48 protein-coding genes (2 of these 48 only partly in view) are annotated in these 57149 nt (G+C 72.0%); 17 read left to right on the top strand and 31 right to left on the bottom strand.

The features are described 5' to 3' along the window. Window positions 1-1096 carry the 5' portion of a sugar ABC transporter ATP-binding protein gene (locus ACTOQ3_RS17005; protein WP_440084354.1) on the bottom strand. 365 nt of this gene lie to the left of the window's left edge, so only the first 1096 of its 1461 coding nucleotides appear in the window; the start codon lies at window positions 1094-1096; its stop codon lies beyond the left edge, outside the window. A 280-nt stretch (window positions 1097-1376) separates the two neighbouring features. On the opposite strand from ACTOQ3_RS17005, the gene ACTOQ3_RS17000 reads away from it, so the two are divergent. From ACTOQ3_RS17000 to ACTOQ3_RS16990, 3 genes are all read left to right on the top strand, one after another. Then, the gene (locus ACTOQ3_RS17000) at window positions 1377-2564 is read left to right on the top strand and encodes an ROK family protein (RefSeq protein ID WP_440084353.1); all 1188 of its coding nucleotides are present in this window, start codon (window positions 1377-1379) and stop codon (window positions 2562-2564) included. Between the two features lie 199 nt (window positions 2565-2763). Then, window positions 2764-3357, top strand: a complete 594-nt coding sequence (locus tag ACTOQ3_RS16995) for a GNAT family N-acetyltransferase (protein ID WP_440084352.1) — start codon at window positions 2764-2766, stop codon at window positions 3355-3357. A 71-nt stretch (window positions 3358-3428) separates the two neighbouring features. Beyond that, window positions 3429-4163: a hypothetical protein gene (locus tag ACTOQ3_RS16990; protein WP_440084351.1), complete on the top strand. Its 735-nt coding sequence runs from the start codon at window positions 3429-3431 to the stop codon at window positions 4161-4163. An 89-nt stretch (window positions 4164-4252) separates the two neighbouring features. On the opposite strand, the gene ACTOQ3_RS16985 is transcribed toward ACTOQ3_RS16990, so the two are convergent. From ACTOQ3_RS16985 to ACTOQ3_RS16965, 5 genes are all read right to left on the bottom strand, one after another. Beyond that, complete coding sequence (locus tag ACTOQ3_RS16985) at window positions 4253-5218, bottom strand: UDP-glucuronic acid decarboxylase family protein (RefSeq protein ID WP_440084350.1); 966 nt, start codon at window positions 5216-5218, stop codon at window positions 4253-4255. Continuing rightward, window positions 5215-6261 (bottom strand): glycosyltransferase family 9 protein, encoded by a 1047-nt coding sequence (locus tag ACTOQ3_RS16980; RefSeq protein WP_440084349.1) that lies wholly within the window; start codon window positions 6259-6261, stop codon window positions 5215-5217. The genes ACTOQ3_RS16985 and ACTOQ3_RS16980 overlap by 4 nt, the downstream gene beginning before the upstream one ends. Before the next feature lie 34 nt (window positions 6262-6295). Beyond that, window positions 6296-7534, bottom strand: a complete 1239-nt coding sequence (locus ACTOQ3_RS16975) for a glycosyltransferase family 9 protein (RefSeq protein WP_440084348.1) — start codon at window positions 7532-7534, stop codon at window positions 6296-6298. Between the two features lie 424 nt (window positions 7535-7958). Next, entirely contained in the window at window positions 7959-8405 is a 447-nt protein-coding gene (locus ACTOQ3_RS16970; RefSeq protein WP_440084347.1) for a dCMP deaminase, read from the bottom strand. Between the two features lie 25 nt (window positions 8406-8430). Further along, on the bottom strand, window positions 8431-9168 hold the full coding sequence (locus ACTOQ3_RS16965; RefSeq protein ID WP_440084346.1) for a RibD family protein: 738 nt from the start codon (window positions 9166-9168) through the stop codon (window positions 8431-8433). 446 nt (window positions 9169-9614) lie between these two features. Here ACTOQ3_RS16965 and ACTOQ3_RS16960 point away from each other — a divergent pair, with 446 nt between their 5' ends. The 3 genes from ACTOQ3_RS16960 (at window position 9615) to ACTOQ3_RS16950 (ending at window position 12022) form a co-directional block, all read left to right on the top strand. After that, window positions 9615-10595, top strand: a complete 981-nt coding sequence (locus tag ACTOQ3_RS16960; protein WP_440084345.1) for an anion permease — start codon at window positions 9615-9617, stop codon at window positions 10593-10595. Continuing rightward, a complete protein-coding gene (locus ACTOQ3_RS16955; protein ID WP_440084344.1) occupies window positions 10592-11251 on the top strand; it encodes a DUF47 domain-containing protein in 660 nt (219 codons plus the stop codon). The genes ACTOQ3_RS16960 and ACTOQ3_RS16955 overlap by 4 nt, the downstream gene beginning before the upstream one ends. A gap of 102 nt (window positions 11252-11353) precedes the next feature. Next, entirely contained in the window at window positions 11354-12022 is a 669-nt protein-coding gene (locus ACTOQ3_RS16950; protein ID WP_440084343.1) for an AIM24 family protein, read from the top strand. A gap of 9 nt (window positions 12023-12031) precedes the next feature. Here ACTOQ3_RS16950 and ACTOQ3_RS16945 read toward each other — a convergent pair whose 3' ends face one another. Continuing rightward, entirely contained in the window at window positions 12032-13303 is a 1272-nt protein-coding gene (locus tag ACTOQ3_RS16945) for a damage-control phosphatase ARMT1 family protein (protein WP_440084342.1), read from the bottom strand. A gap of 95 nt (window positions 13304-13398) precedes the next feature. Here ACTOQ3_RS16945 and ACTOQ3_RS16940 point away from each other — a divergent pair, with 95 nt between their 5' ends. After that, entirely contained in the window at window positions 13399-14028 is a 630-nt protein-coding gene (locus ACTOQ3_RS16940; protein ID WP_440084341.1) for a helix-turn-helix domain-containing protein, read from the top strand. 89 nt (window positions 14029-14117) lie between these two features. Here ACTOQ3_RS16940 and ACTOQ3_RS16935 read toward each other — a convergent pair whose 3' ends face one another. The 13 genes from ACTOQ3_RS16935 to ACTOQ3_RS16875 all read right to left on the bottom strand — a co-directional run bounded on the left by ACTOQ3_RS16935 (window position 14118) and on the right by ACTOQ3_RS16875 (window position 30170). Continuing rightward, a complete protein-coding gene (locus tag ACTOQ3_RS16935) occupies window positions 14118-15452 on the bottom strand; it encodes an FAD-dependent oxidoreductase (RefSeq protein WP_440084340.1) in 1335 nt (444 codons plus the stop codon). Further along, window positions 15449-16918 (bottom strand): kynureninase, encoded by a 1470-nt coding sequence (kynU, locus tag ACTOQ3_RS16930; RefSeq protein WP_440084339.1) that lies wholly within the window; start codon window positions 16916-16918, stop codon window positions 15449-15451. The genes ACTOQ3_RS16935 and kynU overlap by 4 nt, the downstream gene beginning before the upstream one ends. A 204-nt stretch (window positions 16919-17122) precedes the next feature. After that, a complete protein-coding gene (locus ACTOQ3_RS16925) occupies window positions 17123-18151 on the bottom strand; it encodes an LLM class flavin-dependent oxidoreductase (protein WP_440084338.1) in 1029 nt (342 codons plus the stop codon). Between the two features lie 144 nt (window positions 18152-18295). After that, the gene (locus ACTOQ3_RS16920) at window positions 18296-18640 is read right to left on the bottom strand and encodes a TIGR04076 family protein (protein ID WP_440084337.1); all 345 of its coding nucleotides are present in this window, start codon (window positions 18638-18640) and stop codon (window positions 18296-18298) included. Window positions 18641-18756: 116 nt separating this feature from the next. Continuing rightward, a complete protein-coding gene (locus ACTOQ3_RS16915) occupies window positions 18757-19155 on the bottom strand; it encodes a DUF4440 domain-containing protein (protein ID WP_440084336.1) in 399 nt (132 codons plus the stop codon). Further along, window positions 19152-20447 carry an amidohydrolase family protein gene (locus tag ACTOQ3_RS16910; RefSeq protein ID WP_440084335.1) on the bottom strand — a complete coding sequence of 432 codons (1296 nt, stop codon included), beginning with the start codon at window positions 20445-20447 and terminating at the stop codon, window positions 19152-19154. The genes ACTOQ3_RS16915 and ACTOQ3_RS16910 overlap by 4 nt, the downstream gene beginning before the upstream one ends. Beyond that, window positions 20444-20662, bottom strand: a complete 219-nt coding sequence (locus ACTOQ3_RS16905; protein ID WP_440084334.1) for a hydantoinase B/oxoprolinase family protein — start codon at window positions 20660-20662, stop codon at window positions 20444-20446. The genes ACTOQ3_RS16910 and ACTOQ3_RS16905 overlap by 4 nt, the downstream gene beginning before the upstream one ends. Continuing rightward, entirely contained in the window at window positions 20655-22394 is a 1740-nt protein-coding gene (locus ACTOQ3_RS16900) for a hydantoinase B/oxoprolinase family protein (RefSeq protein WP_440084333.1), read from the bottom strand. The genes ACTOQ3_RS16905 and ACTOQ3_RS16900 overlap by 8 nt, the downstream gene beginning before the upstream one ends. Further along, window positions 22391-24448, bottom strand: coding sequence for a hydantoinase/oxoprolinase family protein (locus ACTOQ3_RS16895; protein WP_440084332.1), 2058 nt, complete (start codon window positions 24446-24448; stop codon window positions 22391-22393). Before ACTOQ3_RS16895 ends, ACTOQ3_RS16900 begins: the two co-directional genes overlap by 4 nt. Window positions 24449-24456: 8 nt before the next feature. After that, window positions 24457-26559, bottom strand: coding sequence for a dipeptide ABC transporter ATP-binding protein (locus ACTOQ3_RS16890; protein WP_440084331.1), 2103 nt, complete (start codon window positions 26557-26559; stop codon window positions 24457-24459). Between the two features lie 6 nt (window positions 26560-26565). Further along, window positions 26566-27477: an ABC transporter permease gene (locus ACTOQ3_RS16885; RefSeq protein ID WP_440084330.1), complete on the bottom strand. Its 912-nt coding sequence runs from the start codon at window positions 27475-27477 to the stop codon at window positions 26566-26568. Then, window positions 27477-28487, bottom strand: a complete 1011-nt coding sequence (locus tag ACTOQ3_RS16880; RefSeq protein WP_440084329.1) for an ABC transporter permease — start codon at window positions 28485-28487, stop codon at window positions 27477-27479. Before ACTOQ3_RS16880 ends, ACTOQ3_RS16885 begins: the two co-directional genes overlap by 1 nt. A 3-nt stretch (window positions 28488-28490) precedes the next feature. Beyond that, window positions 28491-30170 carry an ABC transporter substrate-binding protein gene (locus ACTOQ3_RS16875; RefSeq protein ID WP_440084328.1) on the bottom strand — a complete coding sequence of 560 codons (1680 nt, stop codon included), beginning with the start codon at window positions 30168-30170 and terminating at the stop codon, window positions 28491-28493. 562 nt (window positions 30171-30732) lie between these two features. Between ACTOQ3_RS16875 and ACTOQ3_RS16870 the strand changes: the two genes are divergently transcribed. Beyond that, window positions 30733-30918 (top strand): hypothetical protein, encoded by a 186-nt coding sequence (locus ACTOQ3_RS16870; protein WP_440084327.1) that lies wholly within the window; start codon window positions 30733-30735, stop codon window positions 30916-30918. Between the two features lie 196 nt (window positions 30919-31114). On the opposite strand, the gene araA is transcribed toward ACTOQ3_RS16870, so the two are convergent. From araA to ACTOQ3_RS16850, 4 genes are all read right to left on the bottom strand, one after another. Continuing rightward, window positions 31115-32611, bottom strand: a complete 1497-nt coding sequence (araA, locus tag ACTOQ3_RS16865; protein WP_440084326.1) for an L-arabinose isomerase — start codon at window positions 32609-32611, stop codon at window positions 31115-31117. Then, window positions 32608-33276, bottom strand: coding sequence for an L-ribulose-5-phosphate 4-epimerase (locus tag ACTOQ3_RS16860; RefSeq protein ID WP_440084325.1), 669 nt, complete (start codon window positions 33274-33276; stop codon window positions 32608-32610). Before ACTOQ3_RS16860 ends, araA begins: the two co-directional genes overlap by 4 nt. Window positions 33277-33391: 115 nt before the next feature. Continuing rightward, on the bottom strand, window positions 33392-35083 hold the full coding sequence (araB, locus tag ACTOQ3_RS16855) for a ribulokinase (RefSeq protein ID WP_440084324.1): 1692 nt from the start codon (window positions 35081-35083) through the stop codon (window positions 33392-33394). A gap of 179 nt (window positions 35084-35262) precedes the next feature. Beyond that, entirely contained in the window at window positions 35263-36252 is a 990-nt protein-coding gene (locus ACTOQ3_RS16850; protein ID WP_440084438.1) for a LacI family DNA-binding transcriptional regulator, read from the bottom strand. Between the two features lie 600 nt (window positions 36253-36852). On the opposite strand from ACTOQ3_RS16850, the gene chvE reads away from it, so the two are divergent. The 4 genes from chvE to ACTOQ3_RS16830 all read left to right on the top strand — a co-directional run bounded on the left by chvE (window position 36853) and on the right by ACTOQ3_RS16830 (window position 42167). After that, the gene (gene chvE / locus ACTOQ3_RS16845) at window positions 36853-37989 is read left to right on the top strand and encodes a multiple monosaccharide ABC transporter substrate-binding protein (protein ID WP_440084323.1); all 1137 of its coding nucleotides are present in this window, start codon (window positions 36853-36855) and stop codon (window positions 37987-37989) included. Between the two features lie 99 nt (window positions 37990-38088). Continuing rightward, the gene (mmsA, locus tag ACTOQ3_RS16840) at window positions 38089-39618 is read left to right on the top strand and encodes a multiple monosaccharide ABC transporter ATP-binding protein (RefSeq protein ID WP_440084322.1); all 1530 of its coding nucleotides are present in this window, start codon (window positions 38089-38091) and stop codon (window positions 39616-39618) included. 8 nt (window positions 39619-39626) lie between these two features. Continuing rightward, window positions 39627-40913 (top strand): multiple monosaccharide ABC transporter permease, encoded by a 1287-nt coding sequence (mmsB, locus tag ACTOQ3_RS16835; protein ID WP_440084321.1) that lies wholly within the window; start codon window positions 39627-39629, stop codon window positions 40911-40913. Between the two features lie 162 nt (window positions 40914-41075). Continuing rightward, window positions 41076-42167, top strand: a complete 1092-nt coding sequence (locus ACTOQ3_RS16830) for a TerC family protein (RefSeq protein ID WP_440084320.1) — start codon at window positions 41076-41078, stop codon at window positions 42165-42167. A 69-nt stretch (window positions 42168-42236) separates the two neighbouring features. Here ACTOQ3_RS16830 and ACTOQ3_RS16825 read toward each other — a convergent pair whose 3' ends face one another. Together ACTOQ3_RS16825 and ACTOQ3_RS16820 are read right to left on the bottom strand one after the other, a co-directional pair. Then, on the bottom strand, window positions 42237-42953 hold the full coding sequence (locus ACTOQ3_RS16825; RefSeq protein ID WP_440084319.1) for a maleylpyruvate isomerase N-terminal domain-containing protein: 717 nt from the start codon (window positions 42951-42953) through the stop codon (window positions 42237-42239). A gap of 93 nt (window positions 42954-43046) precedes the next feature. Beyond that, window positions 43047-44600, bottom strand: coding sequence for a serine/threonine-protein kinase (locus ACTOQ3_RS16820; RefSeq protein WP_440084318.1), 1554 nt, complete (start codon window positions 44598-44600; stop codon window positions 43047-43049). A gap of 129 nt (window positions 44601-44729) precedes the next feature. Between ACTOQ3_RS16820 and ACTOQ3_RS16815 the strand changes: the two genes are divergently transcribed. Then, a complete protein-coding gene (locus ACTOQ3_RS16815; RefSeq protein WP_440084317.1) occupies window positions 44730-44879 on the top strand; it encodes a hypothetical protein in 150 nt (49 codons plus the stop codon). Between the two features lie 284 nt (window positions 44880-45163). Here the strand turns inward: ACTOQ3_RS16815 and ACTOQ3_RS16810 are convergent, their stop codons facing one another. Further along, window positions 45164-45577: a hypothetical protein gene (locus ACTOQ3_RS16810; protein WP_440084316.1), complete on the bottom strand. Its 414-nt coding sequence runs from the start codon at window positions 45575-45577 to the stop codon at window positions 45164-45166. Window positions 45578-45679: 102 nt separating this feature from the next. Here ACTOQ3_RS16810 and ACTOQ3_RS16805 point away from each other — a divergent pair, with 102 nt between their 5' ends. After that, window positions 45680-46741 carry a S1 family peptidase gene (locus ACTOQ3_RS16805; protein WP_440084315.1) on the top strand — a complete coding sequence of 354 codons (1062 nt, stop codon included), beginning with the start codon at window positions 45680-45682 and terminating at the stop codon, window positions 46739-46741. Window positions 46742-47139: 398 nt separating this feature from the next. Here the strand turns inward: ACTOQ3_RS16805 and ACTOQ3_RS16800 are convergent, their stop codons facing one another. The 3 genes from ACTOQ3_RS16800 to ACTOQ3_RS16790 all read right to left on the bottom strand — a co-directional run bounded on the left by ACTOQ3_RS16800 (window position 47140) and on the right by ACTOQ3_RS16790 (window position 49669). Next, a complete protein-coding gene (locus tag ACTOQ3_RS16800) occupies window positions 47140-48162 on the bottom strand; it encodes a beta-propeller fold lactonase family protein (RefSeq protein WP_440084314.1) in 1023 nt (340 codons plus the stop codon). Between the two features lie 275 nt (window positions 48163-48437). Next, window positions 48438-49007, bottom strand: a complete 570-nt coding sequence (locus ACTOQ3_RS16795) for a dihydrofolate reductase family protein (RefSeq protein ID WP_440084313.1) — start codon at window positions 49005-49007, stop codon at window positions 48438-48440. Window positions 49008-49081: 74 nt separating this feature from the next. Next, complete coding sequence (locus ACTOQ3_RS16790) at window positions 49082-49669, bottom strand: NADPH-dependent FMN reductase (RefSeq protein ID WP_440084312.1); 588 nt, start codon at window positions 49667-49669, stop codon at window positions 49082-49084. Window positions 49670-49820: 151 nt separating this feature from the next. On the opposite strand from ACTOQ3_RS16790, the gene ACTOQ3_RS16785 reads away from it, so the two are divergent. The 3 genes from ACTOQ3_RS16785 to ACTOQ3_RS16775 all read left to right on the top strand — a co-directional run bounded on the left by ACTOQ3_RS16785 (window position 49821) and on the right by ACTOQ3_RS16775 (window position 56366). After that, entirely contained in the window at window positions 49821-53276 is a 3456-nt protein-coding gene (locus ACTOQ3_RS16785; protein WP_440084311.1) for a BTAD domain-containing putative transcriptional regulator, read from the top strand. A 171-nt stretch (window positions 53277-53447) separates the two neighbouring features. Then, window positions 53448-54182 (top strand): TetR/AcrR family transcriptional regulator, encoded by a 735-nt coding sequence (locus tag ACTOQ3_RS16780; RefSeq protein ID WP_440084310.1) that lies wholly within the window; start codon window positions 53448-53450, stop codon window positions 54180-54182. A gap of 90 nt (window positions 54183-54272) precedes the next feature. Next, window positions 54273-56366, top strand: coding sequence for an SDR family NAD(P)-dependent oxidoreductase (locus ACTOQ3_RS16775; RefSeq protein WP_440084309.1), 2094 nt, complete (start codon window positions 54273-54275; stop codon window positions 56364-56366). Between the two features lie 139 nt (window positions 56367-56505). Here ACTOQ3_RS16775 and ACTOQ3_RS16770 read toward each other — a convergent pair whose 3' ends face one another. Then, window positions 56506-57149: the 3' portion of a hypothetical protein gene (locus tag ACTOQ3_RS16770; RefSeq protein ID WP_440084308.1), read on the bottom strand. The gene runs 244 nt beyond the window's last position; 644 of the gene's 888 nt are visible here — the last part of the coding sequence; its start codon lies off the right edge, out of view; the stop codon is at window positions 56506-56508.

Raw genomic sequence — 57149 nt, 5'->3', positions numbered from 1 at the left:
GGACGCCGGTCCCGCCGGTCCCGCCGATCCGGCTTCCGTCGCCGATCCTGCGCACCGAGCGGGAGACCAGCAGGGCGTTGTCCCGTACGGACTGGCGCAGCGCGAGCCCCTCGGCCTTGCGGTCCTCGTTCACCAGGCCGATCCCGGCGGCCACGGCCTGCCGTACCGACACCGGCCGCAGCGGGCTCATCGTCCCGCGCGTGAACGGCTCGGCGCCGAAGAGTGCCTTGGCCAGCTCTGTGCGCCCCGACCCCTGCAGGCCGGCCACCCCGAGGATCTCGCGTTCGCGCAGTTCGAGGTCGATCCCGTCGAGCACGGCGTTGCCGCCGCCGCGCACGCTGAGCCGTACCTCACCCGGCTCCGTGCCCCTGGCGGGGAAGTAGGTGCCGAGGTCGCGGCCGACCATCAACCTGACCAGCTCGTCGGAGGTCATCCCGGCGGTGTCGGCGGTCCTGACCAGCGCGCCGTCCTTCAGCACCGTCACCCGGGTGGACAGGTCGAAGACCTCTCTCAGCCGGTGGGAGATGTAGAGGACGGCGATCTTCCGCTCCCGCAGGCGGGCCACCAGCCGGTAGAGCAGTTCCACCTCGTGTTCGGCCAGCGCCGCGGTGGGCTCGTCCATCACGATGATCCGGGCGTCCTGGGAGAGCGCCTTGACGATCTCCACGACCTGTTGCTGGGCGATGGAGAGGTGGCGGACCAGGTCACGGGAGGTGAAGGAGGTCTCGCCGAGTTCCTGGAGCAGCCGGGTGGTGGCGCTCTCCATCGCCTCCCTGTCGACCAGCCCCCGCCGGACGGGCTCGCGGCCCAGGAAGACGTTCTCGGCGACGCTGCGCTCGGGCAGCAGGTTGAACTCCTGGTAGATGATCGCGACCCCGGCGCGCTGGGCCTCGACCGGGTGGGCGAAGGAGACCTGGGCGCCGTCGATCTCGACAGTGCCCTCGTCCGGTGCGTGCACCCCGGCGAGGACCTTCATCAGCGTGGACTTGCCGGCGCCGTTCTCCCCGACGACCGCGTGCACCTCTCCGGCGGCGACGTCCAGGTCGACCCCGCTCAGTACGCGAACCCCGAGAAAACTCTTGGCGATGCCACGCATCCTCAGGATCATGGGGTGACCGCCCCGGCGTGAGACTCGATGGCGGTAAATCTCGTCAGGGATGTCAAAAGTAGGGCAAACATGTCCGAAAAGTCGGTTCCGGCGACACCGGATAGTAATTGATTCGTCGGTAACCGCCCGATTTCCTCCATGATTCCGGATGCTAAAGCGCCCTTATGCCGACGGTCAAGCAAAAGCACGTCACCATTTGGCATAATGGAACAGGTGGAGGACCTAAGTTGCTTTGACGCGGCGGAAACAAGGAGTGTTGACTGTGCGCATGCTTAGCGAAGCTAACGGTTCGATCGCCGGCGCAGGGGCGCTTCTGAACATCCTGCGCGACGGTCAGGCCAGAACGAGGGCCGAGTTGGTCCAGCTCACCGGGCTGGCCAGATCCACCCTGGCCCAGCGTCTCGACGCGTTGCTGAGCCAGCAGTGGATCATCCCGACCGAGGAGGCCATCTCCTCGGGGGGCCGCCCGGCCATCGCCTTCACGTTCAACCGCACCGCCCGCGTCGTCCTCTCCGCCGACCTCGGCGCCACCCACGCCCGGGTGGCGGTCACCGACCTCGGCACCACGGTCCTCGCCGAGCGCGCGGCCGAGGTGTCGATAGACCGCGGCCCCGAGGAGACCCTCGGCTGGCTCCAGCGCACCTTCGAGGAGATGCTCGCCGAGACCGGCCACCGCCCGGACGAGATCTGCGGCATCGGCGTCGGCCTGCCCGGCCCGGTCGAGCACAGCTCGGGACGACCGGTCAATCCCCCGATAATGCCCGGCTGGGACGGTTTCCCCGTCCCGGAGTGGCTCGGCTCGCGCCTCGGCGCCCCCGTTCTCGTCGACAACGACGTGAACATCATGGCGCTGGGCGAGCACTGGGCAGCCCGCCCCGAGGCCGACCACCTCATCTTCGTCAAGATCGGCACCGGCATCGGCTGCGGCATCATCAGCGACCGCCGCCTGCACCGGGGCGCGCAGGGCGCGGCCGGCGACATCGGGCACATCCGGGTGGCCTCGGCCCTGGACACCGTCTGCCGCTGCGGCAACGTCGGCTGCCTGGAGGCCGTCGCCAGCGGCGCCGCCATGGCCGCCAAGCTGTCCGCGGACGGGGTGCGGGCCGAGGACAGCCGCGACGTGGTCCGCCTCGTACGCGGCGGCAACACCCACGCCGTCCAGCTCATCCGGCAGGCGGGCCGCGAGGTCGGCGACGTGCTCGCCTCGATCGTCAACTTCTTCAACCCCTCGGTGATAGTCGTCGGCGGCGACATCTCCGAGGCCGGGGAGCAGGTGCTCGCCGGTCTCCGCGAGGTCATCTACAGCCGGTCGCTGCCCCTCGCCACCCAGCACCTGACGATCACCGCCAGCGAGCTGGGCGACCGCGCGGGCGTGATCGGCGCCGCCGTCATGGTCATCGAGCACGTGCTCGCCCCCGGCAGCGTCGACCGGTCCGTGTCCGTTCCCACCGTCTGACCGGTCCGTGCCCGCCCCTTCCGTCTGACTGTTCCATGCCTGTCCCTGCCGTCTGACCGGTACGTGCCTGTCCCCACCGCCTGACCGGTCCGTGCCCGTGACCGTCCTCCGGCCGGCCGTGCCCGTTCGCGCCCTCCGGCCGGTCGTGCCGTTGAGCGAACGGCGGGCGAGCGGCGCTCGTGGGACACTCGTTCGACCGATGGACGCCGAACCCGTAAGAACCGCCAGGCTCACGTTGGAGCCGCTGGCGGTGCGCCACGCGGCCGAGATGGCCGAGGTGCTCGGCGATCCGGCCCTGCACGCCTTCATCGGCGGTGCGCCCGAGACCCCCGGGCAACTCCGCGACCGCTACGCCCGCCTGGTCGCCACCCCGCCACCGGGCCGGGAGGAGTCGTGGCTCAACTGGGTGATCCGCCTCGACGCCCCGGACGGCGGCTCGCACGGCTCCTCGGACAACGACTCGAACCGACCTGTCGACGGCTCGGACGGCGACTCGGACCGGCTGGTCGGCTACGTCCAGGCGACCGTCACCCGCGACCGCGCGGCCGTGGCCTGGGTCGTGGGAACCCCCTGGCAGGGCCGCGGCATCGCCGGGGAGGCGGCGGTCGCACTCGTCGCGTGGCTCAGGGACCACGGCACGGCCACCATCGTCGCCACCATCCATCCCGACCACTCCGCCTCCTCGGCGGTGGCCCGCCGCGCGGGCCTGGCACCGACCGGCGGCAGGGTGGACGGCGAGGTCGTCTGGAGCTCCGTCCAGCTCCGGGACCGGCCGTCGCCGGGACGCGTCTGAGTAGGAATGCTCAGGGGCGGCTGAGTGCGCGCGCCCTCCCCGAACTCCCTGACCTCCGAGATGCTCAGCCCATGAAATGGTGGATTTTCCTGGTCGGGCTCGTCGCCACGGTGGTCGCGGCGTGGCTGCTCGTGTACGCCCGCGTCCCGCTCTCCACGTTCCTGTCGCTCGGGCTCGGCGCGATCAGCCTCATCTGGCTGATCGTGCTCCTCACCCTGCCGTGGAACCTCTACTTCGGGGCGCGCCAGGTGGTCCACGAGATCCACGTGTCCAGGGAGCGCGGCATCGAGGTGCCCGAGGGGCACGAGGCCGAGGCCCTGGAGATCGCCCGGCGGATGCGCCGGTTCGCCATCGGCGGCCACGTCGTCTCGGCGGCGCTCCTGGCGGTCATCACCTACTTCTCGGGCGCCTCGGTGGGCTACTACTTCGCCGGGTTCTACCTGCTGAGCACCGGTTTCCGCCCTGCGGGCGCCTACCTGTCCCACCTTCGCGAGCGGGTCACCACGCTGATGAGCGAGGCTCGCCACCCTCGCGAGGACATCGTCTCCCTTGTCGCCCGGGTGGACGGCCTGGCCGCCGAGGTGACCGCGCTGACGAAGGCGGCCGAGCGGCTCCGGGACGTCACCGAGACGCTCGGCGCCGACCTGCGGAACGGCGACGAGGCCCTGGAACGGCGGATCACCGGTCTCGCCCGGCGTTTCGAGGACACGGTGGACGGTCTCACCGACAACCACGAGGTGATCACCGGCCTCAAGGCCTTCCTGCGCCTCGTCCGCGCCGACGCCCATGATCACGGTCACGCCTGACCGTCGCTCCGCGTACGGCGTGAAGGTCCGCGTACGGCGTGAAGGTCCGCGGAAGCGGGAAGGTCCGTGTACGGCGGGAAGGGGGACTCTCAGCGGGGGATCAGCTCCTGTGACCCGCTGAGCTCCCGGGTGAACCAGGTGATGGTGCGGCGCAACCCCTCGATGACGTCGATCCTCGGTCGCCAGCCCAGCGCGGAGGCGGCCAGGGAGATGTCGGGGCGGCGGATCTCGGGGTCGTCGTCGGGGCGGCCGACGAAACGGATCGGTGATCCCGAGCCGGTCAGGTGGCGGACCGTCTCGGCCAGGGCCAGCACGGTCAGCTCTGTGGGATTGCCGATGTTGACCGGGCCGGTGAGCTCGCCGCGGGCCAGGGCCACGATCCCCTCCACCGTGTCGTCGACGTAGCACACCGACCTGGTCTGCCCGCCGTCGCCGGCCACCGTGATCGGCTCACCGCGCAGCGCCTGACGCACGAAGGTGGGGATGGCCCGGCCGTCGTAGGGCCGCATCCTGGGCCCGTAGGTGTTGAAGATCCGCACGATCGCGGTGTCGGTGCCATGACAGGTGCGGTACGCGGTGGTCAGGGCCTCGGCGAACCGCTTGGCCTCGTCGTAGACACTGCGCGGCCCGACCGGGTTGACGTTGCCCCAGTAGCTCTCGCGCTGCGGATGCTCCAGCGGATCCCCGTAGACCTCGCTGGTGGAGGCCAGCACCAGCCGGGCCTCCTTCTGCCTGGCCAGCCCCAGAACGTGCAACGTGCCCAGGCTGCCCGCCTTCAACGTCTCGATCGGATGACGCAGGTAGTCCACCGGTGAGGCCGCCGAGGCGAGGTGCAACACCAGGTCCACCTCCCCCGGCACGTGCACGAAGCCGGTCACGTCACACTCCACCAGCCGGAAGGCCGGCAACCCCACCAGATGCTCGACGTTACGCGGCGAACCGGTCAGGAAGTTGTCCAGGCAGACCACCTCCGCCCCTTCGGCCACCAGGCGCTCACACAGATGCGACCCCACGAACCCGGCCCCGCCGGTCACCACGACCCGCCGCCCGTTCACCGCACACCCACCTCCGTCAACCGCGCCACAGCATCCAGGACATCCCAGACACCGATCTCCAGCAACCCCGGATCGGGCTGGTACCCGTAGGGGTCGCCGAGACCCCCGGTCCACAGGACGGTGTGCGGCCCCGTCTCGGGAGGCCCCCACCGGGCGGGCGAGACAGGCCCGAACAGCACCACGGAGGGAGTGACGAAGGCCGCCGCCAGATGGGCCACCCCGGTGTCGCCGCAGATCAGCAGCCGGGCCCTCGCCATCAGCCCGGCCAGTTCGAGCGGGCCGGTGCGCCCGGCGAGCACGGACGTGGACGGCAGCCCGGCGAGCAGCGCCACCCGCTCGGCGAGGTCCCGCTCCTTCTCGCTCCCGGTGATCACGATCTCGTGCCCGTTGTCCCGCAGTTCCGCGGCCACGAGCGCGAACCGCTCCGGCGGCCAGCGCCTGGCCGGGTACGCGGCTCCCGGGTGGACGACGACCGGCCGCGGCCCCTCGTCACCGAGCCGGGGGCGCTCCAGTTCCAGGTCGGCGGGATCGGCCTCGATGCCGTACCAGCCGAGCAGGTCGCACCAGCGCCGCACCTCGTGCACGTCGCCCGGCCAGTCCGGTCCGTACGCGTCGGGGAAGGCCGGGTGCGTGTGGGTGAGCAACCGCGCCGGGCCGGTGCGGTGGAGCGCGGCGATGCTGTGCGGGCCGCCCCCGTGCAGGTTGACGGCGACGTCGACGCGACAGCCGAGCGGCGGTACGTGACCGGGTCCCGACACGTCGCACACCTCGTCCACCCCGCCGATCAGCGGCACCAGGGGCGCCAGCGCGGAGGGCGCGGCCAGCACGATCCGGTGGCCGGGGTGGGAGCGCCGCAGGGCGCGCAGCGCCGGGACCGCGGTGAGCAGGTCCCCCAGTCCCAGCCCGCGCAGCACCACCATGAGCGGCCGGTCCTCCGCGGATCCCGTGACATCGACGCTCCGCCCTCCGGCGTCGGTGTCGGTGTCGGTGTCGCCGACGGTCTCGAGAGGGCTCGCGTGCTCAGGTACCAGGGGGACTCTCATGTGACTGCCTCTTTCGCGAACGTCGGGGCGCTCCTCATGTCACGGCCTCTTTCACGAACGTCAGGTGGTCGACCGCCTCGACGACCCGCGTGCTCGGCACCGACGACAGGCAGGGGTGACCGGGGACCGGGCAGGTGCCGGCCCGGGTCCCCTCGCAGGGAGCCCGCCGGTCGCCGAGGATCACGGTCGGCACCCCGTACGGCGCCCAGCGCCCGGCGGGGACCACGGGGGCGAACAGGCTGACGACCGGCGTGCCGACCGCGGCCGCGAGGTGGGCGGGACCGGCGTCGGCGACGACCACCGCGCACGCTCCCTCGAGCACCGCGGCGAGCTCGGGAAAGGTCGTCCTGCCGCCCAGGTCGACGACGGACCTTCCCGGATGCCCGCCCGGCCGCCCGCCGCGCGGGGCCGAGGGGTCGTCCTGGCCCCGGCCGCCCGTCGCGACGGACTGCCCGTCGACCCAGCCCTCGGTGAAGGCGGGCTCGTCGGCCTCCTCCCAGCCGCGCAGGCGGACGGGACCACCGCCCATCCAGCCGCCCGCGAAGAGGGGGCCGGGGGACAGGCCGTGCTGCCCGACGCCGGAGGCGATCCGCGCGGTGAGCGCCCGCTCGTCCTGGCCGCCGGTCACGACGACCCTGCGGCCCGAGCGGACCAGGTCGTGGACCGTGCGTGACCAGCTCTCCTCCGGCCACGCCCTGGCCGGGGCCGACACCCCGGGGTGCAGGACCACGTAGCCGGGCGGCCCGGTGAGGTGGCCGGCGTCGGGCAGCGGGCGTCGTACGGCGAGGGTGCCCGGATCTCCCTTGGGGAGTTCGAATCCCGCCGCACCGGCGAGCCCGAGCATGCGCTCGGGCTCCGGCACGTCCACGTCCTCGTCGACGACGTGCCGCACGTCGAGCAGCGAGCCGGGGTAGTCGGCGGAGATCGCGGCGATCCTCAACGCACCCGCGAGCCTGAACAGCAGGGCCATCGGCAGCGGCGACTGGTGGCGCGAGGTGAGGATCAGCGCCTGCTCGGGGGCCACGTCCCGGATGATCCGCAGCAGCCTCAGGACGTGCGGGCCGTTCACGGGCGGCGCGGCGGGGTCGATCCACGGCGTGCGCCACTCCACCACCCGCGACACCCCGGGCAGCAGCTCGGCGGCGGCCCGGCCGTACGGCCCGGTCAGCAGCACGACCTCCCGCGCGCTCGCGGCCACCGCGCGGATCGCGGGCCCCGCCAGCAGGACGTCACCCGCGTTGTCCACGCGGGCGACGAGAACGGTGCCGGTCATCACCGCTCCCCGGGCCGGGCCACGGCGGTGGTCTCCCCGTGGACCACGGGGGCAGCCGACGGATCATGAAATATCGCGTTTTTCCCGAGAAATCTCATGGTGCTCGGCCTCTCGTTCGATATCTAATGACTACCGAGCGGAGCGGCCATACAAACCGAAAAATCGCATATAAGCGCAGTTGAGAGGATTATGCGATTACTTTTATCGCTATAAGTAATCGTTCCTAGGATTAGCTGGTTCTCCGGCCGGGTAACGAGTCGGTTCACCGCGACGGTGAATCTCCCCCGCGGGATCGAGCGCCCCCGAACGGGACCGGACGCCCCCCTGCCGACCGGACGGCCGGGATGACCCGATGACGAGATGGCCGGGAGGCCGGGAGGCCGGGGTTCAGGGGGCCGTACGGGACGGGGTGCCCGAAAGCCGGTCAGCCGGGGAGGAGGTGGGCGTTGGGCTCGCGGGCACGGCCCGCCAGCTCGGGAATCTCCACCACGGTCACCCCGGCCGCCGCGAGTTCCTCGGCCCCGTGGCAGTCGACGAAGACCAGCGGCTCGCGCCAGGCCATCACCACGCGCCGGACGCCGCTGTCCAGGATCAGGCGGGTGCAGGTCCTGGGACGCGACCTGCGCGCGCTGCACGGCTCCAGGCTGCTGTAGACCGTGGCACCGGCCAGCCGGGGGTCGTCCGGGGAGATCTTGCCGAGCGCCGACTCCTCCGCGTGGACGTGGGGATCGCCGCCCTCCCGCGAGTATCCCCGGGAGATCTCCTCTCCGCCGGCGGAGACGACCACGGCACCGACCGAGAAGGCCGTCTCCGAGGGCGGGCACGACCTCGCCAGGTCGCACGCCAGCTCCAGCCAGTCGTGGTCGCCCATCCCGACCTCCCCCGTGGACGGCATGTCAGGCCAGCCGGTAGCGCAGGAGGGTGACGTCGCCCATCTTGCGGACCTCCGCCAGGTCCATCCTGCGGCGGCGGTCGCGGGGGAAGTCCCCGCCCAGCACGAAACGCGGGGCGGCGGGGTCGCCGACGAAGAACGGGGCGACGACGAGGTGGAGCTCGTCCACGAGGTCCTCCCGCAGGAAGCGCGTGTGGACGGAGGTGCCGCCCTCGACCATCAGGCGGCGCACTCCCCGCCCGCGCAGGTCCGAGAGGACGCGGCCGAGATCGACGGTGTCGCCGCCGTCGCCGCCGTCGCCGCCGCCGCCGTCGCCGCCGCCGCCGTCGCCGTCATCCGGGGCACCGGCGTCGACCACCTCGGCGGCCCCGCCGAGACGGCCGGCGAGCTTCGCCACGGCCGCCGGCGCGGCGTACACGATCTTCTCCGCGTCACCGGCGGTGAAGAAGGCGGCGTTCGGGTCGAGGTCCCCGGTGGCGGTCAGCGTCACCTTCGCCGGAGAGGGCGGCAGGCCGCGCGCGGCCCGCTCCCGCCCGCGCTCCGGCGACCTGACCAGAAGCCGGGGGTCGTCACGGCGGACGGTGCCCGCCCCGACCAGGATCGCGTCGCAGGTGGCGCGGACCGCGTCGACCCGGTCGAAGTCCTCGTCGTTGGAGAGCAGGAGCCGGTGCGGCGTGCCGTCGTCGATGTATCCGTCGACGGACATCGCGCAGCTCAGCAGCACGTACGGGCGCTCGCCCACCCTCCACCTCCCCGGTCGGGCACCGGCCGATCGTAACAACCTCCCTCCCGGCCGCTCGCGGCGAGGCCCGCCCCCGCGCGTCCCGCCCGGCGCGCGCCCGATCGGCCACGCGACGGCGAACACGGGATGTCATCCGTACGTCAGCGGCAATTCCCCGATTGTTTACCCTCTGTTAACCTAAAACTGAAGCTTTCCAAATGAAGGGTCATAAATGCGTGTGAGCTCCCCGAGCCGTGGTCACCGGCGCTTTCCCGGCCCCCTGCGCCGTCACCGAGGGCCGACCGGCCGTCGCCTCCGCGACACCGATGCCTCGTGCGCCCGCGCCGCCCACGTCTCGTACGCCCACACCGCCCGCGCCGCCCGGGGCGAGGGAGAGGCGTGACGGCGAGCCACCCGGCGCGCGAGCGCCACGAGGGCGCGGGGCACGACCGGCGGTCCCCCCGCTGATGGGATGGACCCTGGCGTTCGCCGTCGTGGCGATCCTCTTCGTGCTGGCCAGCGGGGCCAACGACGGCGCCACCATCATCGGCCTCGGGCTCAGGTTCCCCCGCTCCCCCGGCTGGGCGGTCGCCGTGCTCCTGGTGTCCGTGCTCTTCGCCGTCCCGTACCTCCTGGGGGTCACGGTCGCGCGCACGTTCACCGAGCGGCTGGCCGGGCTCGGGACGAGCGGCGGCGCGGCGGCGTTCCTGGTGGGAGTGGTGATCGCGGTGGCGGTGGTCGCGGTGCTGACCGGCAGAGGCCTGCCGACCAGCCTGACCCTCGCGGTGATCGGCGGCATCAGCGGCGCGGGACTCGGCGCCGGGCTCCCCGTGTCGTGGCGCGACCTGGGCACCGTCCTGGCGATCGGGGCCGGCGCGCCCCTGGCCGGGCTGGCCCTGGGCTACCTGCTGGGGGCCGTGTCGCACCGCGTGCCGTCCCACCGCCGCATGCCGCGGCTGGTGTTCACCACCCACCTGCTCGCCTACTCGGCCCAGTGCGTGGCGTACGCGGTGAACGACGGCCAGAAGATGATCGCGGTGGTGAGCGTGGCGATCGGGGTGAGCCGTGACGGGCTCGGCGGGGTGGGGCCCGTCGAGGTCCCGCCGGTGTGGATGGCCGCCCTGGTGGCGATCTTCCTCGCCGGTGCCCTGACGAGCCTGGTCCGCGTCGGAGGCAGGCTGGGCCGCGGGGTGGTCATCACCCGCCCGCTGCACATCGTCTCCGCCGAGGCCGCGGCCACCGGCGCCGTCCTCGGCAGTTCGGCCCTGGGAAGCCCGGTGAGCATGACCCAGTCGATCACCGCGGGGGTGGTCGGCGCGGCGACGAGCGAGGGAGCGAGGAGAGTGCGATGGCAGGGTGTCGTGAACGTGGGTACGGCGTGGCTGGTCACGCTGCCGTCGTCGATGGCGCTGGGCTGTCTCGGCGGTCTCGCGCTGAGACTGACATGAAGCGCGCCGAGGGCGGGACCCGGAGGTTCGCGCGCGCCTGGGACGACCTGCGCGGCCGGTCGGGGCGGCGGATCGTCGGGCTGGTACGGGACCAGGTCGCCATCGCGCGGGCGGGGGCCGAGCTGGCCCGCTCGGTCGCGTCCGGCGAGATCGAGCGGTCGGCGGCGCGTGCCCGGATGGCCGACGTGGAGCACGAGGGGGACGAGGCCAGGGCCGAGCTGGTACGGCTCCTGCGACGGGTGCTGGCGACCCCGATCGACAGGGAGGACCTGTTCAGGCTCTCCCGCTCGATCGACGACGTGCTGGACCAGCTGCGCGACCACGTACGCGAGATCGACCTGTTCGGGCCGGAGGACCTGCGGTTCGCGGCCGAACCGCTGCAGGCGGTGATCGACGGTCTCGACGAGCTGGAGGGCGCCGTGCTGAAGATGATCGACGCCCCGGCCTCGGTCACCGTGGCCGTGCTGGCCACGCGCAAGGCGTGCAGCCGCGTCCGCCAGCTCTACCAGGCCCGGCTCGCCGAGCTGTTCGCCGGGCCGCTGGACATGGACACCCTGCGCAGGCGCGAGCTGCTGTCGCGGCTCGACGCGGTGGGCCGCCGGCTCGGCGAGGCCGCCGACGCGCTCGCGGACGCGATGCTCAAGCGAAGCCACTGAGGGCGCCCGGGAACGGCGGGCCGGGAACTCCCTCGCGGCCGGATTCGTCGTTCACCATGCGGCGTCCACCCTGTGACGCCCCGACGCTGAGAGGCATCTCCCGTGCGTAGCTCGTTCTTCGAAAACCTTGACCAGGACCGGCTCCCCGACCATTTCGCCCTGCAGAACGCCAAGATGCTGCGGGTGCGGCTGGGCGGGGAGGTGCTGGCCCGGCAGGGGGCGATGGTCGCCTTCCAGGGGCAGATGGACTTCGACTACGAGGGTGCGGGGAGCGTCGGCCGCTTCCTGAAGAAGATGGTCAGCGGGGAGGGCGCGCCGCTGATGCGGGTCCGCGGGCAGGGCGTGATCTTCTTCGCCGACAACGCCACCGACGTGCACCTGTTCTACCTGGAGGACGAGGCGCTCACCGTCAACGGCACCAACCTGCTGGCCTTCGACCCGCAGCTCACCTGGGACATCCAGCGCGTCCAGGGCGCGGGCGTCGCCGCCGGCGGCCTGTTCAACACCACGCTCAGGGGCACCGGCTGGGTGGCGGTCACCGCGCACGGCGCCCCCGTGCTCCTCGACGCGTCCCGGGCGCCGACCTTCGCCGACGGCCAGTCCGCGGTGTGCTGGAGCGCGGGGTTGCACGTGGGCGTCAACCGCACGATGAAGGCGGGGGCGCTGATCGGGCGAGGCAGCGGCGAGGCGCTGCAGCTCGCGTTCCAGGGAGAGGGCTTCGTCCTCGTTCAGGCGAGCGAGGGCCCGATCGTCCCCCGGTCCGGCGGCTGACCCCGGTGGTCACGGCCTGACCTGGATGAGCCCGTGGGCGCCGGTGGTCAGCCAGGGGCGGCCGGTGGCCTCCAGGGCCTTGACCACGTCGCCGTCCAGGCCGACCGCGACCTCCGACTTCAGGGTGCGCAGCGCCGCGACCGGACCGGGGAAGTACGCGGTGGCCTCGGCGAACGGGGTGGTGTGCGGCCAGGCCCTGTCGCCGACCAGACGGCGGTAGTTCAGGTCACCCTTCATGATCGTCAGTGACGCGGACGCGAAGTCCTCCCGCATGCCGACCGGCATCTCGCGGTAGGGCAGGGGCGCGCAGGAGAAGGCGTGCGCCCTGACGAGCAGCCGTCCCGATCCGAGCGCCGCCCGCAGCCGTCCCGCGGCCTCCCCCGCCTCGCCGCCCGCGGCCGACATGCGCCGCAGGCAGGCCAGGACGTCGGCCGGGGTGGCGTCGGACACGTAGTACGGCAGCGGCTTGACGTGCAGGACGACCTCGCCCGTTCCCCGGGCGTGCAGCAGGTGGTCGATCAGGACGAGGTCGGGCAGCAGCTCGCTCCCGGCGTTGTCGGCGACGAGGCAGATCCGCGCGACACCCCCGTGACCGGCCGCCGCGCGACCGGCCTCGTCATCGGGGACACCGAGGGCACCGGGAACGCCGGCCCCCTCGCCGCCGATCAGCGACCACAGGAGCGCGCTGTCGTCGGCCACCAGCCCGGATTCGCGGCCGGCGAGCTCGGGACCGGCCGCGACCCGGAACACGAGGTCGGCCCGGTTCCCCCACAGCGCCCTCAGGGTCAGCGTCTCGGCCAGCTCGGCGGGGGGCAGCGCGGCCAGGACGTCGAGCTCGCGCAACTCCTCGTCGACGGCCTCGCCGAACAGCTCGGCCTGCTTGAAGGGTTCGAACGGGTCGACGCCCTGCCACGCGCCGGGGCCGAAGTAGCCGACCGCGGACAGGAGCTTGCGGTAGAAGTAGCTCTCCGCCCACAGGAACGGCGCGTCGTCCCACCGCCGCCCGATGTGGCCCCGGTCCCAGCTCTCCCACAGGTCGCGGTCGTGCGCGGAGCCCTCCAGCGGCTCGATGACCCCCTCGATCTCCTCGAGCAGCAGGTCGAGGGCCCGGTTCACCCGGATGTCGTACGGCGTGGCGGCCCGGACCTTCTCGATCAGGGCGGGGTGCCGTTCATGAAGGACCCGCCACGGATAGGAACCGGGGACATCGCTCAGGAACTCCGGCGGATCGCAGGGCGCCGAGGGCACTCCGGACAGCTGCCGGGCATCACCGTCTGCCATTTCCGACTCCTTTTTGACGCAGGACGACTCTTGTTATGAAATATGTTTAGCTAGAGCGAACAGGCGGTCACGCCGCTTGACGGAGGGAGCCGTAGGTGGGCACATCGGAGCGTCGCAGCGGTGAGGAGCTGGACCGCCACGACGCCGTCGGAGCCCGGATGCGGCAGTTCCGCAAGGAGCGCGGTCTGACACTACGCGGTCTCGCCACTCACTCCGGGCTCTCGATCGGGTTTCTCTCGCAGGTCGAGAGGGGTATCTCCTCCATCGGCCTGACCGCGCTCAACAGCGTGGCCACCGCGCTCGACCGCAGCGTGGCGGAGTTCTTCAACGACGCGCCGCCCGAGGAGGAGACCGAGGAGGAGCGCGCCCCGGCCTCCCAGCTGCCGAGCCACTTCACCCTCACCCGCTCGGCGACGGCCGCCACCGAGTACATCTCGGGCCAGCAGACCTACCGCATGCTCTCGGCCAGGGGCCCGAACCTGGTGCTCGAACCGCTGCTGGTGCACATCGCGCCCGGCGGCAAGCGCGAGAACTCCTACGGTCACGCCGGGGAGGAGTTCGCCTTCGTGCTGGAGGGCGAGCTCCTGTACGAGGTCGACGGCGTCGAGCACCGGCTGCACCCGGGCGACAGCGTCCACCTGAGGTCGACCGTCCCGCACAGCATGTTCAACGACACCGACCGGGTCACCACGGTCGTGTCCGTGGTGACCCCCCGGCTGTTCTGACCTCCACCCGCCGGGACGGCGGAGACGGCCCGCGGCGGCGCGGGGTGAATCGGTGACGGCGCCGAACGGCCGATGACGGCGCGGGGCGATCAGTGACGGCGCAGGGCGCGGCCCGCCAGCGCGACCGCGGCCAGCGCGCCGAGCGCCCCGGCGGCGACCGCCCCGCGCCGGCGGGAGACGCGCCGCTGGATCTCGGCGTACGGCACCGTGCTGAACGACACGAGCTCGTAGCGAGAGACGTAGAAACCGGGCAGCAGCCGTTCCAGTCCGTGCTCGACGCGCTTGCGCAGCAGGAACGACCGGGAGGCGACCTTGTCGCGCATCTCGACGAAGTTCTCCAGCGCGAGCTCGGCGATGGTGTCGGTGTGCTCCTTGCGGCGGGCCCCGTACATGGCGAGGGCCCGGGGGAAGTCGTCGCCGGTCTCCTCCAGGCAGCGGTCGAGCTCCACGCAGTCCTCGAAGCCGCAGTTGGCGCCCTGGCCGTAGAAGGGGACGATGGCGTGGGCCGCGTCGCCGAGCAGGCCGACCACCGCTCCGGCGGTGCCGCGCACGTGCCAGGGGCGGGCCCGCATGGTGACCAGGTGCCCGATCGGGTTGTGGGCGTAGTCCCCGGCGAGGTCGGGCATGAGGGCGCGGGCGTCGGCGTAGTTGGCGGCGAAGAACTCCTCGAACCGCTCCGCGGTGTCCAGCTCCGCGAAGCTGCCCGGACCCGACTTGGGCCAGAACAGCGTGCAGGTGAAGGACCTGTCCGGGTTGGGCAGGGCGATCATCATGGCCTTGCCGCGCGGCCAGATGTGCAGCGCGCCCGGATCGAGGGCGAACCCGCCGTCGCGCGCCGGGATCGTCAGCTCCTTGTAGCCGTAGTCGAGGTACTCCTGGCTGAAGTCGAAGCCGGGAATGAACTGCAGCCGTCCCCGTACCGCGCTGTAGGCGCCGTCGGCGGCGAGCACGACCGGGGCGGCGCGGGTGACGGGACCGCCGGGCGTGTCGAAGTCCATCCGGCCCGAGTCGACGTCGAGCCCGGTCAGCCGGTGCTCGAAGAGGGCACGGACCCCGGGCATGCCGAGGGCCGCGTCCAGCAGGGTGCGGTTGAGCTCCGAGCGGCTGATGGAGTTGATCGCCCGACGTCCTCCGGCGCTGTACGGCTGGAAGGCGAGCGTGCCGTCGGGGGCGTGCGTCATCCGGCCGGGCATCGGCAGCGCGGCCTTCAGCACGGTCTCGTCCAGCCCGATCCGGCGCAGCGCGTCGATCCCCCGCTCGGAGATCGCCAGGTTGATCGAGCGCCCGCGCTCGGGGGCGGCCCCGCGCGGGTCGGGCCTGCGCTCGTACAGGGTGACCTCGTAGCCTCGGCGGGCCAGGTAGCAGGCGGTCAGGCAGCCGACCAGCCCGGCGCCGACCACGGCGACCTCGCCGGGTGAACTCATGCCGGTCTCACCTCCCCGGCGAGCGCGTCGGCCGCCCGCCAGCAGTCGTGGAACGTGGAGTACATGGGCACGGGGGCGAACCGGATGACGTCCGGGCGCCGCACGTCGGCGAGGACACCGTGGACCTCGTGCAGCCGGGCGGCCAGGTCGGCGACACCGACGGCGCCGGCGCCGCCCCCGGTCACCCGGAGGGAGAGCTGGGCTCCGCGCCTGGCCGGGTCGGCGGGCGTGACGATCTCCAGCGGGCGGTCGCGGGCCACCTCGGTGAGCAGCCGTTCCAGATAGCCGGTGAGCGCCAGGCTCCGCTCCCGCAGCGCCGCCATGCCGGTCTCGGCGAACATCCGCAGCGAGACCCGGACCGGGGCCATGGCGAGGATCGGCGGGTTGGAGATCTGCCAGGCGTCGGCGGTGGGGACGGGGACGAGTTCGGGCCGCATCTCGAAGCGGGTCGCCTGCTCGGTGCTCCACCACCCGGCCAGCCGGGGCAGTTCCGGGTCGGTCACGTGGCGCCGGTGCACGAAGCAGCCGGCGACCGCGCCGGGACCGGCGTTGAGGTACTTGTACGAGCACCAGGCCGCGAAGTCCACGTCCCAGTCGTGCAGCGCGAGCGGCACGTTCCCCGCGGCGTGCGCGAGGTCCCAGCCGACGAGGCACCCGGCCGCGTGCCCGGCGGCGGTGACGGCGGGGATGTCGAGGAACTCGCCGGTCAGGTAGTTGACCCCGCCGAGGAGCACGAGCGCCACCCGGTGTCCCTCGCGGGCCAGGTAATCCGTGATGTCCTCGGTGCGCAGGCAGTCCTCACCCTCGCGGGGGCGCAGGCGGACCACCGTCTCGTCGGGGTCGAGGCCGTGGTGCACGGCCTGGCTGCGCACCGCGTAGCTGTCGGAGGAGAAGGCGTGGTCCTCGATGACGATGCGGGTGCGCTCGCCCGCCGGACGGTAGAAGGTCGCCATCATCAGGTGCAGGTTGACGGTGAGGGAGTTCATCACCACGGTCTCGTCGGGGAACGCGCCCACCAGGGCGGCGGCGTCCTCGCGCAGCTCGGCGTGGTAGGGCAGCCAGGGATGTGCCGCCCGGTGGTGTCCCTCGACCGCGTGCAGGGCCCAGTCGTCCAGCTCGGCGGAGATCGCGGCGCGGGCGGCACGGGGCTGGAGGCCGAGCGAGTTGCCCGCGAAGTAGGCGACCTCGGGGTAACGGCAGGCGGCGGGGGCGGGCGGGACGAGGAACTCCGCGCGGCGGCACACCGGCTTCCCTGCGCCCCCTGCGCCCCCTGCGTGCTCGGTGTGCTCGGCGTGCTCGGCGTCGGCGGCCAGCGCCTCCCGCTCGCCGAGGCCTCCGGGGCTTCCGGAGCCGCCGGGACCGTCATGTCCGCCCAGGTCACGGCGCGGGCCACCGGCCGGGTCGCCACGCGGGTCACCACGTGGGTCACGGAGGTCGCCGGGACGTCCCGTCCTCGCGGCCGTCACGCCGACACCTCGATCGCCGGGCCTCCGGCGCGCTCACTCGTCACGTCATCTCCTTCTCCCCTCTCATGTTCACCCATACTGAACTGAGGTGAAATTAGCGGCGCGCGACGATTCCGGCCGCACGCTTTGCGGACGGAAGGTTCTCCGGGCATCCGGTTTCGAGATGACGGAGCGTCACCAGGGAGGGCGGCGTCTCACGCTCGGTTAACGCGTTGTCGCCACCTTCTTCGGGGAAAGGTCCAGCGACGGCAGCACCTCGGTGCCCAGCAGCTCCACGCCGCCGTCGTCGGTGAGACCGTGCGGCGTACCGAACTCCACCCGGTGCGCGCCCGCGTCGAGGAGGGCCTGGGCCTGTGCGGCCACCTGCTCCGGGGTGCCGGAGAAGGCGAACAGGTCGAGCAGGTCGCCGGGGATCAGCCGCCCGGCGTCCTCGTCCCTCCCCGCGCCGACCAGCTCCTTGACCCGGCCGAGCAGGTCGGCGGGGATCTCCACGGTCGGATCGAGGTCGGCGACCACCGCGAGGTACATGGCGACCTCGGCGCGCGCCCTGGCGCGGGCCGCGGCGCCGTCGGCGTCCACGACGGTCACCGCGCCCAGGACGACGCCGATCTCGCGAGGGTCGCGCCCGGCCGCCACCGCCCCGGCCGCGACCCGCTCGCGGATCACCCCGACCATCGCCGGGTTCGCGCTGCCGCCCACCTTGATCTCGTCGGCGACCCGCCCGGCCAGCGCCGCCCCTCGCGGGCCCCAGGCGCCGAGGAGCAACGGCGGCCGGGCCCGGTGCACGGGGTAGCGCGGCCGGGTACCGGGCGCGAGACGGAACATCTTCCCCTCGTACCCGCCGGTGTCACCGGCCAGCAGCCGGTAGACCACCTCGGCGGCCTCCGCCAGGGCGGTCAGCGGCCTGGGCTGGGCGATGCCCACCGCGCCGAGCCAGGTGCCGCGCGCCAGGCCCAGGTAGGCGCGGCCGTGCGAGGCCAGGTCGAGGGCGGCGAGCTGCCCGGCGATCTCGTACGGTGCCGTCGAGTACGGGTTGAGACAGGCCGCGCCGAGCCGCACCCTCTCGGTGGCGGCGGCCATCTCCAGCAGGGGGAAGATCGGCGGCTGGTACATCAGGTCGCCGAACACGCTCAGCACGTCGAAGCCGTGCTCCTCGGCGCGGCGCGCGAGCCGCGCGTAGTCACCGGCCCGCTTGTCGCTCTGCAGGCCGAGACCGATCTCAGCGGCCGTCATCGCGAACCCCCGGCCCGGCGGCCGGCGCGGCCCCCCTCAGGTCGGCGCTCATCGCGAACCCCCGGCTCAGCGGTGGTCATCGCGAACCCCGGCTCGGCGGTGGTCATCGCGGTCCCCCTCGGTCGGTCGTCATCGCGAGCCCCCTCAGGTCAGGTCGGCGGAGTTCATCCGGCGGCGGCGGGCCCGCTCGACCCGCATCACCAGCCGCTCCTCGGGATCGGGGCAGGCGAACAGGGTGTCCCGCTCCAGCCAGTCGCCCTCGGCGAGGTCGCGCTGCTTGGCGGCGAGGAAGGGCAGCACCGAGGCGAGCGCGTAGACGCAGAAGTGCTCGCCGTCGGGGAGCCGCAGGTGGGCGCTGTTCTCCAGCGTGAAGCAGTCACCCACCTCCATCCCGCAGACGGATCTGCCCTCGATGCGGTCGACCACCACCCGCAGGTCGTACAGCTCCATGTCGCCGTCGCCGTCGCCGTTCCCACCGATGTCGTCCATGCCGGTTCCTCCCCCGGCCCGTCCAGGCCGTGATCCTCGCTGCCGTACGGCGTGCGGCCCGGCCTGTGGGGGTACCGCCTCCGGCTCGGCGTCCGCGCGGGCGGCCGGCCTCCGGTTCACGATGTGAGCAGTTCGGAGTGGTGGTGCACGATGAGCCAGTCGCCGTCGACGCGGCGCAGCACGTCGGTCACCCGGCTGCGCCGCGCGGGCCCGCCCGGCGGTTCGGCGACGAGCACGTAGCGGGCGACGCCGGTGTCGTCCCACACGTCGATCCGCTTGTCCTCGGCCGCCAGCCGGTCGAGGCGGGGACGGGCGCCCGAGCCGTCCCGGCCGTCGCGGTAGGCGTCGAGTTCCGCCCGGGTCCGCAGCGGTCCCGGCAGGTGCGTCTCCCAGGTGGTCACCTCGTCGTGCAGGTGCCCGTCGAACCGGCGGCGGTCGGCCGCGAGGAACGCGTCGTACATGTCGTCGATGCCCGCCGCGATCAGGCCGGCGTCCGCGCCGGAGGCGGTGTTCATGGTTTCTCCCATCCCGACCGGTCGTCGCGGACGACCCGGCCGCCCTTCATCACCCAGCGGACCCCGCGGAAGGCCGAGGTGTCCGCGAGCGGGTCCGCGTCCATCGCGATGAGGTCCGCGTACTTGCCGACCTCGACGGTGCCGAGATCGGCGGCGGCGCCGAGCCAGCGCACCGGGCCGAGCGTGCCGGCGTGGAGCGCCGCCGCCGGGCCGAGGCCGCCCTCGGACATGCACTCCAGCTCGCGTACCGAGGCGTTGGTCCCCTCGAAGTCCCAGAACGGCGGCATGTCGCTGCCCAGCAGGACGTCCACCCCCGCGTCGAGGGCCATGGCGTAGCTCTCCAGGTGCCGGGGTCCGGCACCGAGCGAGCGGCACTGCATCCACTCCGGCACCCCGAGCTCGTCGAAGAACTCCTTGCAGCGGGTGACGAGCAGTGTCGGCACCAGGGAGGTACCGCGTTCGGCCATCCTCTTCGCGACCTCGGGGGTGAGCTGGTAGCCGTGCTCCACGCAGTCGAGGCCCAGCTCGACGGCCTCGGCGATCACCGCCGCCGGGCCCGCGTGCGCGGTGACCTTGCGGCCCCAGGCGTGCGCGGTCTGCAGTGCCGCCGCCAGCTCGTCGGAGAACAGCTGCGGGGTGTCGATCCTCTCGTGCTCCCCGGCGATCCCGCCCGAGATCATGATCTTGATGAGGTCGGCGCCCGCCTTGACCTGGCTGCGCACCCCGCGCCGGAACCCGTCGGCGCCGTCGCACTCCAGGGTGTCGCTCCCCTCGTGCCCGTGGCCACCGGTGCACACCAGGGCGCGACCGGCGGTGAAGATGCGCGGGCCGATCGCCCGGCCCGACTCGATCGCCCGGCGCAGCGCGAAGTCGGCGTGGTCCTTCTCGGCCACGCACCGCACCGTGGTGACCCCGCAGTGCAGGGTGCGCCGGGCGCCGTCGGCCATGTAGAGGGCGAGCTCGTGCGCCGTCATGTTCTTCACGCTGTCGCCTCCCCGGCCGGGGAGCGACAGGGACAGGTGGGTGTGCATGTTGACCAGGCCGGGGGTGACGTGCGCGCCGTCGAGGTCGACCGGGTGGGCGTCGCCCGTCCGCTCCAGGATCTCCTCGCGGGGGCCCACGGCCGCGATCCGGTCGCCCCGGATCCACACCGCCGCGTCGGCGATCCGCCCCTCGTCACTCGCCGCTCCGGCCGCCGTACGGCTCCCCGGGGCCGCACCGGGAACACCGCGGGCGCGGGCGTCGGTGACGGTGCAGTTGACGAGGACCACGTCGTTGACCGCGCCGTTCATCGGGCCCTCCCGATGTCGAAGACCTCGTAGATGACCGGGTTGAAGGCGGTACGGACGAGCGTGGCCCGCATCTCCTCGGCGGCCGAGGTGAGACGGCTGCGCACGACCCCGACCCTCGCGCCGTCCACCCGGACGCGCCCCTCACCGGCGGGGGCGGCCTTTCTCCCGTCCGGGGCGACGGGTGCGACGTCTTCGAGGGCGAAGGGCTCAGACATCGTCGATCCCGTAGGTGCGGCGGGCTGCGTCGGGTGAGACGTAGCCCTCGGCGACGTCGCGGCGGACGAGCTCCGGATCGCGCTCGCGCGGATCGCCGTGCCCGCCGCCCCCGGCCGTCAGCACCGTGACCCGGTCCCCGACCTCCACCCGGGTCCGCTTCGTGCTCACCCGCTGCTCGCGCTCGGTGCCGGGAAAGACCACCACCTGGTTGGGCTCGGGCTCCAGCCCGCCCTCCAGCGCCCACGGCCGCGACCGCGTCTTCTTGATCACCGACAGGAACTCCCCCGGCACCACGAAACGGATGTCACGCCGCAGCCCCACCCCGCCCCGGAACCGCCCCGCACCCCCGGAGTCCTCCCGCAGCTCCACCCGCTCGAAGAACATCCCCGTCCTGGCCTCCAGGACCTCGATCGGGGTGATGCGCCCCGTACTGCCCGAGACGTGGGTGGCGGCGTTCATGCCGTCGTGGGAGGGGGTGGCACCCCAGCCGACCGGGTCGTTGTTGCTGACCGCGAACATCTGCCCGGTCTCCGGATGGATCCCGACCATCATGAACCCCGGCACGTCGCCCCCAGAGGAGGCCGGCAGCCGGTCCGGCATCCCCTGCGCCAGCGCCTTCAGGATGAGCTCGACCGCGACGATGCCGGTCCAGAGGGTGAACGTCGGCTGCGGGTAGACGGCGTGGAAGAGCGTGCCCGGCTCGGCCCGCACCTCCAGGGGAACGGTCGTACCGAAGTTGGACGGCTCGTCGGGCGAGGTGAGCGCCTTGAGGACGACCTTGCAGATCGCGATGGTCGCGCCGAACGGCATGTTGACGGGACCGGGCACGGCGGGCGCGGAACCGGCGAAGTCGACGGTGAAGGTGCCGTCGGCGATGGTGACGGTGACCTGCATGCGGACCGGTTCCTCGGTGATCCCGTCGTCGTCCAGCCAGTCGACCGCCGTCCACGAGCCCTGCGGCAGCTCGGCGAGGGCGGCGCGGGTGCGCGCCTCGCCGTCCTCGACCATCCGCCGGACCGCGGCGTCCACGGTCGGACGGCCGAACTTCTCCAGGATCTCCAGGAACCGGCGCTCGCCGGTGCGCAGCGCGGCGACCTGCGCGTTCAGATCACCGATCACCAGATCCGGCATCCGCGAATTGAACCGGATCAACTCGATGATCTCCCGATTCGGCACACCCCCCGAGAACACCTTCGTTCCCGGAAAGATAATCCCCTCCTGATGCATGTCCGTGGAATCCAGCACATACCCCGGATCCTTCGCCCCCAGATCCATCCAATGAGCCCGCACACACAGGAAACCCACCAGATCAACACCCACGAACACCGGACAGAACAACGTCGCGTCATAGGAATGCGCCGCGTTCCAGTACGGATAGTTCAACAACACCACATCACCCGGGCACAGATTCTCCCGCCCCACATACTCCACACCCTTGCGCAGGGAGAAGTCGTTGGCGCCGAGGAAGAAGGTGAGCCCGGTGGCCTCGGCGATCAGCCGCAGGTCCGCGTCGTACATCGACATCCCGAAGTCGTGGACCTCGTAGATGACCGGGTTGAACGATGTGCGGATCAGCGTGGCCCGCATCTCCTCCGCCGCCGCGAGCAGGTAGCTGCGCACCACCTCGGCGGTCGCGCCGTCCAGCCGGGCGCCTTCCGGCCGGGCGCCGTCCGTGCGCGTGCCGTCCGGGTGCCCGTCGTCCTGTCGCCCGCCGTCCAGCCGCTCCGTCATGACTCCGCCTCCACAAGCCGTACCAGCAGGTAGCCGTGCTCCTCGACCTCGACCCGCTGTCCCGAGGGGACCACGGTGGTCGAGGTGCCCTCGTCGACCAGGGCGGGCCCGTCGAACGCGTCACCGGGCTCCAGCAGCGCGCGGTCGTAGACGGCGAACGAGGCCGTGGCGCGGGTGCCGAAGTCGTAGGCGTCCCTGCGGGCGAGCAGCGCCCGGCTCGCGTCGCCGTCGCCCGGCGGGCGCACCACCAGCTCGGGCCTGTCGGTACGGCCGACGCCGCGCACCCTCAGGTTGAGGATCTGCACCCGGTTGTCCATGGCGTGCCCGTACCGCGCCGCGTGGGTCTCCTCGAACGCCCGCCTGATCGCGTCCCGGTCGAGGTCGCGGCCCGCGGTGACGATGAGCGAGTGCTCCTGCCCCAGGTAACGCAGCTCGAACCGGCGCTCGAGGACCATGCGCCCGGCCGGGACCCGCTGCGCCTCCAGGGAGGCGACCGCCTCGGCCTCGACGCCCTTGAACACCGCCTCCAGCCCGTCGAGGTCGGCGTCGTCCAGGGTGGCCGCCACCGTACGGGAGAAGTCGTCGACGATGTCGGCGCTGAGCATGCCCCAGGCGGAGAAGCCCGACGGGGCGAACGGCACGATGACCTCGCCGATGCCCATCTCCGCCGCGAGCAGCGGGGCGAGCAGCGGCCCGGCCCCGCCGAACGCGAGCAGCGAGAAGCCGCGGGGGTCGTGTCCCCGCTCGACCGTGATCTGCCGGACCGCGCCGACGGTCCTGGCCAGCAGCACGTCGAAGACGCCCGCCGCCGCGGCCTCCGGGCCGAGCCCGAGCGGCCCGGCCACCTGCTCGTCGAGCGCCGCGCGGGCGGCGTCGGCCCGCAGCTCCATCGCCCCGGCCAGGAAGCGGGCCGGGTCCACGTAGCCGAGGACGACCGCCGCGTCCGTGACAGTGGGGCGGGTGCCGCCCCGGCCGTAACACACCGGGCCGGGGTCGGCACCCGCGCTCTGCGGCCCCACCTTCAGCAATCCCCGCTCCAGCCACGCGATCGAGCCCCCTCCGGCGCCGATCGTGCGGATGTCGTAGGTGGGGATCAGCAGCGGGAAGTGCTCCAGCTGCGCCTCGTAGGCGGCCACCGGGGACCCGTGCTCGATCACGCACGCGTCCAGCGAGGTACCGCCGATGTCGAAGGTCAGAAGGTCCCGGCGACCGAGGGCGGCGGCGATGTGCGCCGCGCCCACGATGCCGCCCGCCGGGCCCGACAGCACGGTGTGCGTCGGGGAGGTCTTGGCCACGGCCGACGTCATGGAACCGCCGCCGGACCGCATGATCAGGAATCGCCCGCCGAACCCGCGCTCGGCCAGCCCGCGCTCCAGCCGGTCCACGTACCTCTCGAAGATCGGCCGGATGTAGGCGTCGAGGACGGTCGTGCTGGTCCGCTCGTACTCGCGGTACTCCCTGACGATGTCGGTGGAGACCGAGACCGTCACGTCCGGGTACGCCTCGCGGATGATCCGGGCGGCCTCCCGCTCGTGGGAGGGGTCGAGGAAGGAGTGCAGGAAGCAGACGGCGATCGACACCACGCCCCGCTCCTCGACGAGGACCCGTGCGGCCTCCCTCACCCCGGCGGCGTCGAGCTCCTCGACCACCCGGCCCCGGTGGTCGAGGCGTCCCCGCACCCCGGCGGTGTGGCGGCGCTGTACGAGGCTCTCGGGCCGCTCGTACTGGAAGTCGTACATGTGGTCGGCGGGCACGTTGCCCCTGCCGATCAGGAAGATGTCGCGGAAGCCGTCGTTGGTGAGAATCCCGGTGGGCTCGCCGCGCCGCTCCAGGACGGCGTTGAGGCCGAGGGTGGTGCCGTGGATGAACAGTTCCACCCGCGACAGGTCGGTGCCGAGCGCGGTGACCGCGTCCAGCACGCCCTCCCAGGGGCGGGCCGGGGTGGTCGAGGCCTTCCTGAAGCGCACCTCGTGGGTGCGCGTGTCCAGCTCCATCGCGTCGACGAAGGTGCCGCCGATGTCGACGGCCAGCCGGAGGTGCTTGAGGTCGGGCATCGCGGTTGTCACCTTTCGATCAGGGCGGGGATCTCGGCGGCGCGCCGGCAGGCGACCAGGCTCGCGTCGTACGGGCGGAGTTCCTGCTCCTGTTCCCGGCACTCGCCGGTCGCGAAGGGACAGCGCGGCGCGAGGGCGCAACCCGCGGCGGCGTCCGCCTCCTCCAGGTCCCTGGTCAGCTCGACCCGCGGGCCGCCGTACCCGGCGCCGAGGCTGGGGGCGCCGGCCAGCAGTGCCCGGGTGTAGGGGTGCAGCGGGTTGCCGAAGACCTCCTCCACCGGCCCTTCCTCGACGATCCGCCCCAGGTAGAGAACCGCGACGCGGTCGCAGAACCCCCGGACGGTGGCCAGGTCGTGGGAGATGAAGACCGTGCCGCGCGAGCGGTCGCCGCTCACCTCGGCGATCACCTTCAGGATCTGCGCCTGCACGGTGACGTCGAGCGCCGAGGTCGGCTCGTCGAAGACGATCAGGTCGGGGTCGCCGACGAGCGCGCGGGCGATGCCGGCGCGCTGCGCCTGCCCGCCGGACAGCTCGTGCGGGCGCCGCCCGAGGATCGACGGGTCCAGTTCCATGCGCTCCAGGACGCGGGCGACGCGTGACGCCCGCTCGGAGGCGGGCACCCCGGCGGCGCGCAGCGGCTCACCGATCGCGTCCGCCACGGTCCGCCGGGGGCTGAGCGATTCGACGGGATCCTGGAAGACCAGCTGGACGCGGGTGCGCAGGCGGCGCAGCTCCCGGCCGCGCAGCTCCGACAGCACCCGCCCGGCGACCTCGACCCGCCCCTGGGAGGGCGGCACCAGCCCGAGCACCAGCCTGGCCAGCGTGCTCTTGCCGCAGCCGCTCTCCCCGACGATGCCCAGGGTCTCGCCCGCGGCGACGTGGAGGCTGACCCCGCGCAGGGCGTGGTGGCCCCCGCCGCCGAAGCGGGCACGGTAGAAAACGTGCGCGTCCTCGACGCGCAGCACCTCCGCTCCCGTCCTCCCTGCGGAGGCGGCCCCCGCCCCGGAGCCCACCCGCGCGCAGGGCGGGACGACCGTACGCACGGGCGGTGCCCCCGTACGGCCGGGCGGCTCCGCGTCCACGGGCGCGGTCTCCGTGAGAGACGACCGGGGAGGCGCGTCCACGGGCGGAGGCGTGCCGTCGGGTTCGGTGAGGGGCCCGGAGCGGGGGTGGAAGCAGGCGGCGCTCCAGTCGGAGGCCAGTGCCTCGGCGAGCGGGAGCTCCGTCCTGCACAACTCCGTCACGTGCGCGCAGCGCGGCGCGAACGGGCAGGAGGACGGCGCCTCCACCGGCAGCGGCATCGCGCCGGGGGTGGCGGTCACCGGGCGCCCGTCGATGTCGGGCACCGAGCGCAGCAGCGCCCGCGTGTAGGGGTGGGCGGGCTCGTCGAGCACCTGCGGCCCCGGACCGGTCTCCACCACCGTCCCGGCGTAGAGCACCACGACGCGGTCGCAGACCCCCGCGATGGAGGCGAGGTCGTGGGAGATCAGCAGGACGCCGCGCCGCTCGGCGTTCGCGGCGAGCCGGAAGCGGTTGAGGATCTCCCTGGTGAGGGTCACGTCCAGCCCGGTGGTGGGCTCGTCGGCGATCAGCAGGCCCGGGGCGCACCCGGTGGCCAGCGAGATCATGACGCGCTGCGCCATGCCGCCGGAGAGCTCGTGCGGGTAGGCGTCCAGGCGACGTCTCGGGCCGCGGATGCCGACCGACTCGAACAGCTCGGCGGCGACCTCCCTGGCGGGGGCGGGCGCCAGGTCCCGGTGGGTGACGAGCCGGTCGACGAGCTGGCGGCCGACGGTCCTGGTGGGGCTGAGCGCGCCGCGCGGGTTCTGGAAGCAGATCGCGGCGCCGTGCCCCCGGAAGGACTCCAGCTCGGCGGCGCCCATCGTCAGCACGTCGGCGCCGTCGAACAGGACCCGCCCGGCCGTACGGGAGCCGCCGGGCAGCAGGCCCACGATCGAGCGGGCCACCATGCTCTTGCCGCCGCCGCTCTCGCCGACCAGGCCGACCACCTCGCCGGGCTCGACGCTCAGGTTCACCCCGCTCAGCGCGGCGACCCGGCGTCCGGGGCGGTGGATCACGACGGAGAGGTCCTCGATCGACAGGAGGGTCATCGCCCGTCACCTCCTCGTGGAGTCGGCGCGTTCCTGCAGGCCCTCACCGAGGAGGCTGAAGCCCAGGACGCAGATCAGCAGGAAGAGGCCGGGAGGTACCGAGGTCCACCACCGGCCGGCGACGACGTCCCCGGTGCCGAGGCTGATCATGGCTCCCCATTCGGCGGTGGGCACCGGCACGCCGAGGCCGAGGAAGGACAGCCCGGCCAGCGTGAGCATCGCCCAGCCGCAGTTCAGCGGGGCGATGACGCGCACCGGCGTGAGGCTGTTGGGCAGTACGTGCCGCCAGAGCACCCCCCAGAAGGAGGCCCCGGAGGCGCGGGACGCCTCCACGAAGGGCAGTTCCCTGACGGAGCGCACCTCGGCCCGCACCAGCCGGGCGTACGCGGGCGCGTTCACCAGCGCGATCACCGCGACCAGGTTGGCGGTCCCGCCGCCGAGCAGCGCGGCCACCGCCAGGGCCAGGATGAAGGTGGGGAACGCCTGGAAGACGTCGAGCACTCGCATCAGCACGTCGTCCGGCCGGCCGCCCCGGTATCCGGCGACCAGGCCGACGAGACTGCCCGCGACCACGGCCAGGGCGACCGCGGCGACCGCGATGCCGACGTCGAGCCTGGCCGCGTGCAGGACCCGGCTCCACACGTCCATGCCGTTGAGGTCGGTGCCCAGGAGGTGGGCGCCGCCCGGCGGGGCGAGGGAGGCGAGGGGGTCGATCTCCTCGGGGCCCCACGCGGTCAGCGCCGGCGCGAACACGACCGCCACGGCGACCAGGACCAGGATCGCGGAACCGGCCGTGATCAGGGACGACGCGAAGCGCCGGTCCCCATCGCCCTCCCGGACGCGCCCGGTCCTCGGGGCACGCGCGTCATCGGGCTTCCGTACGCGTCCGGCGTCGGGGGCGTGTTCGGCGTCCGGCATCAGATCCTCACTCTCGGGTCGAGGACCGCCTGGACGACGTCGGCGACGAGGAACACCACCACGTAGAACAGCGCGATCACGAGCACCGACGCCTGCACCACCGGGTAGTCCCGGTAGAGCAGGCCGCGCAGCGCCCACTGCCCGAAGCCCTGCCAGGAGAAGACGTACTCCACGAGGACCGTCGAGCCGATGGAGAAGCCGAACACCAGGGCCGCCAGCGCGGGGAGGCGCACCAGCGCGGCCCGCACCAGGTAGCCGCGCAGCAGCAGCCGGTCCCCGAGACCGTGCGCGGCGGCGGCCGCGTACGCCTCGGAGGCGAGCACCTCCAGCGCGGAGGCCCGGACGCTGCGCAGCAGCGGCGCGACGATGACGATCACCAGCGTGGTCACCGGCAGCACGAGGTGTTCCAGTGCCGAGACGAACGCGGGGCCGTTGGCCGTCAGCGCCGCGTCGAGCAGGTCGGCGCCGGTGATGAGGCTGAGGTCGGTGCCGGGGTCGACCCGGCCGCTGGGCGCGGGGAACCAGCCCAGGACGCTGTAGCCGACGAGGACCAGCACCAGGCCGAGCCAGAACTCCGGCACCGAGTTGCCGACGAGCGCCGCGACGCGGACGGTGTGGTCGCCGAACCGGCCCGCGTTGCGCGCCGACCAGATGCCGAGCACCGTCGCCAGCACCAGCGCCACGGCCAGCGCGATCACCACGAGTTCCATGGTCGGCCCGACGCGCACGGCCATCTCCGAGCCCACCGGGGCGCCGCTCTGGATGGAGGTGCCGAAGTCACCGGTGAACAGCCCCCCGGCGTAGTCGAGGAACTGCCGCCACAACGGCCGGTCCAGCCCGAACCTGGCCCGCGCGGCGGCGGCGTCGGCCTCCGTGGCGTTGGGGCCGAGGATGGTGCGGATCGGGTCGCCCGGCAGGACCCTGACGAGGAGGAAGGTCAGGACGACCACCCCGAGGAGCACCGGGACGAGCTGGAGCAGCCGTCTGAGGAGGAACCGGAGGATGCGCACGGACTACCCGGCGACGCTCAGGTAGCGCAGCCGGGCCAGACCGTCCATCGGCTGGACCCAGCCCGCCACCGACTCCCTGACGGGGAGGTTGAAGTCGGGCTGGCAGACGACGACCCACGGCACGTCCCCGGCCAGGATCTCCTGCACGCGCAGCCAGAGCTTGGCGCGCTCCGCCTCGTCGACGACGGTGTGGGAGTCCTCGAAGATCTTCTCGATCTCGTCGTTGACGTAGTTGGAGTAGTTGAGGCTGGCGCCCTTGGTGAAGCTGGTCCCGAGCATGTACTCCACGTCGTTGACCCAGAGCTGGCCCACGGTGATCTGCAGCGGGATGTTCTTCCTCTCCCTGCGCTCGGCGAGCGTGGCGGGGTCGAGCGGGGTGAGCTTCAGCTCGATGCCCGCCTTCCCGGCCTCGCTCTGCACCAGGACGGCGATCTGCTGCTGCTCCTCGCTGTCGGTCTGGAAGACCAGCTCGGAGGTGACCGAGGTCCTGCCCGCCCCGGCCAGCGTCTCCCTGGCCTTGGCGACGTCGTAGGTGTAGGGGTAGCCGGTCTCGGAGTAGCCGGGCATGTCCAGCGGGACGACGCTCCTGGCGGGCCGCGCGTCGCCGCCGTAGACGTTGGCGATGATCTGCTCGTACGGGACGGCGTGGGCGAGCGCCCTGCGGACCGCGGGGTCGTCGAAGGGCGCGGTGGTCACCGACATCTGGATGGCGACCTGGCTGTTGCTCGGCGCGGAGATGACCTTGATGCCCGGGGTGGTCTTGAGGTCCTTGATGTCGCGCTGGCCGATCCCGAAGGCGATGTCGATGTCGCCGTTCTGCAGCTGGAGGCGCTGGTTGGCGGCGGCGGGCACCACGGTGAGCCTGATCTCGGGGCTCTTGGCGCCGTCGGGGCCGGGATAGCCGGTGTTGGCGGTGAGCAGGATCTCCTGGCCCTGGACCGCCTTGCCGACGTTGAAGTAGCCGCCGCTCGGGGGGTTCTTGGCGAACCACTCCTTGGCCCAGGGGTCGTCGTCGGTGGCGTGCTTCCTGGCCTCCTCGGAGTCGAAGACGTACAGCGAGATGGCCTGGATCTGCCGGGTGAGGGCGCTGGGGAACGCCTGGGTGAACGTCACGGTGTGGTCGTCGACCACCTCGACCTGGTCCGCCTCGGTGAGCCCGATCAGCCGGTAGATCCCGGCGACGTTGGCCTTCGCGGCGAAGGCGCGGTCCTTGGACCACTTGACGTCCCTGGCGGTCATCTCGTTGCCGCTGGCGAACTTCACGCCCTTGCGCAGCTTGAGGGTCCAGACCTTGTTGCCGGCGTCGGGCTCGAAGGACTCGGCGAAGGCCGGGGCGACGGCCTCGGTGTCGAGGATCCGGCCGCCGCCGACCGAGGTGACCCCGTAGTCGACCATGTAGGGGAAGACGTTCTTGTAGAGCATCAGCGCGGTCAGGTCGAATCCGACGAAGTCCTGGTCCCAGCTGCTCAGGTAGCTGCCCACCGCGATCCGCAGCGCCGAGGCGGCCGGGGCGGCGCTCCCGTCGGGGGCCGCGCTCGCCGCCGGGGTGTCCGAGCCGCCCGCCTTGGTACCCGCGGCGCACCCGGTCGCGAAGAGGAGGGCGACCCCACCCCCGAGGTGCAGGATCGAGCGACGGGACAGCGCGGGGGACACCGGACCGTGGGGGTGAGGCAAACCGGGCATCGCAGTCCTCCAGGGGCCATGAGGGATAGGCCGCGAGGTGGGCGGATCGCGGCACTGACGGCCCACCCGACCTACATGTGCCGTTTGTTCTATCAGACCTGAGTTTGGTGAACAAGGGACCGGTTTTTGTTCACACGAAAAACTCGTGTTCAGCCAGGTGAACCGGCGAATGGAAGGTCGACTCGAGTGGTCGTGTTCACTGAATTTCACACGGACGACGCCCAGAAGTGACCGGCGCTTCCTACCCTCTCGGCGGGGCCGGGCATACCCGCGCCCCGCACCGCCCGGCCCTGCCGGTCGCGGCACGTCCGGTTCGTGATCACCGCGCCCGGGACGGGCGGGACGCGCCGGGGCCGTCGGGACGAGCGCGGGTTCGCCCGGTTCATGAGCACCGCGCCCAGGATGCGCGGGACGTATCAGGACGAGTAAGGATTTGCCCGGTTCGTGATTACCGCGCTCAGGATGGGCAGGACGTATCGGGGCGAGTACGGGTTCCACCGGAGCCGGTCCTCGACCACAGTGCCGCCGGAACCCCGGCGGCGCCCCCTGCGGGAGTGAGCCGATGTTCTCCGTACCTGTACTGCTCGTCGTGGCCGCCACGGCGGTGATCGCGACGCTGGCCTGCGCGCTCGCCCTGGTGGCCGGGTCCCCCTGGCCGCTCTCCCTGCTCAGCGGCGTCGCGGCGGGCGCGGCCACCCTCGGCGTGCTCTCCCGCCTGCTGGACGACGGCCACCGAATCCGCCCGTAGTGCTCCGGTGTGCACGCGGACCCCGCCCTTCCCGCCGCCCGCGACGAGCCACGTACGGCACGTCACGTACGACGAGCCGCGTACGGCAGGCCGCGCACGGCGGGCCGCCTGCGACGGCACGTCCTCCGGCGCCCTCCGAGCGGCAGGGCACCGGAGGCCGGCGGGAACGGGTGGTGGACGGGCGGGGTCCGGCGGATCAGAAACCGCGCGCCAGGTGGTAGTAGGCCTGGTTCCAGCGGATCTCCTTGGCGAACTGGCGGGCGGTGGTGTCCGCGTCGATGACCAGGAGCTCGACACCGAGCATCTCGGAGAGGTCGGTGAGCTCCTCGGTGGTCAGCGCCGACGACAGGACCGTGTGGTGCGGGCCCCCGGCGGTCAGCCACGCCTCGGCGGAGGTGCTCAGGTTCGGGCGGGGCCTCCACACCGCGCGGGCGACGGGCAGGCTGGGCAGCGGCTCGGCGGGGGCGACCACGTCGATCTCGTTGGCCACCAGCCTGAACCGGTCCCCCATGTCGGACAGGCCGATCACCACGGCGGGACCCGGCTCCGCGTCGAAGACCAGCCGGACGGGATCCTCGCGCCCGCCGATGCTCAGCGGGTGGATCTCGCACGAGGGCACCCCGGCGGCGATCGTCGGGCAGACCTCCAGCATGTGCGCGCCCAGGATGACCTCCTGGCCGGGGGTCAGGTGGTAGGTGTAGTCCTCCATGAAGGAGGTGCCGCCGGAGAGACCGGCCGACATCACCTTCAGGGTGCGCACCATCACCGAGGTCTTCCAGTCGCCCTCGCCGCCGAAGCCGTAGCCGTCGGCCATCAGCCGCTGCACCGCGAGCCCCGGCAGCTGCCGCAGCCCGCCGAGGTCCTCGAAGTTGGTGGTGAACGCGCCGAAGCCCCCCTCGGTGAGGAAGTGGCGCAGCCCCAGCTCGATGCGGGCGGCGTAGCGCAGCGAGTCGTGGCGCTCGCCTCCGGCGCGCAGCTCGGGGGCGACCTTGTAGGTGTCCTCGTACTCGGAGATCAGGACGTCCACGTCGGCGTCCGCCGCGGCGTCGACGGCGGCGACCAGGTCGTTGACGCCGTAGGTGTTGACCGAGACGCCGAAGCGCAGCTGCGCCTCCACCTTGTCGCCCTCGGTGACCGCCACGTCGCGCATGTTGTCGCCGAAGCGGGCCAGCCGCAGCGAGCTCAGCTCGGCGCGCCCGGCCGCGGCCCGCGCCCAGGCGCCGATGCGCGCCGCCACCGCCGGGTCGCTCACGTGCCCGGCGACGGTCTTGCGCGCGACGCCCAGCCGGGACTGGATGTAACCGAACTCGCGGTCGCCGTGCGCGGCCTGGTTGAGGTTCATGAAGTCCATGTCGATGGAGCTCCACGGCAGCGCCACGTTGGCCTGGGTGTGCAGGTGCAGCAGCGGCGTGCGCAGCGCGTCCAGCCCGGCGATCCACATCTTGGCCGGGGAGAAGGTGTGCATCCAGGCGATCACCCCGACGCAGGCGTCCGAGGCGTTGGCCTCCAGGCAGACCCGGCGGATCGACGCGGCGTCGGTGAGCACGGGCTTCCACACCACCCGGAACGCCAGCGTCTCGTCAAGCTGCTCGGCGATTTTCTGGGACTGCTCCGCCACCTGGGCCAGCGTGTCCTCTCCGTACAGGCCCTGGCTTCCGGTGAGGAACCAGATCTCTCGCTCGTGGAGGGTCACCGCGGACTCCTTTGCCCGTAGACGTTCTGGTAGCGGTCGTACAAACTGTCGATGTCGGGCTGCGCGATGGACAGCGGCTCGCCCAGCTGACGGGCCACGTGCACGGTGCGGGCGACGTCCTCGCACATCACCGCCGCCTTGACGGCGGCGCGGGCGTCCGCGCCGATGGTGAAGACGCCGTGGTTGCGCATCAGGACCGCCGGGGAGCGGTGGCCCTCCAGGGTGGCGACGATTCCCTTGCCGATGTCGTCCCCGCCGATCAGCGCGAACGGCCCCACCGGGATCTCGCCGCCGAACTCGTCGGCCATCGCCGTCAGCACGCACGGGATGGCCTCGCCCCGCGCCGCCCAGGCGGAGGCGTACGTGGAGTGGGTGTGCACCACCCCGCCCACCCGCGGCATCGTCCGGTAGACGTACGCGTGCGCGGCGGTGTCGCTGGACGGCGCCAGCTCGCCCTCGACCAGCTCGCCGTCCAGGTCGCACACCACGATCGACTCCGGGGTGAGGTTCTCGTACATCACCCCGGACGGCTTGATGACGAAGAGGTCCTCGCCGGGGACCCGGCCGGAGACGTTCCCTGCCGTCCAGGCGACGAGGTTGTAGCGGACCAGTTCCTGGTGGAGCGCGGACACCGTCTCCCGCAGCTTCCTGACGACGGCGCTCATCCGGCCGCCCCCGTCCGGTGCGAGCCCGGGTGCCCGGTCACGCGCGGTGCCGGATGCCCGGCCACGCGCGGGGGCGGGGGCAGCGCCCGCCCGTTCAGATGTTCCTCGCGCCCGGTCACGCGTCCTCCTTGTTCGTCGACGTGTTCTTCTCGTTCTCGCCGGCCTGGTTGCGCAGGGCCCGCAAGCCGTGCAGCATCTCCCCGTCGGCGAAGTGGTCGTGCAGGCGGCGGTACTCGGCGTACAGCCGGTCATAGGTGTCCGCGCGCCCGGCGTCGGGGACGTAGACGGCCTCGCCGCGCCCGCCCATCGCGGCCGAGGCCGAGGTGATGTCGGGATAGGCCCCGGCGGCGACCGCGGCGTGGATGGCCGACCCCAGGGCACACCCCTGCTCGGAGCCGATCACCGAGATCGGGCGGCGCAGTACGTCGGCGTAGACCTGCATCAGGAAGTGGTTCTTGATCAGGCCCCCCGCGGCGACGAACTCGGTCACCGGCACCCCGGAGCTCTCGAAGGTCTCCACGATCGTGCGGGCGCCGAACGCGGTGGCCTCGATCAGCGCCCGGTAGGTGTCCTCGGGCCTCGTCGCGAGCGTCTGGCCGACGACCACGGCGGAGAGGTTGTGGTCGACCAGCACCGAACGGTTGCCGTTGTGCCAGTCGAGCGCCACCAGGCCGTGCTGCCCGACCCGCTGCGCGGCGGCGCGCTCGGTGAGGAGCTCGTGCACCGTGAGCCCGCGCTCCTCCGCCTCGCGCTCGTAGGAGCCCGGCACCGAGGTCTCGACGAACCATCCGAAGATGTCGCCGACACCCGACTGGCCCGCCTCGTACCCCCACAGGCCGGGCACGATGCCGTCACGCACCACGCCGCACATGCCGGGTACCTCGGCCAGGGCGTCGGAGGACATGACGTGGCAGGTGGAGGTGCCCATGATGGCGACCATCTGGCCGGGCCGCACGGCGTCGGCGGCGGCGGCCGTGACGTGGGCGTCGACGTTGCCGATCGAGATCGCGATGCCCTCGGGCAGCTTCGTCCACGCGGCGGCGCGGGCGTCCAGCCGTCCGGCGAGGCCGCCCAAGGGGGACGGCTCCCCGCCGAGCTTGGCGGTGAAACCGGTGAAGGCGGGGTTGAGCTCGGCGAGGAACTCCGCGGAGGGGTAACGGCCGTCCTGGCGGATGGCCTTGTACCCGGCCGTGCACACGTTGCGCGTCTCCACGCCGGTGAGCTGCCAGACGATCCAGTCGGCGGCCTCGATCCAGCGTTCCGCGCGGCCGTAGACCTCCGGGTCCTCCTCCAGCACCTGGAGGCCCTTGGCGAACGCCCACTCCGAGGAGATCTTCCCGCCGTAACGGGGCAGCCACGCCTCTCCCCTGCGGGCGGCGACGGCGTTGATCCGGTCGGCGTGCGGCTGCGCCGCGTGGTGCTTCCACAGCTTCGGCCACGCGTGCGGGCGGTCGGCGAGCCCGTCGACCTCGCACAGCGGGGTGCCGTCGGCGGTGGCGGGCAGCACGGTGCAGGCGGTGAAGTCGGTTCCCAGGCCGATGACCTGCGACGGGGAGATCCCGGCCGCCGCCACCGCCTTGGGCACCGCCTGGCGGAGCACCTCCCGCCAGTCCTCCGGCGACTGCAGCGCCCAGTCGGGGCCCAGGCGCACGGCGGTGCCCGGCAGCCGTTCCTCGATCACCCGGTGGGCGTACTCGTGCACGGCGGCGCCCATCTCGGCACCGTCGCCGACCCGGACCACCACGGCGCGGCCCGACAGCGTACCGAAGTCGACACCGACCACGTAACGATCGTTGTTAGCGTTCACATCATCTCCAGGACATCGGGACGTTGGGACCTCGGTACGGGGGGTCCGGCACGGACGACCGCGCCGGATCCGCGGGGTTCAGGCGCGGCGCGGCACGCCGGGACGGCACGGACCCGAGCCGGGAAAGGCGCCCGAACCCGGCCGCGACCTCGGGCACGGCATCACCACGGTACGCGGACTCAGGGGCGGAACGGCGCGGTGCTGGCCCTGGCCACGAACCGCGGCGGGACGACGTGTCGCTCGTGGGACCATTCCGCTCCCGCCTCCATCTGCCTGAGCAGGACCTCGATGCTGTGCTTCCCGACCGCCCCGAAGTCCTGCCTGATCGTGGTGAGCGGCGGGGTGAAGAACTCGGACTCGGGGATGTCGTCGAACCCCACGAGGCTGATCTGCTCGGGCACCCGCACGCCCAGCTCGGCGAAGGCCCGCAGCGCCCCGAGCGCCATCTGGTCGTTGGCGACGAAGACCGCGGTGACGCCCGGCGTCGCCGCCAGGCGCAGCCCGGCCTCGTAGCCGGAGCGCGGGCTCCAGTCTCCGGACAGCAGCTCGGGGATCGGACGGCCCGCGGCGGTCAGCACCTCGCTCCAGCCCTCGATCCGCCCGTCGGCCTCCAGCCAGTCCGACGGGCCGGCGACGTGCCACACGGTCTCGTGGCCGAGGTCGAGCAGGTGCCGGGTGGCCAGGCGGGCGCCCTCGACCTGGTCGACGCTGACCACCGACACATCACCCGCGTGGCTGCCCTCGACGGCCACGACGGGGACGTCGGTGGGCACGTCGGCCAGCGCCGGGGCGGCCGAGCGCTGCGGCGCGACCACCACTATCCCGTCGACGGACTGCTCGGCCAGGTAGCCGAGCGCGTCGCGCACGCCCGCGGTGTCGATGGTCTTGAGGCTGACCATGCTGACGAAGTATCCTGCCGCCCTGGCCGCCTGCTCGATCCCGTAGACCGTGCTCGCGGGCCCGTACAGGGTCGTGTCGAAGCTGACCACCCCGAGGGTGCGCGTGTGTCTCGTGACCAGGGCGCGGGCGACCATGTTGCGCCGGTAGCCGAGCTCGTTGATCGCCTCCAGCACCCGGGCCCGGGTCTCGGCGCGGACATTGGGATGATCGTTGAGCACGCGCGAGACCGTCTGGTGTGACACGCCGGCCCTCGTGGCGACGTCCGCCATCACCGGCGGACGTCGTTCGAGACTCGGGCTCAAGGGTCGGCTCCTTCAGGATGGCTTGGGACAGACTGTGAGCGCTAACAATGCCTCTCGTCAAGCACCCCCGAGATTACGTTCTTATTACTCAGAGATCATCCGTTAACGCCCACTTGACGTTGCCGTCATCACGCCCTTAACTGGCGCGTACTCTCTTGTTAGCGTTCACATCTCCTGCGAGAAGGTCTCCATGGTGCGAGAACTCCTGACTGCCCGGGGGTTGACAGTCGGCCGACTCGGGCATTTGATAGCTCGTCACACAGCCGGACGGACCACCACCCGGTCTGACGCCGCTGGTGTGAGCGCTCGCAGCGAGGCTCACGACGACGTCCGTGAAGACGCTCACGGTCACGTTCACCAACACGCTCACGGACACCGGAGCGGGCCGCGTCCCGGCCCGTTCCGGTGTCGCCGTGAGCGCGGCTCGGACGGGACGCGCCCCGGTGGTGGCACTCCGGAAGCCGGGACGCGCCGCCACGGCACCCTCTACTCCCGGGACGCACCGCGTCCCACCGCCCTCCCGGCCCGCCCCCGGGCCCGGACGGGCTCCCACACTGGAGGTATTCGATGAAGTTCGCGAAGCTGGCCACCGCCGCGGTGAGCCTGGCTCTCGCCATGGGAGTGACGGCCTGTGGCTCCAGCGTCAAGACCGTCGACCAGGGCGCGTCGGGAGCGGCCTCCGCGGCACCCGCCGACACCCTCGTCGGCGTCACCATGCCCACCAAGTCCTCCGAGCGCTGGATCCACGACGGCAACAACGTCAAGAGCGCCCTGGAGAAGCTGGGCTACAAGGTCGACCTGCAGTACGCGGAGAACGACATCCCCACGCAGGTCAACCAGATCGAGAACCAGATCACCAGTGGCGCCAAGCTGCTGATCATCGCCTCGATCGACGGCACCGCCATCACCACGCAGCTCCAGGAGGCGGCCGACAAGAAGATCCCGGTCATCGCCTACGACCGGCTCATCCGCAACTCGCCGAACGTCGACTACTACGCCACCTTCGACAACTACAAGGTGGGCGTGCAGCAGGCGACCTCGCTGCTGGTCGGCCTGGGGCTGAAGAAGGAGGACGGCTCCGAGGGCGACGCCAAGGGCCCGTTCAACATCGAGATCTTCGCCGGCTCCCCGGACGACAACAACGCCACCTTCTTCTACAACGGCGCGATGGACACCCTGAAGCCGTACATCGACAAGAAGACCCTCGTCGTCAAGAGCGGCGAGACCGACTTCAAGACCGTCGCGATCCTGCGCTGGGACCCGGCCACCGCGCAGAAGCGCATGGAGGACCTGATCACCAAGGCCTACTCCGGCAACACCAAGGTCCAGGGCGTCCTCTCCCCGTACGACGGCCTGTCCATCGGCATCCTGTCGGCGCTGAAGAGCAGCGGCTACGGCACCGCCGACCAGCCGTACCCGGTCGTGACCGGCCAGGACGCCGAGGCCGCCTCGGTCAAGTCGATCATCGCGGGCGAGCAGTACGCGACGATCTACAAGGACACCCGCGAGCTGGCCGCCGTCACCGTCGAGATGGCCGACGCCGTGCTCAAGGGCGGCAAGCCCGAGGTGAACAACACCAAGGACTACGACAACGGCGAGAAGGTCGTCCCGTCGAACCTGCTCGACCCCGTGATCGTGTACAAGGACAACTACAAGAAGGTCCTCGTCGACTCCGGCTACTACACCGAGGACCAGCTCAAGTAGCGGTGTCGGTGTCATGACGGATGACACCGGGCCGGCGGCGTCCCAGCCGCCGCCGGCCCGGTGCCCACGGAGCGGAAAGGCAGTGCGGAGGCGGACGGCATGACCGACGACATACTTCGGATGCGTGGCATCACCAAGACGTTCCCGGGCGTCAAAGCCCTGCAGGACGTCAACCTGGTGGTACGGCGAGGCGAGATACACGCGATCTGCGGGGAGAACGGCGCCGGTAAGTCGACGCTGATGAAGGTGCTGTCCGGCGTGTACCCGCACGGCTCGTACGACGGCGAGATCCTCTTCGACGGCGAACCGTGCCGCTTCTCCGACATCAGGGACAGCGAGAAGCGCGGCATCGTGATCATTCACCAGGAGCTGGCGCTCAGCCCGTACCTGTCGATCGCCGAGAACATCTTCCTCGGCAACGAGCGGACCAGCCGCGGCCTGATCGACTGGAACCGGACGAACGCCGAGGCCGCCGAGCTGCTGGAGCGGGTCGGGCTGCGGGAGAACCCGGTGACGGCCTCGATGGACATCGGGGTGGGCAAGCAGCAGCTGGTGGAGATCGCGAAGGCGCTCTCCAAGAAGGTCAGGCTGCTCATCCTCGACGAGCCGACCGCGTCGCTCAACGACGAGGACTCCGCGCACCTGCTCGACCTGCTGCGCGGGCTGCGCGAGGAGGGCATCACCTCGGTGATCATCTCCCACAAGCTGAACGAGATCCGGGCCATCGCCGACTCGACCACGATCCTGCGCGACGGCCGGACGATCGAGACCCTGGACATGAGGAACGACCAGGTCTCCGAGGACCGCATCATCTCGGGCATGGTCGGCCGCGACCTCGAGAACCGCTACCCGCCGCACGAGCCGAAGATCGGCGAGGAGGCGCTGCGGATCGAGGACTGGACCGTGCACAGCCCGAGCCAGCACGGCCGCGCCGTCGTCTCCGGCGCCAACCTGACGCTGCGCCGCGGCGAGATCGTCGGCCTGGCCGGCCTGATGGGCGCCGGGCGCACCGAGCTGGCGATGAGCGTGTTCGGCCGCAGCTACGGGGTCGGCATCTCCGGCCGCGTCTACAAGGACGGGCGGGAGATCCAGCTCCGCACGGTCGGCGAGGCGATCGACCACGGCATCGCGTACGCCACCGAGGACCGCAAGCGGTACGGGCTCAACCTGATCGAGGACATCAAGCGGAACGTCTCGGCCGCGGCGCTGGGGAAGCTGGCGAAGCGCGGCTGGGTCGACGACAACAAGGAGTACCAGGTCGCCGACGGCTTCCGCGAGAGCATGAACATCAAGGCTCCCAGCGTGCTGTCGGTCACCGGGAAGCTCAGCGGCGGCAACCAGCAGAAGGTGGTGCTGTCGAAGTGGATCTTCACCGACGCGGACGTGCTGATCCTCGACGAGCCCACCCGGGGCATCGACGTGGGTGCCAAGTACGAGATCTACTCGATCATCAACCAGCTCGCCGACCAGGGCAAGGCCATCTTGGTCATCTCCTCGGAGCTTCCCGAGCTGCTCGGCGTGTGCGACCGCATCTACGCCATGTCGGCCGGTCGCATCACCGGTGAGGTCCCCCGGGCGGAGGCCACCCCGGAGCGGCTCATGCAGTTCATGACCAAGGAAAAGGAGTAGGGAGCACGATGAGCAGCGGCCAGGTCCCGGCGCACGGAGTCGCCGAACCCGCAGGAAAGACCGGAGCACCGCCACCGGGCGGCGGCGACCTCCTGGCGGTGCCCGCGAAGGCGCCGGGGGGCCGTTTCTCCTTCAACCTGCGGCAGAGCGGCATCTACATCGCCTTCGCACTGGTCATCGTGCTGTTCTCCGTCCTGACCGACGGCAGGCTGCTCAGCCCGCAGAACATCTCGAACATCATGGTGCAGAACTCCTACATCCTGATTCTCGCGATCGGCATGATCCTGATCATCATCGCCGGGCACATCGACCTGTCGGTGGGCTCGGTGGTCGCGGTCACGGGCGCGATAGCGGCCGTGCTGATGGTCGACATGGACGTGGCCTGGCCGCTGGCCCTCCTCGTCACGCTGATCGTCGGCGCGCTGATCGGGGCCTGGCAGGGTTACTGGATCGCCTACTTCGGCATCCCGGCGTTCATCGTGACCCTGGCCGGAATGCTGATCTTCAGGGCGCTCACCCTTACCGTGCTCGGCAACCAGGGCATCGGTCCCTTCCCCGACGAGGTGCGGACCATCGCCAACGGTTTCGTGCCCGGCTTCTTCGGCAACATCGGCCTCGGCCCGCTCGGCGGCGCCGACGTGCTGACGCTGCTCATCGGCCTGGCCGCGGTGGCCGGGATCGCCGGCACGCAGTGGCGGGCCCGCCAGGCGCGGCTGGGCTACCGGCAGAAGGTCGACGCGCTGCCGCTGTTCTTCCTGAAGATCGCTGCCGCCTCCGCGGTGGTGATGGTCATCATCGTGCAGCTGGCCAGGTTCAAGAACCTGCCCTGGGTGCTGGTGCTCCTCGCGATCCTCGTCCTGGGCTACACGCTCATGACCAACCGCGCCGTCTTCGGCCGCCACATCTACGCCATCGGCGGCAACCTGCACGCGGCGAGCCTGTCGGGCATCAAGGTCAAGTCCGTCACGTTCTGGCTCTTCGTCAACATGGGCGTGCTCTCCGCGGTCGCCGGGATCATCTTCGCCGGGCGGCTGAACCAGGCGGGGCCGACGGCGGGCAACAGCTTCGAGCTGGACGCCATCGCGGCCGCGTTCATCGGCGGCGCCGCCGTCCAGGGCGGCGTCGGCAAGGTGGTCGGCGCGCTCACCGGCGGTCTCATCATGGCCGTGATCAACAACGGCATGTCCCTGATCGGCGCGCCCAGCGAGCAGGTCCTGCTCTTCAAGGGCCTGGTCCTGCTCGCCGCCGTCGCCCTCGACGTGTGGACCAAGCGCCGCGCGGGCGCGGCCCGCTGACCCGTCCCACCGGATTCGTCCCCTCCGCCCCCTGCCCGCCGGACACCCCGGCGGGCAGGGGGCGGACCCGTCGGTGGCCGTGGATCCCTTCGGTGGTCACCGGGTGTGGAGGTCCTCGCCCCGGGTAAAGCGAGTGATCTCGGGCGGTGAGAGAGGACGCGGATGGCGATCGACTCGGTGGGCATGTGGATCGCGGTCATCGCGCTGGTGGTGGTGCTGCTCGCCCTCGACTTCGTGGTGGCGGCGCGCCGGCCGCACGCCGTGGGCATGCGCGAGGCCACCGCCTGGACGGTCTTCTACATCGGCGTGGCCATCGCCTTCGGCCTGGTCCTGTGGTGGCTGGCCGGGCCGGGACTGGCGACGGAGTACTTCGCCGGATGGATGGTGGAGAAGAGCCTCTCCGTCGACAACCTCTTCGTCTTCGTCATCATCATGGCGCGGTTCTCGGTACCCGAGGAGCACCAGCAGAAGGTGCTGCTCTTCGGCATCGCCACCGCCCTGGTGCTGCGCGCCGTCCTCATCGCGGTCGGCGCGGCGGCGATCGCCCTCTTCTCCTTCACGTTCCTGATCTTCGGCCTGCTGCTGATCTGGACGGCGGTCCAGCTCATCCGGCACCGGAACCAGGACCCCGACGTCGAGAACAACCCGCTGATCCGGCGCGCGGGCAAGGTGCTCCCGGTCAGCGACGACATGCACGGCGGCAAGCTCGTCGCCCACGAGGACGGCAGGCGGGTGGTCACCCCGCTGTTCGTGGTCTTCCTCGCCATCGGGAGCACCGACCTGCTGTTCGCCCTCGACTCCATTCCCGCCGTCTTCGGCGTCACCAAGCATCCGCTCATCGTCTTCGCCGCCAACGCCTTCGCGCTGCTGGGGCTGCGTGCCCTGTACTTCCTGATCGAGGGCCTGCTGGAACGCCTGGTCTACCTGTCGATCGGCCTGGCGGTCATCCTCGGCTTCATCGGCCTCAAGCTCATCCTGTCGTTCCTGCACGAGGACGTCTCGAAGTCCTTCCCCGAGGTCCCGACCCCGGTCTCCCTCGGAGTCATCTTCCTGGTGCTGCTGGTCACCGTCATCACCAGCCTGCGGAGGGTGCGCAGCCACCCGGAGGAGCGCGCGCACGCGGGCACCCTGCACCGGATGCGCCGCAAGGACGGGAAGAGGGGCCGGGGCGAGGGCGAGGGCGGCGGCCAGGGCCAGGGCCAGGGTCAGGGCCAGGAGGGCCGTTCCGGCGGGCGAGGATCCACCGGCGACTGAGCGAGAGGGCGGCGGGGAGCCGCCCCGGACAAGAGCACGGCGGGGAGCCGCCCGGACGGGCGGCCCCGCTCAGGCCAGGCAGCGCAGGGCGGCCTTGAGCCTGCGGTCGAGGGGATGGCCGTCCGGCAGGCGGCCGACCGTCGCCTCCACGAACACCGGGGCCGGCAGCAGCTCGCTCGCCCCGTACGCGTGCACCCAGACCCCGTCGGCGGTCAGCTCGACCTCGGCCTTCGAGTCCTGCTCGGCGAGCACGAACGCACCCACCCGAGCCCGCCACCAGGCCCGCTCCTCCGCCTCGTCCTCCGTGACCGGCGCGCCGACGTCGTCGGCGTGGGTGGCGTACTCGGAGGCGTAGTGGAAGGCCTGCAGCCCCACCGGGTACGGCCCGGCGAAGGTCCGCAGCGAGGCGTCGTGGCCGAGCGCGCGCATCCGCTCGCGCGTGTCCCCGTTCTCGCGCCGCCACTCCTGGAGCACCTCCTCGACGGGAACGCCGCGGCGGTTCCGCACGCACCACTCGTTGAAACCGTCGAAACCACCGTCCACGCCCTCACGCCGGAGCATCGCGGTGAAACCGTCGATGTCGTCGTCCAGGCAGGCGTGGTTGTACAGCTCCTCTCCCGCCAGGTGCCCGAGCACGTCCCGGACCGACCAGCCGGCCGCCCGCGAGGGGCGGTCCCAGCCCTCCGCGCCGAGTCCCGGGAAGTAGCGGTCGAGACGTTCCGCCTCGGCGTCGAACAGGTCGAACGGGTCGAGCCCCACCAGGGGGTCCTTCGCTTCGTTGGTCATGCCTCAGCCGTACCCCGAGAACGGCGGCCGTCCCCCGGCGAGCCGCCGGCCGGCGGTGGCCGCGTGCCGTGAGGCGACCGGCCCGCGTCCCAGCTAGTCGTCATCGTCACCGTCCTCCTCGTCGTCTCCCTCGGAGTGGTGACGAGGGGGTTCGCGATCCCGGTCGTCCGGCTGGAAGACGAAGCCGGAGTCGCGCAGGAAGGTGATGAGCGGCCCGTCGGAGGCGAGCCTGCCCCTCCGCCGCGCCTCGGACAGGTCCCGGCCGAGCTTGCGCAGCTCGTCACGCGCCTTCTCGTTCTCGCCCTTCTGGAGGGCACGGGCCACTTTGACGATCCTCTCGCGGATCTCGCGGGCCACCCTGCGGTCGATCCTCCCCTCGCGTTCCTGGTCGGTGACCGCCCGGTGGAAGGCCGGCAGGAGTTCCTGCCAGTCCCGCGCCGCCGGCCGCACCGGTGCCGGGGACGGCGCCGCGGACGCGCTCGGCGAGACGGCCGGTGTGGGGGGCGGCGACGCGGGCGGTGCCGAGGACGGCGCCACCGCGGCGATCGCGGACGGTGCCGCCGTGCCGGCCTGCCGCGCCGGGTCCGATGGCACCAGTGCCCAGAGAGCCGCCGCCACCGGCACGGCCACCACGCCCAGCGCGATCGCGACGGACCGTCCGGGCGACCGCCCCCGCGTGAGCGCGGAGAGGGCGCCGGACACAAACGCGGACACGGACGCCGACGTGGGTACCGGTCCCGGCGTGGCCGCCGGCGGCACGGTTTCGTACGTGGACGTCGGCATCGGCGGCGGCGGTGCGATGTCGCGGGCGGCCGGCACGTGACGGGCCGTCGCGGCGAGCCGGCGGACCACCTCTCCCCCGGTCGGCCGCGCGCCGGGATCCTTCTCCAGCAGGGCCAGGACGAGCCTCTCCAGCTCCGCCGGTACGTCGGGCCGGTACCGCCTGAGCGGGTCCGGCCGGTCGCGGACGTGCTGGGAGATCACCTCCGTGGCCGGGCCGGCGAACGGGGGCCGCCCGCACAGCAGCTCGTAACAGACGCAGCCGAGCGCGTACATGTCGGAGGCCGCGTTTCCCGGCTCACCGAGGATCTGCTCGGGAGACAGGTAGGCGGCCGTGCCGATGACGCTTCCCGCCGAGGTCAGCCGCATCGCGGCCTCGGTCGCGACCCTGGCGGTACCGAAGTCGACGACCTTGAGCGCGCCGGCCGCGCCCAGGTGCAGGTTCGCGGGCTTGACGTCGCGGTGCACGACCCCGGCCCGGTGCGCGGCGTCCAGCCCGAGCGCGGCCTGCCCGGCCAGGTGGCACGTCTCGGACACGCTCAGCGGTCCCCGCCCGGCCAGCTCGGCGGCGAGGTCCCTGCCGGTCAGCAACTCCATCACCAGGTACGGGCGGCCCTCGTGCTCGCCCGTGTCGAGCACCGTCACCACGTTGGGATGGACGACGCGCGCGGCGGTCCTCGCCTCCCGGGCGAACCGCTCACGCGTCGCGGCGTCGGCCACCGCCGGTGCCAGGATCTTGACCGCCACCGCCCAGCCCGGCCGCAGGTCGTAACCGCGCCAGACCTCGCCCGTGCCGCCGCGGCCGATCGGCTCGTCCAGCCGGTACCGGCCGGCGAGCACGGTCGCCGTCCCCTCCCAAACCCCCACGATCCCCGCCATTAATTCCTAGTCCGACAATTGGCCCACAACTATATGAGGGGACTCTCCACCCCATGGATGTACATCAAAAACCCCTTCCGAACCGGGGCTCCCTGTCCCGCTGGATCTGGTTGGGCCGTGGTTGATCCCGGCCTGGTGCCCTGTGTCCGCTCCGCCTCCCAGGGCGGCTCGATCGTGATCGCGCGGGCGGCGTCGCGGATCGCCCGGACGGCCGAGCCGGTGCGGTGGCGGTCGAACACCGCCCGACCGACCACGGCCTCGCCGTGACAGCCGATCACGGTGGCCGGCTACGGGACCCGGGGTGGGACGCGTGACCACTTCCGGCAACGGCCGTATTCGGCACTTGACCGCCGGCCGCGCTTGGAAACGCTCACCGAACACTTCTCATCTCATTTCGCCGTATTGTTTAATCCCATAAGCCGCCTGTCCCGAAAAATCCGGCTTCACAAATAGACACTTCCGCGTGGTTGTGGCTTATACGGCGCTGACCGGCATCGGTTGGATTAAGGTGGCGTTGCCCACATCGCATGATCGAGGCACTCTCCCCCCTCTTATCGGAAACCGAGGTCGAGGAGAGACCGATGCCCCGCAGACATACCGCCATAATGGGATGTGTCCTGGCGATCACCGCCCTTCCCCTGACAGCCGTTCCAAGTGCCGCCCAGCCCTTGACGGAAGACCCCGCAGCCGTGGTACTGCCACCACCGGGCATGGTCGAGGCTCTTCAGCGCGATCTGCATATCACCAAGGAGCAGGCCCGGGCCCGGCTGATCAACGAAGCCCGTCTGGCACCGATCGAAGCGCGGCTCCGCAAAAGGCTCGGTAACCGTTTCGGCGGTTCCTGGTTCGCCGGAACCAACGCGCAGATCCTTACCGTGGCCACCACCGATCCCGCCGATCTTCCTCAGATCATTGCCGAGGGCGCCCAGGGCGAGGTGGTCACCCGGTCGCTTTCGCAGCTTCACGCGGCCCTGCACAAAACCAACACGGCGATGTCCACGGCCGATGAAAAAGTGCGTTATATCGATACAAAGAGCAACAGAATTGTCATCCTTACCTCGGATCCTTTGGTCACCGAGAATGAGATAGCGGCCAGCGGTGTGAGCACGAGCGTCGTGCAGGCGGTGCACTCCGGCGAGAACCCTCGGCTTCTTGACGACGTGCTCGGCGGCAGCCCCTACTACGTCGGTGTCGGGTCCCGCTGCTCGGTCGGGTTCTCCGTGACCAAGGGGACCCAGAAGGGCTTCGTCAGCGCCGGCCACTGCGGCAACCAGGGGCAGGCCACCACCGGCTTCAACCGGGCGCCGCTGGGGGTCTTCCAGGGGTCGACCTTCCCGGGCAAGGACTTCGCCTGGGTCGCGGTGAACGACAACTGGACCCTCAAACCATCGGTGGACAACGGCTCGAACAGCACGGTGAGCGTCTCCGGTTCCAGGGCGGCCATCGAGGGAGCCTCGGTCTGCCGGTCCGGCTCGACCACCGGCTGGCACTGCGGGACCATCCAGCAGCTCTACACCAGCGTCACCTACCCCCAGGGAACCGTCTCCGGGGTGACCCGGACCAATGTGTGTGCCGAGCCCGGCGACTCCGGCGGCTCGTTCATCTCCATCGACCAGGCTCAGGGGGTCACCTCCGGTGGCTCCGGGGACTGCACCTCGGGTGGCGTGACCTACTTCCAGCCGATCGGCGAGATCCTCGCCGCCTACGGTCTGTCCCTGCTGACCACCGTCACCCCGTCCACCCCACCCACCTCACCCACCCCACCCACCTCACCCACCCCACCCACCTCACCCGCCCCGCCGAACGCGGGGGCGAACATCTGTACCGGCTACTCGAACACCTTCAAAGGCACGCTGAGCGAGAACAGGTCCGCCTATCAGCCGAACGGCCGTTACTACCGCTCGACCGCCGGCGCCGTCCACTCCGGTTGCCTGAACGCCAACGACACCACCGACTTCGACCTCTACCTGCAGAAGTGGAACGGCCGGAGTTGGGGCACCGTCGCCGCCTCCGAGGGATCGACCCCCAACGAGAAGATCACGTACACCGGCGCGGCCGGCTTCTACCGCTACCGCGTGTTCGCCTCCGGTGGCTCCGGCCTCTATACGCTGGCATACAACGTGCGATAACCCGTATCGCGAAAAGTCAGGGATCGCATGGAAAAACAGCGCTTTTCTGTGTCAAACAGCTGAGATCAGGGTGGCATCCCGACGTACTGGACCGGTGAAGGCGATCGTGGTCCACAGCCCTGATCCTCGAGGCCATGAGCGCTCCCTCCCGCAGTCCTGATCTTCGAGGCCGCGGGAGGGGGCGCTCGCGTCGCACTCGCCGCCGGACCGGCTCCCGGAAGGCTCGCGTCCCGCCGGAGCCGGTGCCCTCCGGTGCCGGCCGCGACGGCCGTGCGCGGCATGTCAGAGCGTGGCCGGGGAAACAGCTCTCCGCCCGCGGGAAGCGGATCGTCGAGAGACGGGTGATCGGCTGTGCGGCGACCGGCGGCATCGCTCCCGGCGGCTCACCTCGTCCGTCATCAGGATCGCGGGACCCGGCGGAATCCGGTCGCGACCCCGAAAGGCCCGTCTCCGACGGGGATGGTGGCGGTGACCTTGTCGGTCATGGTGTCGATCACCGACACGACGCCCGTACTCAGATCGGTCACGTAGGCGCGGGCGCCGTCGGTGGAGGTCGCGATCCCGAAAGGTCTTTCTCCGACGGGGATGGTGGCGGTGACCTTGTCGGTCCTGATGTCGATCACCGACACGACGCCCGCACTCAGATCGGTCACATAGGCACGGGCGCGGCTGGAGGCGACCGCGACCCTGAAGGGATTCCGGCCGACGGGGATGGTGGCGGTGACCTTGTCGGTCCTGGTGTCGAGCACCGACACGGTGCCGGACCCCTGGTTGGTCACATAGGCGCGGGCCCTGCCGGGGACGACCGCCATCCCGAAAGGCCCGTCTCCGACGGGGATGGTGGCGGTGACCTTGTTGGTCACGGTGTCGAGCACCGACACGGTGCCGGACCCCTGGTTGGTCACATAGGCGCGGGCCCTGTCGGGGATAACCGCGATCCTGAAGGGATTCCGGCCGACGGGGACGGTGGCGATGACCTTGTTGGTCGCGCTGTTGATCACCATCACGGCGCCCAACCACGTGTTGGTCACATAAACACGGGTTCCGCGAGGGGAGACCGTGACCCCCATCGGGTGGTCCTCGACGGGGATGGTGGCGATGACTTTGTCGGTCGCGGTGTCGATCACCGAAACGGTGTCCGATCCCTGGCTGGTCACATAGGCGCGCGCGCCATTGGGGGAGATCGCCACCTCGAGAGGATTGCGACCGACGGGGATGGTGGCGGTGACCTCGTTCGTCGCGCCGTCGATCACCGTCACGCTGTCCGACTGCGTGTTGACCACATAGACGAACCTCTGAAGCTGCGCGGTCGCCGCGACCGGAACGGCCGTGGCCGCCCATACCGCCAGCCCTGCCACGACGGCCACCGCGGCCGTGGGCGAACGGACGGACCGCCCGCGCCCCGGGGGTCGGCTGAACAATTTTCGAGGGTCGTTCTCGATCGCGTGTCTCATCCAACGCCACAGCACAGGAACCTCCATCGAGACAACAGGGTTCCGTTCTACGCTCGCATCACATTGCCCGGAGAAGACGACGCATTGACTTGAATTCTTGCGGCCGTGCATTTGATCGATTCATCATTCGGCGACAGCGGTCCGCGCCCGCCCCGGAGGCGACGAGATCGTGGGGCGATGGGCACCCCGGGAACACGGGGTCCCGGGAGCGGCGCGCGCTCCCGGGACCCCGGCCGTGCCGCTCAGCCGTCGTTCGCCTGGCCGCCCGCCGCGTTCACCGGGCGGTAGGCGAGGGCGACGAGGCCGGTGCCGAACGTCGTGTTGTCCACGAGCTCCAGGGTCGCCTTGACGTTCTCCCCGCGGAACAGCCGCTGCCCCTCGCCGAGGATGACCGGGGAGACCATGAGCCGGTACTCGTCGAGCAGGCCGTTCTCCATGAGCTCGTCGGTGAGCCGGCCACAGCCCCAGATCATGATGTTCCCGCCGGGCCGCCCCTTCAGTTCGGTCACCTTGGTGACGAGGTCGTCACCGTGGATGATGGTCGAGTTCTCCCACTCGGCCTTCTCCAGGGTCGAGGAGACCACGTACTTCTCGATGCGGTTCACGTGGTCGGCGTAGGGGTTGCTCATGCCGGGCCACGCCTGGGCCATGCCCACGTAGGTGACCCGTCCCAGCAGCAGGGCGTCGCAGCCGAGCGTGAGGTCCATGGCGTACGCTCCCGACTCCTCGTTCGAGTACGGCATGGACCACAGGTGGGGGTTGTCGATGTAGCCGTCGAGCGTGGTGTGGGTCATGGCGATGATCTTGCGCATGGTTTTCTCCGTGTCGTTCGTGGTGGTCGAGGGTTGATGGGGCCGGATGGTCCGGATGAGGGCGGGGAAGGGACTCAGGTGACGTACGGGTTCCTGGCCCGGGCGTCGCGCAGGGCGCGGGCCCACCAGGTCAGCCGGTCGAGTGTGGTCCGCACCGCGGTGTTGCACTCCGCGCCGGCCCTGGGCCAGGTGCCGTCGGCGGCGAAGAGATCCCAGTAGCGGGGAAGGGTGACGGCGTCGCGGATGGCCACGGCGTGCAGTTCGGTGAAGACCTGGCGGAGCTGGTCGACCGCGTGCAGGCCGCCGGAGTCCCTGCCGTAGGCGACGAAGGCGACGGGCTTGGCCTGCCACTCCTCGTAGTACCAGTCGATGGCGGTCTTCAGCGGAGCCGGGAAGCTCCGGTTGTACTCGGGGGTGACCACGACGAAGGCGTCGGCGGCCGCCAGCCTCGGTGCCAGGGCGGCCACCTCGGCGGGGACGGGCCCCTCCTGGTCGTTGAGGGTCTGCGGCAGGCCGGTCTCGGCCAGGTCGATCAGGTCGACGTCCAGATCGCCGCGCCTGCGGGCCCGGGCGGTGAACCAGCCCGCCACGGTGGGCCCGAACCGGCCGTCGCGGGTGCTCCCGATGATGACCGCCAGCCGCAGCCGGTCGTCCTGCGACATCTCCGTACCTCCCTCGCGTCCGTCTCCGGTTCGACGTGTTCCACGATGCCGCACCCCTCTTACGGAAAAGCTCCCGTCGTTTTACGGCCGGACCGGGGAGCGCGAGAATCCGCGGTAATGACGACGAGCGCACGACGTTATCGTGGCCTTCATGCGTTTCGGGGTGCTTGGGCCACTGGCCGTGTGGACGACCTCCGGCGAACCGGTGGCGATCCCCGGGCTGAAGGTCCGCACCCTGCTGGCCGACCTCCTGGTGCACGAGGGGCGTCCGGTGCCCGCCGACCGGCTGATCGACGACCTGTGGGGCGACGATCCGCCCGGCAACCCGGCCGGCGCCCTGTCGGCCAAGGTCTCGCAGCTGCGCAGGGTGCTGGAGGACGCCGAACCCGGCTGCCGGGACCTGGTCGTCCGCCATCCCGCGGGCTACGTGATGAGGGCCGACACCGACGTCGCCGGTTTCCTGCGCCTCCTCGACGAGGCGGCCCTGGCCGGGGACCCGTCGGCCAGGGCCGCGCTGCTGGCCGACGCGCTGGCGTCGTGGCGCGGTCCCGCGTTCGCCGACTTCGGTGACGAGCCGTTCGCGCGCCCCGCGATCGCGCGGCTGGAGGAGCGGCGGCTGACCGCGCAGGAGGACCGCGCGGAGGTACGGCTGGAGCTGGGCGAGCATGTCCTGCTCGCCGGGGAACTCGGCGACCTGCTCGCGGCGCATCCCCTCAGGGAGCGGCTGCGCGCCGCCCACATGCGTGCCCTGTACCGGTCCGGGCGGCAGAGCGAGGCGCTGGACAGCTACGAGGAACTGCGCGTGCTGCTCGCCGACGAGCTGGGCCTGGACCCGGGCACCGACCTGGTCGCCCTGCACCGGGCCGTCCTCACCCGGGATCCGGCGCTGGCCGCGCCCGGCGTTCTCCCCGGCAGGCCCGGCGGCAACCTCCCGGCGCCCCTCACCAGCCTGATCGGCAGGGAGGAGGCCGTCACCGGGATCCGCGCCCTGGTGGAGGCAGAGCGGCTGGTGACGCTCACCGGTCCCGGCGGCGTGGGCAAGACCCGCCTGGCGATCGAGGTCGCCAGGCACCTGACCGGCCCGGAGGCGGCCCCCTCCGGCGCCGCCCCCCGCCCTTCCGCCGGCGCCTCCTCGGACGGTGTCCCCTCGGGCGGCGCCTCCTCGGGCAACGTCCCCTCCGGCGGCGTGCGTGACGGGGTCTGGCTGGTCGAGCTGGCCGCGCTCGACCGCCCCGGCGACGAGGACGCGGTCCACCGGCTGGCCGAGACGATCATGACGGTGCTGGACGTCCAGGACACCGCGGGCGCCGCGGGGCCGGTGACCGCCGCCGACCGGCTCACCGAGGCGCTGCGCCCCCGGCGGCTGCTGCTGGTGCTGGACAACTGCGAGCACGTCGTCGAGCCGGTCGCCGAGCTGGCCGGGCTGCTGCTGCGCGCCGCCCCGGGGCTGCGGATCCTCGCGACCAGCCAGGAGCCGCTCGCCCTGCCCGGTGAGGTGGTCTGGAGCGTCCCGCCACTGGAGGTCCCCGGCCGGACCGCCGACGACATCCCCGCGCTGGAGCGGACGGGTTCCGTACGGCTGTTCGTGGCACGCGCGTCCGCAGCGACCCGGGGGGCCCGGGGGGCCCGGGGATTCGCCCTCGACGCGGACACCGCCCCGGCGGTCGCGGCGTTGTGCCGCAGGCTGGACGGCATCCCGCTGGCGCTGGAGCTGGCCGCGACGAGGGTGCCGGCCCTCGGGGTGCACGGTCTCGTCGCCCGCCTGGACGACCGGTTCCGGCTGCTGGCCACCGGGCACCGGGGCGTCCCGCCGCGCCAGCAGACCCTGACGGCGATGATCGACTGGAGCTGGGATCTGCTGACCGACGCCGAGCGCGCCGTCCTGCGTCGCCTCGCCGTGCACGCCGACGGCTGCACCATGGAGGCCGCCGAGGCCGTCTGCGCGCAGGACGACGTTCCGGCCGCGGACGTGCTCGACCTGGTGGCGCGGCTGGTGAACCGGTCGCTGGTGGTCATGGTGGACGGTGCCGACGGGCCGAGATACCGGTTGCTGGAATCGGTGGCGGCGTACTGCGTCGAGCGTCTCCAGCGGTCCGGTGAGTACGAACGGGTGCGGCTGCGGCACCTGCGCCACTACACCGGCCTCGCCGAGCGAGCCGCGCCGCGCCTGTACGAGGCGGACCAGCGGCGCTGGCTGCGGCTTCTCGACGCCGACGCCGCCAACCTCCGCGCCGCGCTGAACGCGGCCGTCAGGAACGGCGCCGCGGACGGCGCGCTGCGTCTCGCCGGCGCGATGGCCTGGTACTGGTTCCTGCGCGGCCGGCTGTCCGAGGCCCGCCGATCCCTGGCGGCGGCACTGGCCGTCGCCGGCGAACCACCGGTCGCCGTCCCCCGGGACCGCGAACCGGGTACGACCGGGAACCCTGAGCCGGACACCGCCGGCGGCTCCGGGGGCGGCTCGTTCGCCGCGCTCCGGGCCAGGGCCCTCACCTGGAAGACCGCGGTCGAGTTCCTCCAGGGTGAGGTGGAGGTCGCCGACCGGGAGAAGCTCCGCCGGGCGGCCCTGGAGGCGTACGAGGACGCGGACGATCCCGGCGGGCGTGCCAGGGCGTGGTGGATCCTCGCCTACGCGGGGCTCGACCTCGGCGACCTGTCCGCCGCCGCGGACCTGCTGGACCGGGCGCTCCCCTCCTTCGAGGCGCTCGGCGACCGGTGGGGAACGGCCGCGGCCCTCGCGCTCCGGGCCAAGCTCGCGCACGTACGCGGCGACATGGAGGGGCTCGAGCGCGACGGCGAGCGCAGCGCGCGGATCTTCGGCGAGCTCGGGGAGCGCTGGGGGCAGCTGGAGGCCGGCGGCTGGCTCGGCGCGCTGGCAGAGATGACCGGTGACCTCGACCGGGCCGAACGGCTGCAGCGCGACGGCATGCGCCTGGCCGAGGAACTCGGGCTGTGGACGGAGTTCGCCGGGCGGCTGGGCTGGCTGGGCTGGATCACGCTGCAGCGCGGCGACTACGCGCGGGCGGCGGAGTCGAGCGAGAGGTCGCTGCGGCTCTACGTGGAGCAGGGCCACCAGGCGGGGCAGGTCTTCGCCCGGATGGGACTGGCCTTCGCCGCGCGCAGGGCCGGCCGCCTCGACATCGCGGAGACCCACCTGCGCGACGTGCTGGACCGCACCCCGCCCGGCGCCGAGGAGCCGCCGCCGTACCTGCCGATGATCGTGGCCGAGCTCGGCTTCGTCGCCGAGCAGCGCGGCGACGCGGCGACGGCCCTCACCCTGCACCTCTCGGCCCTGGACCTCTCGGCCAGGCTCGGCGGGACCCGGGAGATGACGGTCGCCGTGTACGGCCTGGCCGGAGCCCTGGCCGTCGCCGGACACCACGACCGCGCCGCCCGGCTCCTGGGCGCGGGCGCCGCGGCCCGCGCGTCGAACTCCGTTCCCCTGACCCGGGTGGAGGGCGGCGACATCGACCGGATCACCGCGCGGGTCCGTGACGCGCTGGGCGAGGAGCGCTTCGCCGCCGAACACGAAAGCGGCACCGCGCTCACACACGATCAGATCAGGTCCACGGCCGTCATACCGGACACCGCCGCGTCCGCGCCGGACTGAACACGCGCCCCCACCGGGCCGGGAGCGGGAGACGCGCCGGACCGGCGGTCACCGGACTCGGGAGGGCCGCCCCGGAGCACGCTGTCCTCCCGGATCCTGTGATCGCCCAGCCCAGGTAAATCGATTTCCCGATGGATTGTCAGGGCTGGCGATCCTGGCAGACTGTCCGGCATGAGGAAGAACGAGGAGAGCGGGGAAGACGTCTCCGCGCCCCGGGCGCGCCGCAGGGGCCGCCCGCCCAGGGACCGTTCCGCGCCGTCCGCGCCGTCGACGCCCGACCGCATCCTCGCCGAGGCGACGGTCCTCTTCGCCCGGCACGGGGCCGGCGGTGTCTCCATGCGCGACATCGCCGCCCGGGTCGGGATCGACGTCTCCAGCGTGCACCACCACTTCCCGTCGAAGGCGTCGCTGTACGACGCCTGCTTCGCGCGCGTCTTCGAGCTGGAGCAGGCGACGCTCACGCCGCCGGTGCGCGCCTTCCTCGCCGCCGTGCGCTCCGACCCCCCTGGCGACGTCGTGGGCGCGATGCACGCCCTGGTGGACACGTTCGTCGACTTCCTCGACGAGCATCCCCAGACCACCTTCCTGTGGCTGCGGCGGTGGCTGGACCCCACTCTCCACCTGTCCCTGGACGAGGCGTACTCCCTGCCGATCTACGGCGAGATCGAGCGCGCCCTGCTGGAGGCGGCCACCCGCGGCCTCGTCGTCGAGCCGACGCCGCACGTCACCGTGCGCAGCCTGGTCTGGGCGGCCCACGGCCACGTGACCGCGCTGAGCGCCCTGAACTCCCACGGCGGCGACGCGGTGGCCGCGGACCGCGAGAGGCGTGAGTTCCGCGCCTACGCCCACCGCTTCGTCGACCGGCTCCACGCGGCCCCTGGCGCGGGCGCCTCCGACGGCCGATAATTCCATCATCCGATGGAATATGGGAGGCAGCGGATGGGCGCAAGCGAAGCGGGCCGGGAAGCGGCCGGCGGAACGCCGGGTCGTGGTGGCGTGACCGCCGTCGTCGGTGGCGGCGCGGCGGGCATAGCCGCGGTCAAGGCCCTCGTCGAGGCCGGTCTGCCCGTCCTCGGCGTCGAGCGCGCCGCCTCCCTCGGCGGACTGTGGCGGCTGGACGCCGACACCGCGTCCTACGAGGGTCTTCGCCTCAACACGAGCAAGCCGCGCACGGAGTTCTCCGACTTCCCGATGCCCGCCGAGTGGCCCGACTACCCGGACCGCGCCCAGATGCTCGAGTACCTGCGCTCCTACGCCGACCGCTTCGGGGTCGGCGAGCACTTCCGGTTCGGCACGACGCTCGAATCGGCCCGGCGCACCGGGGACGGCTGGGAGCTGGAGCTGACCGGCCCCGAGGGGCCCTACCGCGAGACGGTGGAGCACCTGGTGGTGGCCAACGGTCACAACCACGAGCCCCGCCTCCCCGAGCCGCCGTACCCGGGGACGTTCACCGGCACCGAGTCGCACGCGCACGACTACGTCACCCCCGCCGAACTGGCCGGCAGGCGCGTGCTCGTCGTGGGCACCGGCAACTCCGCGATGGACATCGCCGCCGAGCTGGCCGGCCACGCGTCGGCCGTGCTGCTGTCGGCCAGGCGAGGTGTCTGGGTGCTGCCCAAGCGGCTGCTGGGCCGCCCCTCCGACCAGCTCAACGGCGCCCTCGCGGCCCTGCTGCCCTGGCGGGTGCGGCAGGTGGTCTCCCAGGCGGTGCTCAGGGTCGCCGACAGGAGACCCGCCGGGCCGCGCCTGCCCGCTCCCCGCGAGGGCGTGCTCCAGGACCACCCCACCCTGAGCGACTCCGTCCCCCGGCTGATCGCGGAGGGAAGGGTGCTCGCCCGCCAGGGCGTCGCGCGCCTGGACGGCCCGCGGGTCCATTTCGCCGACGGCCAGGTGGACGAGGTCGACCACATCGTCTGGTGCACCGGCTACCGGGCCGTGACACCGTTCCTGGACGCCGCCACGATGCCCGACCCGGCGAGCGCGCTGCTCTACCGCCACGTCTTTCCCATCGGCGACGACTCGATCAGCTACGTCGGGCTGATGCAGTCGACCGGCTCGGCGCTGCCCGTCGTCGAGGCGCAGAGCCGCCTCGTGGCCGCCGTACGCGCGGGAACCCACCGGCTGCCCGACCCCGGGACCGCACGGCGGATCGCCTTCGCCGAACTCGACGCCGCCCGCGGCCGCTGGGGGCGGCGCAGGCCCCACATGCGGATCGACGTCGACCAGTACCTCCGCGTCATGGACCGCGAGCTGCGCGCCGCCCCGTCCCGCGCGCTGGCCGGGCGCCGGATCCTGGTCACCGGCGCGGCGGGCACCTTCGGCAGGGCGATGAGCGCGCGGTTCACCGCCCGGGGCGCGCACGTGGTCGGCCTGGACATCGTGGACACAGCCCGCCCCGACGACTCCGGCATCCCGATCATCGCGTGCGACATCACCTCCCAGGAGTCCGTCGACGCCGCGGTGGCCGAGGCCGCGGCCCTGCTCGGCGGCATCGACCTGCTGGTCAACAACGCGGGGCGCGGCGGACCCGCCCCGGCCGAGCTCGCTCCCGGCGAGGAGGTCGAGGCGCAGCTGCGGCTGAACCTCCTCGGCGCCTGGCGCGTGACGGCGACGGTCATGCCGCACCTGGTGCGCACCCGCGGGCGGGTGGTCTTCATCGCCTCGCGGATGGCACTCCTGCCACTGCCGCTGGCGGCGGCGTACGGCGTCTCCAAGCGCGCGCTCGCGGCCTACGCCGACGCGCTCCGGCTGGAGGTCGGCACGCACGTCGGCGTGACGACGGTCTACCCGAGCATGGTCCGCAGCCCGATCCACGACAGTACGCGGCAGGCGGGACTGTCCCTGGACGCGGTGTCCAGGCCGGAACCCGTGGAGGGCGTGGTCGACGCGATCGTCCGCGCCGTCACCGCCCGCCGCGCCCCGCGCGACGTGGCGACCACCGTCCGGGGGCGCGTCGAGATGATGGTCGGCAGGCACGCCCCCTCCCTGGCCGACCGCCTCGTACGCCGCACCGTCGCGGCCCGCGTGGCGGCCGGCGACTTCGCGAACGCCCCCCTCGCGGCGGGGATGGTGAGCAGGCACCGGAGGTAGAGGACCGGTGCCCGCCGGGCACGTTCGAGGACACCCCGCCCGTTCCGCCTTACCGGCCGCCCCACCCGGCCGGTAAGGCGGAACGGGCACGTTCGGGAGCACCCCGCCCGCTCCGCCGCACAGGCGCCCGGCCGGTACCTCAGAAACCGGTGAGCGAGGGCATCCAGGCGGACGATCCACCGTGGAACACCTCGCCGAGAACGGTCCGCAGCCGCTCCGTCTCGGCGGGCGTCAGGTTCAGGTCGACGGTGAGGACGGTCTCGGTCTCCATGTCGTCCGCCGCCCTGGGGGTGAGGTGCAGGACGAGGCGCCGGTCGTCGAGCACGCAGGCGGTGATGCCGCCCCCGGTGCCCCGCATGCCCTCGCGGGCCACCCAGTAAGGCTGCTCTCCCCCACCTTTTCCGCCGAGGAAGAGGAGGTGGTCACCACCGCCACCGGTCTCCCCGTACAGGAAGACGGTGGGCCCTTCGCGCTCCTCGCCGAATCCGGAACCGCGGACGACCATGTGCTCGATCGGCGTGTAGGCCGGCTCCCCGGAGACGACCGGCTCGGGATCCGGTGGCACGCCTGAATCGCCGAAGTGAGGCCAGGAGTCCTCGGGCTCGCGGAGCCCCGTCGGGACCTCGGTCGGGAGGGCGTCCCGCAGCCAGCCGGGAACGGTGTCGCGGGGAAACACCGCCAGTTCCTCCAGCGGCGCGAGGTCGGGGATGTCCGTGCCGTCGGGGAAGGGAAACCCCTCGGCGTCCACGTGTCCCCGGTACGACCTGCTCCCCGGCGTGAAGC

Origin of the sequence: Streptosporangium sp. LJ11, from assembly GCF_051918945.1 — a bacterium.
Classification (GTDB): domain Bacteria; phylum Actinomycetota; class Actinomycetes; order Streptosporangiales; family Streptosporangiaceae; genus Streptosporangium.
Note: the sequence above shows the minus strand (reverse complement) of the source record. Positions and strands in the feature narration are given on the sequence as shown.

Excerpts from the sequence above, each read along its gene's own strand:
- ACTOQ3_RS17000 (WP_440084353.1), top strand. The coding sequence starts at position 1,377 with ATGCTTAGCGAAGCTAACGGTTCGATCGCCGGCGCAGGGGCGCTTCTG.
- ACTOQ3_RS16995 (WP_440084352.1), top strand. The coding sequence starts at position 2,764 with ATGGACGCCGAACCCGTAAGAACCGCCAGGCTCACGTTGGAGCCGCTG.
- ACTOQ3_RS16990 (WP_440084351.1), top strand. The coding sequence starts at position 3,429 with ATGAAATGGTGGATTTTCCTGGTCGGGCTCGTCGCCACGGTGGTCGCG.
- ACTOQ3_RS16980 (WP_440084349.1), bottom strand. The coding sequence starts at position 6,261 with ATGAGAGTCCCCCTGGTACCTGAGCACGCGAGCCCTCTCGAGACCGTC.
- ACTOQ3_RS16975 (WP_440084348.1), bottom strand. The coding sequence starts at position 7,534 with ATGACCGGCACCGTTCTCGTCGCCCGCGTGGACAACGCGGGTGACGTC.
- ACTOQ3_RS16970 (WP_440084347.1), bottom strand. The coding sequence starts at position 8,405 with ATGGGCGACCACGACTGGCTGGAGCTGGCGTGCGACCTGGCGAGGTCG.
- ACTOQ3_RS16960 (WP_440084345.1), top strand. The coding sequence starts at position 9,615 with ATGGGATGGACCCTGGCGTTCGCCGTCGTGGCGATCCTCTTCGTGCTG.
- ACTOQ3_RS16955 (WP_440084344.1), top strand. The coding sequence starts at position 10,592 with ATGAAGCGCGCCGAGGGCGGGACCCGGAGGTTCGCGCGCGCCTGGGAC.
- ACTOQ3_RS16945 (WP_440084342.1), bottom strand. The coding sequence starts at position 13,303 with ATGGCAGACGGTGATGCCCGGCAGCTGTCCGGAGTGCCCTCGGCGCCC.
- ACTOQ3_RS16935 (WP_440084340.1), bottom strand. The coding sequence starts at position 15,452 with ATGAGTTCACCCGGCGAGGTCGCCGTGGTCGGCGCCGGGCTGGTCGGC.
- ACTOQ3_RS16925 (WP_440084338.1), bottom strand. The coding sequence starts at position 18,151 with ATGACGGCCGCTGAGATCGGTCTCGGCCTGCAGAGCGACAAGCGGGCC.
- ACTOQ3_RS16920 (WP_440084337.1), bottom strand. The coding sequence starts at position 18,640 with ATGGACGACATCGGTGGGAACGGCGACGGCGACGGCGACATGGAGCTG.
- ACTOQ3_RS16915 (WP_440084336.1), bottom strand. The coding sequence starts at position 19,155 with ATGAACACCGCCTCCGGCGCGGACGCCGGCCTGATCGCGGCGGGCATC.
- ACTOQ3_RS16910 (WP_440084335.1), bottom strand. The coding sequence starts at position 20,447 with ATGAACGGCGCGGTCAACGACGTGGTCCTCGTCAACTGCACCGTCACC.
- ACTOQ3_RS16905 (WP_440084334.1), bottom strand. The coding sequence starts at position 20,662 with ATGTCTGAGCCCTTCGCCCTCGAAGACGTCGCACCCGTCGCCCCGGAC.
- ACTOQ3_RS16900 (WP_440084333.1), bottom strand. The coding sequence starts at position 22,394 with ATGACGGAGCGGCTGGACGGCGGGCGACAGGACGACGGGCACCCGGAC.
- ACTOQ3_RS16895 (WP_440084332.1), bottom strand. The coding sequence starts at position 24,448 with ATGCCCGACCTCAAGCACCTCCGGCTGGCCGTCGACATCGGCGGCACC.
- ACTOQ3_RS16890 (WP_440084331.1), bottom strand. The coding sequence starts at position 26,559 with ATGACCCTCCTGTCGATCGAGGACCTCTCCGTCGTGATCCACCGCCCC.
- ACTOQ3_RS16885 (WP_440084330.1), bottom strand. The coding sequence starts at position 27,477 with ATGCCGGACGCCGAACACGCCCCCGACGCCGGACGCGTACGGAAGCCC.
- ACTOQ3_RS16875 (WP_440084328.1), bottom strand. The coding sequence starts at position 30,170 with ATGCCCGGTTTGCCTCACCCCCACGGTCCGGTGTCCCCCGCGCTGTCC.
- ACTOQ3_RS16870 (WP_440084327.1), top strand. The coding sequence starts at position 30,733 with ATGTTCTCCGTACCTGTACTGCTCGTCGTGGCCGCCACGGCGGTGATC.
- ACTOQ3_RS16860 (WP_440084325.1), bottom strand. The coding sequence starts at position 33,276 with ATGAGCGCCGTCGTCAGGAAGCTGCGGGAGACGGTGTCCGCGCTCCAC.
- ACTOQ3_RS16850 (WP_440084438.1), bottom strand. The coding sequence starts at position 36,252 with ATGGCGGACGTCGCCACGAGGGCCGGCGTGTCACACCAGACGGTCTCG.
- chvE (WP_440084323.1), top strand. The coding sequence starts at position 36,853 with ATGAAGTTCGCGAAGCTGGCCACCGCCGCGGTGAGCCTGGCTCTCGCC.
- mmsA (WP_440084322.1), top strand. The coding sequence starts at position 38,089 with ATGACCGACGACATACTTCGGATGCGTGGCATCACCAAGACGTTCCCG.
- mmsB (WP_440084321.1), top strand. The coding sequence starts at position 39,627 with ATGAGCAGCGGCCAGGTCCCGGCGCACGGAGTCGCCGAACCCGCAGGA.
- ACTOQ3_RS16830 (WP_440084320.1), top strand. The coding sequence starts at position 41,076 with ATGGCGATCGACTCGGTGGGCATGTGGATCGCGGTCATCGCGCTGGTG.
- ACTOQ3_RS16825 (WP_440084319.1), bottom strand. The coding sequence starts at position 42,953 with ATGACCAACGAAGCGAAGGACCCCCTGGTGGGGCTCGACCCGTTCGAC.
- ACTOQ3_RS16795 (WP_440084313.1), bottom strand. The coding sequence starts at position 49,007 with ATGCGCAAGATCATCGCCATGACCCACACCACGCTCGACGGCTACATC.
- ACTOQ3_RS16790 (WP_440084312.1), bottom strand. The coding sequence starts at position 49,669 with ATGTCGCAGGACGACCGGCTGCGGCTGGCGGTCATCATCGGGAGCACC.
- ACTOQ3_RS16785 (WP_440084311.1), top strand. The coding sequence starts at position 49,821 with ATGCGTTTCGGGGTGCTTGGGCCACTGGCCGTGTGGACGACCTCCGGC.
- ACTOQ3_RS16780 (WP_440084310.1), top strand. The coding sequence starts at position 53,448 with ATGAGGAAGAACGAGGAGAGCGGGGAAGACGTCTCCGCGCCCCGGGCG.